The 57,671-nt window shown below is 38.9% G+C and carries 38 protein-coding genes (1 of these 38 running past the window's edge); 18 read left to right on the forward strand and 20 right to left on the reverse strand.

Going from position 1 to position 57,671, the window contains the following annotated elements; all coding sequences use genetic code 11:
- Positions 1–1,286: 1,286 nt before the first annotated feature.
- Positions 1,287–1,751 (reverse strand): SMI1/KNR4 family protein, encoded by a 465-nt coding sequence (locus ACTJKC_RS12185; RefSeq protein ID WP_440792245.1) that lies wholly within the window; start codon positions 1,749–1,751, stop codon positions 1,287–1,289.
- Positions 1,752–1,830: 79 nt separating this feature from the next.
- Positions 1,831–3,585 (reverse strand): GmrSD restriction endonuclease domain-containing protein, encoded by a 1,755-nt coding sequence (locus ACTJKC_RS12190; RefSeq protein WP_440792247.1) that lies wholly within the window; start codon positions 3,583–3,585, stop codon positions 1,831–1,833.
- A gap of 267 nt (positions 3,586–3,852) precedes the next feature.
- Here ACTJKC_RS12190 and ACTJKC_RS12195 point away from each other — a divergent pair, with 267 nt between their 5' ends.
- Entirely contained in the window at positions 3,853–5,928 is a 2,076-nt protein-coding gene (locus ACTJKC_RS12195) for an FUSC family membrane protein (RefSeq protein WP_440792249.1), read from the forward strand.
- Positions 5,929–5,989: 61 nt separating this feature from the next.
- On the opposite strand, the gene ACTJKC_RS12200 is transcribed toward ACTJKC_RS12195, so the two are convergent.
- Positions 5,990–6,667: a tetratricopeptide repeat protein gene (locus tag ACTJKC_RS12200; protein WP_440792251.1), complete on the reverse strand. Its 678-nt coding sequence runs from the start codon at positions 6,665–6,667 to the stop codon at positions 5,990–5,992.
- 219 nt (positions 6,668–6,886) lie between these two features.
- Here ACTJKC_RS12200 and ACTJKC_RS12205 point away from each other — a divergent pair, with 219 nt between their 5' ends.
- The 10 genes from ACTJKC_RS12205 (at position 6,887) to ACTJKC_RS12250 (ending at position 25,910) form a co-directional block, all read left to right on the forward strand.
- A complete protein-coding gene (locus ACTJKC_RS12205; RefSeq protein WP_440792253.1) occupies positions 6,887–7,546 on the forward strand; it encodes a GDSL-type esterase/lipase family protein in 660 nt (219 codons plus the stop codon).
- 1,738 nt (positions 7,547–9,284) lie between these two features.
- Positions 9,285–12,203, forward strand: a complete 2,919-nt coding sequence (locus ACTJKC_RS12210; RefSeq protein WP_440792255.1) for a triple tyrosine motif-containing protein — start codon at positions 9,285–9,287, stop codon at positions 12,201–12,203.
- Between the two features lie 257 nt (positions 12,204–12,460).
- Positions 12,461–15,625 carry a SusC/RagA family TonB-linked outer membrane protein gene (locus ACTJKC_RS12215; protein ID WP_344852667.1) on the forward strand — a complete coding sequence of 1,055 codons (3,165 nt, stop codon included), beginning with the start codon at positions 12,461–12,463 and terminating at the stop codon, positions 15,623–15,625.
- Positions 15,626–15,638: 13 nt separating this feature from the next.
- Positions 15,639–17,168: a RagB/SusD family nutrient uptake outer membrane protein gene (locus tag ACTJKC_RS12220; protein WP_344852668.1), complete on the forward strand. Its 1,530-nt coding sequence runs from the start codon at positions 15,639–15,641 to the stop codon at positions 17,166–17,168.
- A gap of 93 nt (positions 17,169–17,261) precedes the next feature.
- Positions 17,262–18,668, forward strand: a complete 1,407-nt coding sequence (locus tag ACTJKC_RS12225; protein WP_440792258.1) for a glycoside hydrolase family 30 protein — start codon at positions 17,262–17,264, stop codon at positions 18,666–18,668.
- 24 nt (positions 18,669–18,692) lie between these two features.
- Complete coding sequence (locus ACTJKC_RS12230; protein ID WP_440792260.1) at positions 18,693–20,444, forward strand: cellulase family glycosylhydrolase; 1,752 nt, start codon at positions 18,693–18,695, stop codon at positions 20,442–20,444.
- Between the two features lie 18 nt (positions 20,445–20,462).
- A complete protein-coding gene (locus ACTJKC_RS12235) occupies positions 20,463–21,659 on the forward strand; it encodes a hypothetical protein (protein WP_440792262.1) in 1,197 nt (398 codons plus the stop codon).
- A gap of 97 nt (positions 21,660–21,756) precedes the next feature.
- Positions 21,757–24,081: a TonB-dependent receptor gene (locus tag ACTJKC_RS12240; RefSeq protein ID WP_344852672.1), complete on the forward strand. Its 2,325-nt coding sequence runs from the start codon at positions 21,757–21,759 to the stop codon at positions 24,079–24,081.
- A gap of 5 nt (positions 24,082–24,086) precedes the next feature.
- The gene (locus ACTJKC_RS12245) at positions 24,087–24,896 is read left to right on the forward strand and encodes a DUF4249 domain-containing protein (RefSeq protein ID WP_440792264.1); all 810 of its coding nucleotides are present in this window, start codon (positions 24,087–24,089) and stop codon (positions 24,894–24,896) included.
- A gap of 57 nt (positions 24,897–24,953) precedes the next feature.
- On the forward strand, positions 24,954–25,910 hold the full coding sequence (locus ACTJKC_RS12250; protein ID WP_440792266.1) for a 2-hydroxyacid dehydrogenase: 957 nt from the start codon (positions 24,954–24,956) through the stop codon (positions 25,908–25,910).
- Positions 25,911–26,161: 251 nt separating this feature from the next.
- Here the strand turns inward: ACTJKC_RS12250 and ACTJKC_RS12255 are convergent, their stop codons facing one another.
- The 6 genes from ACTJKC_RS12255 to mutL form a co-directional block, all read right to left on the reverse strand.
- On the reverse strand, positions 26,162–28,888 hold the full coding sequence (locus tag ACTJKC_RS12255; RefSeq protein ID WP_440792268.1) for a carboxypeptidase regulatory-like domain-containing protein: 2,727 nt from the start codon (positions 28,886–28,888) through the stop codon (positions 26,162–26,164).
- 356 nt (positions 28,889–29,244) lie between these two features.
- Positions 29,245–29,877: a nitroreductase family protein gene (locus tag ACTJKC_RS12260; RefSeq protein WP_025145276.1), complete on the reverse strand. Its 633-nt coding sequence runs from the start codon at positions 29,875–29,877 to the stop codon at positions 29,245–29,247.
- Between the two features lie 331 nt (positions 29,878–30,208).
- Positions 30,209–31,321, reverse strand: a complete 1,113-nt coding sequence (locus ACTJKC_RS12265) for an endonuclease/exonuclease/phosphatase family protein (protein ID WP_440792270.1) — start codon at positions 31,319–31,321, stop codon at positions 30,209–30,211.
- Positions 31,321–32,175, reverse strand: coding sequence for a rhomboid family intramembrane serine protease (locus ACTJKC_RS12270; protein WP_440792272.1), 855 nt, complete (start codon positions 32,173–32,175; stop codon positions 31,321–31,323). The genes ACTJKC_RS12265 and ACTJKC_RS12270 overlap by 1 nt, the downstream gene beginning before the upstream one ends.
- On the reverse strand, positions 32,168–32,887 hold the full coding sequence (locus tag ACTJKC_RS12275; RefSeq protein ID WP_440792274.1) for a rhomboid family intramembrane serine protease: 720 nt from the start codon (positions 32,885–32,887) through the stop codon (positions 32,168–32,170). The genes ACTJKC_RS12270 and ACTJKC_RS12275 overlap by 8 nt, the downstream gene beginning before the upstream one ends.
- A gap of 192 nt (positions 32,888–33,079) precedes the next feature.
- Complete coding sequence (gene mutL, locus ACTJKC_RS12280) at positions 33,080–34,918, reverse strand: DNA mismatch repair endonuclease MutL (protein ID WP_440792276.1); 1,839 nt, start codon at positions 34,916–34,918, stop codon at positions 33,080–33,082.
- 1,219 nt (positions 34,919–36,137) lie between these two features.
- Here mutL and ACTJKC_RS12285 point away from each other — a divergent pair.
- The 3 genes from ACTJKC_RS12285 (at position 36,138) to ACTJKC_RS12295 (ending at position 40,160) form a co-directional block, all read left to right on the forward strand.
- A complete protein-coding gene (locus ACTJKC_RS12285) occupies positions 36,138–37,772 on the forward strand; it encodes an amidohydrolase (protein WP_440792278.1) in 1,635 nt (544 codons plus the stop codon).
- On the forward strand, positions 37,759–39,576 hold the full coding sequence (locus ACTJKC_RS12290) for a serine hydrolase domain-containing protein (protein ID WP_440792280.1): 1,818 nt from the start codon (positions 37,759–37,761) through the stop codon (positions 39,574–39,576). The genes ACTJKC_RS12285 and ACTJKC_RS12290 overlap by 14 nt, the downstream gene beginning before the upstream one ends.
- Positions 39,577–39,638: 62 nt before the next feature.
- Positions 39,639–40,160, forward strand: coding sequence for a hypothetical protein (locus ACTJKC_RS12295; RefSeq protein ID WP_440792282.1), 522 nt, complete (start codon positions 39,639–39,641; stop codon positions 40,158–40,160).
- Between the two features lie 73 nt (positions 40,161–40,233).
- Here the strand turns inward: ACTJKC_RS12295 and ACTJKC_RS12300 are convergent, their stop codons facing one another.
- The 8 genes from ACTJKC_RS12300 to ACTJKC_RS12335 form a co-directional block, all read right to left on the reverse strand.
- Complete coding sequence (locus ACTJKC_RS12300; protein ID WP_440792284.1) at positions 40,234–40,839, reverse strand: tetratricopeptide repeat protein; 606 nt, start codon at positions 40,837–40,839, stop codon at positions 40,234–40,236.
- Between the two features lie 163 nt (positions 40,840–41,002).
- The gene (locus ACTJKC_RS12305) at positions 41,003–42,169 is read right to left on the reverse strand and encodes a hypothetical protein (RefSeq protein ID WP_440792286.1); all 1,167 of its coding nucleotides are present in this window, start codon (positions 42,167–42,169) and stop codon (positions 41,003–41,005) included.
- A gap of 81 nt (positions 42,170–42,250) precedes the next feature.
- Positions 42,251–42,652, reverse strand: coding sequence for a hypothetical protein (locus tag ACTJKC_RS12310; protein ID WP_440792288.1), 402 nt, complete (start codon positions 42,650–42,652; stop codon positions 42,251–42,253).
- A gap of 120 nt (positions 42,653–42,772) precedes the next feature.
- A complete protein-coding gene (locus ACTJKC_RS12315) occupies positions 42,773–43,000 on the reverse strand; it encodes a hypothetical protein (RefSeq protein WP_440792290.1) in 228 nt (75 codons plus the stop codon).
- A gap of 681 nt (positions 43,001–43,681) precedes the next feature.
- Complete coding sequence (locus tag ACTJKC_RS12320) at positions 43,682–44,047, reverse strand: hypothetical protein (RefSeq protein ID WP_440792292.1); 366 nt, start codon at positions 44,045–44,047, stop codon at positions 43,682–43,684.
- Between the two features lie 11 nt (positions 44,048–44,058).
- Positions 44,059–45,576: a hypothetical protein gene (locus tag ACTJKC_RS12325; protein WP_440792294.1), complete on the reverse strand. Its 1,518-nt coding sequence runs from the start codon at positions 45,574–45,576 to the stop codon at positions 44,059–44,061.
- A 76-nt stretch (positions 45,577–45,652) separates the two neighbouring features.
- Positions 45,653–46,240 carry a Crp/Fnr family transcriptional regulator gene (locus tag ACTJKC_RS12330; protein ID WP_440792296.1) on the reverse strand — a complete coding sequence of 196 codons (588 nt, stop codon included), beginning with the start codon at positions 46,238–46,240 and terminating at the stop codon, positions 45,653–45,655.
- A 222-nt stretch (positions 46,241–46,462) separates the two neighbouring features.
- Positions 46,463–47,425, reverse strand: coding sequence for an isopenicillin N synthase family dioxygenase (locus tag ACTJKC_RS12335; RefSeq protein ID WP_344852691.1), 963 nt, complete (start codon positions 47,423–47,425; stop codon positions 46,463–46,465).
- A gap of 270 nt (positions 47,426–47,695) precedes the next feature.
- On the opposite strand from ACTJKC_RS12335, the gene msrA reads away from it, so the two are divergent.
- The 3 genes from msrA (at position 47,696) to ACTJKC_RS12350 (ending at position 50,761) form a co-directional block, all read left to right on the forward strand.
- Positions 47,696–48,295 carry a peptide-methionine (S)-S-oxide reductase MsrA gene (gene msrA, locus ACTJKC_RS12340; RefSeq protein ID WP_440792298.1) on the forward strand — a complete coding sequence of 200 codons (600 nt, stop codon included), beginning with the start codon at positions 47,696–47,698 and terminating at the stop codon, positions 48,293–48,295.
- Positions 48,296–48,368: 73 nt separating this feature from the next.
- A complete protein-coding gene (locus tag ACTJKC_RS12345) occupies positions 48,369–48,725 on the forward strand; it encodes a VOC family protein (protein ID WP_440792300.1) in 357 nt (118 codons plus the stop codon).
- Between the two features lie 518 nt (positions 48,726–49,243).
- Positions 49,244–50,761 carry a malate:quinone oxidoreductase gene (locus ACTJKC_RS12350; RefSeq protein WP_344852694.1) on the forward strand — a complete coding sequence of 506 codons (1,518 nt, stop codon included), beginning with the start codon at positions 49,244–49,246 and terminating at the stop codon, positions 50,759–50,761.
- A 984-nt stretch (positions 50,762–51,745) separates the two neighbouring features.
- On the opposite strand, the gene ytxJ is transcribed toward ACTJKC_RS12350, so the two are convergent.
- The 3 genes from ytxJ to ribH form a co-directional block, all read right to left on the reverse strand.
- A complete protein-coding gene (ytxJ, locus tag ACTJKC_RS12355) occupies positions 51,746–52,078 on the reverse strand; it encodes a bacillithiol system redox-active protein YtxJ (RefSeq protein WP_344852696.1) in 333 nt (110 codons plus the stop codon).
- Positions 52,079–52,165: 87 nt separating this feature from the next.
- Complete coding sequence (locus ACTJKC_RS12360; protein WP_255352041.1) at positions 52,166–52,288, reverse strand: hypothetical protein; 123 nt, start codon at positions 52,286–52,288, stop codon at positions 52,166–52,168.
- A gap of 53 nt (positions 52,289–52,341) precedes the next feature.
- Positions 52,342–52,833 (reverse strand): 6,7-dimethyl-8-ribityllumazine synthase, encoded by a 492-nt coding sequence (gene ribH, locus ACTJKC_RS12365; RefSeq protein ID WP_025145257.1) that lies wholly within the window; start codon positions 52,831–52,833, stop codon positions 52,342–52,344.
- Between the two features lie 164 nt (positions 52,834–52,997).
- Here ribH and ACTJKC_RS12370 point away from each other — a divergent pair, with 164 nt between their 5' ends.
- Positions 52,998–57,671, forward strand: partial view of an MG2 domain-containing protein gene (locus tag ACTJKC_RS12370; RefSeq protein WP_440792304.1) — the 5' portion only. 1,689 nt of this gene lie beyond the right edge of the window; 4,674 of the gene's 6,363 nt are visible here — the first part of the coding sequence; it begins with the start codon at positions 52,998–53,000; its stop codon lies off the right edge, out of view.

A 57,671-nucleotide genomic window follows, 5' to 3' on the forward strand; every position in this document is an offset into this window, starting at 1 on the left:
AGCGAATCGCTCCTCGTCTCGTCCTTTCGACCGGAGTGCAACGAAGCGGAGAAATCTATCTTATGAAACTTACCCCCGCTGGGTAGTCCGAAGTCGGAAAGACCGGGGTCCGGGGTTTGGCGTACTATAGTGAATCGCCCCTCATCGCGTCATTGCGAACCGAAGGGCAGGGCTGGTGAGGTGGAGTGAAGCAATCTTTTAAATTTAGTAGCCCCATCTGTATTTTCCATGCATGCGTAGCTTTTATCCACTCGTCTCGTCATTTCGACCGGAGTGCAACGAAGCGGAGAAATCTATCTTACAAGACTTACCCCCGCTGGGTAGTCTGAAGTCGGAAAGACCGGGGTCCGGGGTTTGGTGTACTATAGCGAATCGCTCCTCGTCTCGTCCTTTCGACCGGAGTGCAACGAAGCGGAGAAATCTATCTTATGAAACTTACCCCCGCTGGGTAGTCCGAAGTCGGAAAGACCGGGGTCCGGGGTTTGGGGTATTATAGCGAATCGCCCCTCGTTGCGTCATTGCGAACCGAAGGGCAGGGCTGGTGAGGTGGAGTGAAGCAATCTTTTAAATTTAGTAGCCCCATCTGTATTTTCCATGCATGCGTAGCTTTTATCTCCTCGGCTCGTCATTTCGACCGGAGTGCAACGAAGCGGAGAAATCTATTTTGAGAAACTTACCCCCGCTGGGTAGTCCGAAGTCGGAAAGACCGGGGTCCGGGGTTTGGGATATTATAGCGAATCGCCCCTCGTCTCGTCATTGCGAACCGAAGGGCAGGGCTGGTGAGGTGGAGTGAAGCAATCTTTTAAATTTAGTAACCCCATCTGTATTTTCCATGCGTGCGTAGCTTTTATCCACTCGTCTCGTCATTTCGACCGGAGTGCAACGAAGCGGAGAAATCTATTTTGAGAAACTTACCCCCGCTGGGTAGTCCGAAGTGGGAAAGACCGGGGTCCGGGGTATTATAGCGAATCGCCCCTCATCTCGTCATTTCGACCGGAGTGCAACGAAGTGGAGAAATCTATTTTACGATATCTTACCCCCACGATTGTATTCCTGACAGATAATTTATTATATAAAAATCAATATGAATGAAAGAAGAATCTTCGCGCAATAATAAGCCGCCAAATTCGTCATTGCGAGAAGGCTTTTTCAGCCGACGAAGCAATCTTTCTAACAAGTATTGCTAGCAGGAAAGATTGCTTCCCCAAAAAGTCGGGACAGGCTGTCGTTCCTCCTCGCAATGACGACCTTTCAGTTGGATTCTACTAGCTGAACATTAAAATGTTTTATTTACGGCTTTTACTTAACCTATCCCAAAAGCTATTATTATCTGATTTACTAAAAAGCCCTTCTGTAAGATAAATCTCCAGAAATTCAAATATCGAATTACTCTGAACGGTCGTTTCTTTGGAACCGTGATCGTTGTTGAGGATGTTATAACCTCCCCCTTCATTTAGCTGGATTAACCACTGATCGCTGTAGATCATGTATTCAGCGAAATGGAGCGTATTGCTTTTCAACTCGCTTCGGTAATCAATAACCTCTGATATCGGAATCACCCTAAACATAAAATCTTCAGTTTCGATTCCATTGCAAAAGGTATAAAAATCGATCAGATCTGATGGAAGCGGTTGGCTAAGCTTTGATTGTAGATCTGCTATGTCTTCTTCGCGGCATGGATCGTTAAAAGTAATACCCAGTTTCTTTATTACAGTTTTTTTGTTTTCGAAGAGTTGTTTAAGGGGTTGCATGGAAAAGCCAATTAGTTAATTAAAGACTATGTCAGCCCGTTAATTATAAGTTTAAGTCAGGAATAATACCTAATCACCCCTACTTAAACATTTTACTGATCGACAATAATTTTGGCGCGTCCATTTGAATTGTCCTTGAATTTTCTCTTGTAAAAGATTGTTTTCCAACAAATGAAATTTCTGATTGTTTTGGTACCCTAATTCTTATTGTTGATAAACCTTTATAGTCAATAATATCGATTTGGCTTTTTACTTGACTTTTCAGAGGTTCAGATAACTCGGACTTATCAATTTCACCTAAAATTTTATTAATATAGTCGTCTAAAGACCATCCCATTACCGCTAACTCTCTGTCAATACCTACAACGTATCTATCATTAATTGATTTGAATTCGATTTTATCTAGCTTTTTAATTGTTTCAGCATCACTTAATTTATCTGCCACCCCTATAAAAACGTATCCATCCTCTTCAGGACCAATATTTGCAATACCGCAAATGGTTTGAATTATTTCAGAATATAGTTTATTATTTAATTTTCTTTTTGACGATAAATCAAAAAAACCTTGTTTACACTCATATCTGTTAGATTCTATTTTTGATCTTCTAATAGAGTTTTCAAAATCTAATGCTAATCCGGAGCCATGTTTCAATACAGGGGGATCTTTTTTTACAAAGTATTTCCTAATAAGTCCATATGTAAGATTAATGTTTTTTTCCCTATCAGCAGTAACTGAGTAGTTAGCAGTTGATGTCATTTTTTTTTGTAAGTCTTTTAATGCTTTTACTATTTTATCATTCTCAGCTGGTGATTGTTCTTCTTTCACAATAAGTGTAAAAAGGGCCATAAATATTGAATAAAAAGATTCTTTGATGGGATTTCTTGACTTTGGATTTGTTATATTTATGATGGTTGTATTTTGTGATTCAAAAATTTGTTCAAGAATAGAGAATACAACTTTAATTTCATGGGTTAATCTATCAGAACCATAAACAATTAATTCTTTATTTAAATCACTATGTATATCGGATGATTCATCGTATATTTTATTAAAAAGATCTCTGCTTTTTGCTAGTGGTTCATCTTTTAAAATTGAAGCGACAAGATCAACAATCATCTCCTCGTCTTCACTATCCCTCAATTGTTTTTTCCAAATCACACCATTTTTACACCAAAAAATATCTTCAGCAACCAATCCATACCCTATCTTTTCTCTATTAGAATCAATGCTAATTTCAGGCATGTCGGATAATTCAAGCAAATCTTTTGAAGAATCGCCTCGAATCTCGGAAGCAATTTTTCTAATTAGGTCAGAAAAATTATCAATCATTCCAGCTTGCCTCTTTTCTTGCGGACTTAATTGCTTACCGCCAGAATTAATTCTGCCGAAGATATCTGTTATTGTGGCTTCGTTAGAATTTGGATATATTGTAATGGCTAGTTGATAATCTAAAAAATTCGCGCATTTTTGAGGATCAAGTAACGAATCGCTTTTTTCATTTGCAACAAATAACCCTTTATCCGCGTTTTGTTTTGCTCTAGAGGATTGTTTTACATCAAAATATTTGCCACCAACATCGAATCTATTTTCAATAAATGAAATTATTGAATTTAATCTTTGAAGGCCATCTATGATCTCAAATTTATCATCAGCTGTTTTGGCTAGTAATATTAAGGGGATTGGAAAATCTGAGATTATACTATCAATCAAAAATTGTTTTTCATCTACAGTCCACACGAGTTTTCTTTGATATTTTCGATTTACTAAAAATTTTTTTTCTGAGTATTGTCTATAAATTTCTTGAATACTCATCCCTCTTGGTGTCAAACTCATATTATGATTTTTTTTTCTTTATAAGAAAGTTATAATTAATTTATGCAAGCAAATTATAATTTGTGATAAAGGCCTAATGGCTATTATCATTATTACAAGCCTATGTGAAACAAATTCAAAAATTAATTAAATTGCTGCTAGTTTGCTAATGTAGTAACAAAAATATTTAGTTAAATACGGAAAACCATAAATACTCATTTTTAGTGATCCCTCCCCACATCTCAAATAATCCCTTACCTTTGCGGCTTTCTAACTAGCAGTTTATTCATGGGCAAAAACAGCATCGGCTCTGCCATTACATATTTCTTTTTAGGCGAGTACTTTTCTGATGCCCTGCGCACCACCATTACCGTGGTATTGCCCATCATTTTATTCTTTTACCTGGGTAATCCCGAAGCGGCAAAAGGAATAGGCGTGGGTGCTTTGCTGATCAGTTTAACCGATCTGCCCGATAACCGCCTTAACAAACTCAAAACAGCCTTATCCAGTATCATAGTATTTTTCTGCGCTACCCTGGTGGTATCTTCTGTTTTGTATAATCAATATCTTACTGCTGTGGTTGTGGTTGTTGCCGCTTTCGGTTGCTCTATGTTTGCGGTGTATGGACAGAAACTGTCGTTAATCGGTACCATGGCGCTCATTGTATGTACCTTTGTGATGGGGCTTCACCCCGCGAGGCCGCTGTATTTTAGCAGTTATATTTTGGTGGGTGGTGTTTGGTATTATGTAATCAGCCTGATCCAGATTCTGATCCGGCCTTACCGTTCCCTGCACCATGCCATTTTTGAGTGTTTAATGAGCAGTGCCGTATTTTTAAATGCCAAAGCGAAGAATTACGATGTGGATGTTCCGCTCGATCTGCAACAGAAAGAGGCCATTAAACTGCACATCAAGGTTAACCAGAAACACGAACTGATCCGCAACCTGTTGCTTACCGATAAGTACGCCATGAATCCCGATAACCCCAAAGGCCGGTTGTTGCTGGAACGGGCGAGGTTACTGATTGATTTATACGAACAGCTGAATGCGGTGCATTATGATTATGCCCTGGTGCGGGATACCCTGGCTACCGGACCGAGTTTAAAACTGATTGCCAGCCTGATCGAACTGCTGGCAAAAGAGCTCGAAGAACTCGGCAGGCACGTGCGTTCGGCAAAGGCTTATAAAGGCGAAGTAGCCACCAATATCAAATATTACCAGAAACGCTTAATGCTGCTGCAGGAAATGGAATGCCTGAACGAAAGCCAGCGTAAAATTGTGTTGAAAGTGGTTTCGAACATGAACGATATTGTGCGCATTATCGAAATGATCAGGGGGAATGAGCATACGCCCGAAAAACACCTGCAGGAACTGAGCGGCCCGATTTCCTATCCATTATTTATTACCGGCGACCGCTTTTCGATTAAAGAACACCTGAGTTTAAAATCGCCGATATTCAGGTTTTCGCTGCGGCTGGCCATCTGTTTCCTTTTCGGTTTTTTATTAATCTGGCAGTTGGAGCCCAGCAAATACAGCTACTGGTTGTTCTTAACGCTGGTAATTGTAGCAAGGCCGAAATTTTCGATTACCTGGAAACGGAACCTGCAACGCCTGAAAGGAAGCCTCGGAGGGGTTGTTGTGGGGCTGGTGATCATTTATTTTGTGAAGAGTCCGGCGGTGTTACTTTCCTTTTCGGTGATTTTCCTGCTGGGTTTTTATGCCTTCAACCGGTTAAACTATACCGTTAGTGTGCTCTTTATTACCCCCGCGGTAATTTTAACGCTGGGCAGTTACCAGGGCCATTTCGACCACCTGGTGCACGATCGGATTCTGTTTACCCTGCTGGGTTGTGTGATCGCTATTTTTGCTACTTACCTTTTCCCGATATGGGATAGCCACCAGCTGAAAGAGAAAATTAATAAAGCCACAAAAGATTGTTTACAATACTTAAAGGTAGCCATTGGGCGGAAGGAAAACCTGGGCGAAAACGTTTCGCGGATGGCGAGAAAAAATGCCAACCTGAGTTTATCGGCCCTGAGCGAAGCCATCGAATCGGCCAGTCAGGAGCCCGTGCGTAAACACCTCGATTTTAATGCGCTTTATGGTGTACAATCGACCATTTACCAGATCAATGCCATTATTACTTCCATTTACCTTTCGCTTAACCATAAACCCGAACAGGCTGATCCTGCTGTGGTGAGCCAGATTGTAAATCACCTCAGTGAAGGGACTACCTTACCAGACAGCACTTTAAAGCCGGATGAAACGGAACAGGAGAGTGATCATTCTACCAGGCAGAAGCTGGCCCATATTGCGGTTTTATCTGTAGCGTTTAGCAGGTTTAATGCTGCTTTCAGGGATTGACCCATTAGTGAAAATGCTCTTGCAGATTTAAGGCGATCAATGCCGGAGGTACTTATCTCATTTATTTCGTATAACCCAACAAATCCTTAACCCGATCGAGCCTGTTGCTGTTTAAAGTTGTACGATACACACTTTCAACAGTACTATTATCAGGAAAGGTTGCTTTTAAATCGCTCAATAAGGCTAAAGCTTTAACCTTATCATTTTCTGCGATATAGATTACCCCAGCAGTATTTATGATTTCATCTATCTGTATTGGCGTTAGTGTAGTGTCTATTTTAGGTAGCTGCTTCTTGTTTACCTCATCAGCAACTGCCTTATAACCTGCCTCGGCCAATTCATTTTTACCCTGTGCATCATAAATCAGCGCCCTTTTATATTGGATGTCTAAATCGTTGGGGTTTTTCTTCAGCCACTCTGTACACAGTTCAACCGATTCATCAAATTTTTTCATGTACTGATAACAACTTAACAGGTTGTAAAATGCGATCTTGTATCCTCCATCTTCGGCAAGTGCTTTTTTATATAACTGTACGGCACTTTCTAACGAATCTTTAGGATATTTTAGATTCATCACATTCAAAAAGATTTTAAGCGCACTATCATTAGCCACCATTGCACTCTTTTTGGGCTGATCATTAATCTGATGTGCCTTTTGTTTGCATGAAATTATAATACTGGCAATAACTAAAAGCATTAAACTGCTTTTTCTGATCAGGAATGGGCGGTAATTTTGCATGGGATGTTAACTTAAATATCTGGTTGATTAAATATAGAAACTAATGGCTTAGTTAAAATAGTTTTTGATGTAATTTATTTGTGATTGAACAGGGGAATGCTTTATGGTTGCCAGCCCATCTTTAAAGTTGGCAACTCACAACACCCGTAATAAATTTGATTGATTAAGCTGTGAAACTATAGATATTGGTATATTGTGCGGTTTAATACCATTATGTACATGAAAAAATTATTCCTGAGTCTTTTCCTGCTCTCTTGTTTTACTGTTGCTGCTTTTGCACAAAAGAAACCCAATTTCTGGGATGATGTGCAAACGATTAAAAAATACGATCAGATGTATAAGCCGCCTGTTCATCCGGTGTTATTTGTAGGCAGTTCATCTATCCGGAAGTGGGACGATTGCATGCAGATTTTTGCAAAATACAATGCCTTAAACCGTGGTATCGGTGGCGCGGTAATTAATGATATTACCTATTATTTAAACGATGTGGTTTTTCCGTATCAGCCAAAACAGCTGGTGATTTATGTAGGTGAAAACGACCTGCCAAACGATGCGGTAACACCCGATACCGTTTTAAACCGTACCATTCAGTTATACCGGGCCATCAGGGCAAAACTGCCAACGGTACCAATTGTTTACATTTCGATTAAACCAAGTCCGAGCCGGGATAAGTTTAAGGAGAAAGCAGTGGCTTCTAACGCGCTCATTAAAAAGTTCCTAGCCGGAGAGGCCAATACCACTTTTGTTAATGTATATTCTTTAATGCTTACTAAAGAGGGTAAACTCAGGCCAGAATTGTTTGTGGAAGATATGCTGCATATGAATGCTACGGGGTATGCCATCTGGCGAAAAGCGGTTGAACCACATTTAATAAAATAGGCATGTTTAACCAAATACGGAAGGTAAGAACACGTAAACTTATCAGGCGTTAAATATTTATTATTGCACAGTCTCCTGTTATTTAGCCCCGATTGAACGGAAAGCCCGGAACCCGATTTTCCATCGGGTGAGGACTTGAAGGAAAAGCGGGACCGGAGCAACGCTAAGAACCACATGCTTACTGCTTCCAAAAAAAACACCTTTTTTCTAGCCAACCCAGCTACATATTGAAGGTATTTTTCTAATGATATTTTACCATATAAGTAATATAAGAACATATAAACTTAAGTCTTACATTCCTTATATGGTTAGAAACCTGCGAAACCGGAGCAAGCCTAAGAACCACATGCTTACTGCTTCAAAAAAAACACCATTTTCTAGCCAACCCAGCTACATGATAAAGGTATTTTTCTAATGATATTTTACCATATAAGTGATATAAGAACATATAAACTTAAGTCTTACATTCCTTATATGGTTAGAATCCTGCGGGACCGGAGCAATGCTAAGAACCACATGCTTACTGCTTTAAAAACACCTTTTTTCTAGCCTAGTCAGGTACATGTGGAAGGTGTTTTTCTAATGATAATTTACCATATAAGTGATATAGAAGATATAAACTTACATGATCTTACATTCCTTATATGGTTAGAAACCTGCGAGACCGGAGCAAGCCTAAGAACCACATGCTTACTGCTTTAAAAAACACCTTTTTTATAGCCAACCCAGGTACATATTGAAGGTGTTTTTCTAGTTATATTTACCATATAAGTGATATAAGAACATATAAACTTACATGATCTTACATTCCTTATATGGTTAGAATCCTGCGGGACCGGAGCAAGCCTAAGAACCACATGCTTACTGCTTCAAAAAAAGACACCATTTTCCTAACCAAATCAGGTACATGTTGAAGGTGTTTTTCTAATGATATTTTACCATAAGTGATATAAGAACATATAAACTTACATGATCTTACATTCCTTATATGGTTAGAAACCTGCGGGACCGGAGCAAGCCTAAGAACCACATGCTTACTGCTTCAAAAAAAGACACCATTTTCCTAACCAAATCAGGTACATGTTGAAGGTGTTTTTCTAATGATATTTTACCATATAAGTGATATAAGAACATATAAACTTACATGATCTTACATTCCTTATATGGTTAGAATCCTGCGGGACCGGAGCAAGCCTAAGAACCACATGCTTGCTGCTTCAAAAAAACACCTTTTTTATAGCCAACCCAGCTACATATTGAAGGTATTTTTCTAATGATAATTTACCATATAAGTAATATAAGAACATATAAACTTAAGTCTTACATTCCTTATATGGTTAGAAACCTGCGGGACCGGAGCAACGCTAAGAAACACATGCTTGCTGCTTCAAAAAAACACCTTTTTGAAGCCAACCCAGCTACATGATAAAGGTATTTTTCTAATGATATTTTACCATATAAGTGATATAAGAACATATAGACTTACATGATCTTACATTCCTTATATGGTTAAACCGTTTGAGGTATTGCACCTGAAAAATATATTTTTTACAACCTAAGTCACCTTAGTATTTCATGAGATTAATAATTATGTACTTCAAACTTACCTGTTCCCAGGTGACTAAGGTGGTGAATGAATACCCCGGGTGTTTCTAAACTCCTACCTTACGGTTGTGAACAAGGTTAACCGGAATTAAAATTATATATTTATTATTGCGATTAAATCATCCCTAACCTCATGTACAGATTTCTACTTGTTATTTTATGCTTTCTAACTGTTTACCATGCCTCCGCTCAGGATCTTTTGGGTATTCCGCAGATTGTAAATTACAATAACGAACAATATAACGGGGGGATACAGAACTGGGAGGTTAAACAGGATAAAAACGGCATCCTGTATTTCGGGAACAACGAGGGTTTACTCACCTTTAACGGCAGGTATTGGAACCTTTACCGCCTGCCTAATTATACTTCGGTCCGCTCTATAGGCATCGACTCTAAAAACAGGATTTACGTTGGCGGACAGGATGAATTCGGTTATTATTACCCCAATGAGCATGGAATTTTAAAGTACACCTCTTTATTAAACCTGGTGCCTGAAAATTTGCGTAAGCTGGCCGATATCTGGGATATTTCGATTGTTAATGATGAAGTGTTTTTCAGGTCGGTTAACGCCATTCTCCATTATAAAGATGGCGTAGTTAAAAGTTATAAAATCAGCACTACCTGGCAGTTTATGGGGATGGCCAATAATAAGGTTTTCTCGCAGAACCAGCTGGTTGGACTCATGGTTTTCGACCATGATTTGTGGAAGCCCTTTTGCACCGATACCATTTTAAAACGTTTTGTTGTTACGGCTGTTTTACCCTATGCCAAAGATACCTTGTTGGTTTCTACCCTGAAAAGGGGTTTCTTTCTGATTGCCAACAGCAAACTTATTCCACTGAAAACGAAGCTTGATCCGGTTTTTTTTAACGACAGGATTTATTTTGCCAACCGGATTAATCAAAACTTATATGGAGTGGGCACAACATCAGGCGGGGTGTACATCATGAACAAACGCGGCGAACTGGTACAGAAGTACAACTATAGGGAAGGTTTACAGAACAATAATGTGAGGGGCATCCTGCTCGACAGGGATAAAAATATGTGGCTGGCTTTGGATGATGGCATTGCCTATGTGGCTATTAACAGTGCCATTAAAAACATCTTCCCCGACCGCAACAAGCAGATTACCAGTTATGCTTTCAGGAAGTTTAACCAATCGGTTTATATAGGCACTTCGAACGGTTTATATACGGCCAAACTAAATGCTGCGAGCCCCGATTTAAGCTATGCTACTGCAAATTTTGAGGAAGTAAAAAATACGAAAGGGCAGGTTTGGGGATTGGACGAAATCAACAATCAGTTGTTAATGGCGCATGAGGATGGTACTTCTGTGATTCAGAACAACACGGCCAGATCGCTCTATAATTTGCCGGGCACCTGGATGTACCAAACCGTAGATAATGTATATCCCAGCAGTGAGGTAATTGCAGGTACCTACTGGGGCCTGCAACGGTTGGTATATAATGGCAGTACTTTTACCAATGGCGGTAAAATTGAAGGCTTGAGAGAAACCCTGCGTTTTATTGTTGCCGATAATAACAATCCCGATCATATCTGGGCCTCGCATCCCTACCATGGGGTGTATAAAATAGAATTAAAGCCCGATCATAAAAGCATATTGCGTACCACCATGTTTACCGACAAGGATGGATTACCATCTAAACTCTACAATTATGTGTACCACGTAAAAAACAGGGTGTTAATTGCCACGGTTGATGGCGTATATGAGTACGATGCGGTAAAAAGGAAGTTTATCAGGCTAAAACTGCTGGGTAATGCACTTAACGGGGTATCTATTCAGTATATGAAAGAAGATAATGATGGCAATATCTGGTTTGTGAGCAATAAAAAAGTTGGCGTAATCGATTTCAGAAAGCCCGCCGGTGGCAATGCCTTTACTATATTTTACCTGCCCGAGCTTGATGGGAAAGTAGTGGGTGGTTTCGAATCCATTTACGCATTAGATAGCCGCAATATATTTATTGGTGCCAACAAGGGTGCTTACCACATCAATTATGATAAATACATCGAGAACATTACCAAACCAAACGTGGTGTTGGGGATGATAAAATTATTCGGTAAAAAGGATAGTGTGGTTTTTGGGGGTTATTTTGTTAAAAACGGCGCAGTTGCAGGTAAACAGGACGAACGGAATTTGCCGGAGTATGTGAACAGCTTAAATTCCATCCATTTCGAATATGCATCTACACTGTTTGAGCACGACAGGAATATCAAATTCAGCTACCAGTTGGTTGGTTTCGACCGCGACTGGTCGGAATGGGGTGTTAAAAGTGAAAAAGATTATACCAATTTACCTGCCGGGAAATATACCTTTAATGTAAAGGCCAGAACCGATGTAGGCAACGAATCTGCCATGGTGAGTTATAGCTTTATGGTTTTACCGGCCTGGTACAATACCATCTGGATGAAGATGGTTTACCTGATCCTGGTTGTTTTACTGATCAGGTTAATCATCAGGTGGCAAAAGCAAAAACACATTAAAGAGCAGGAGCGGATGAGTTACCTCCACCAGCTGGAATTAGACCGCAATGAAAAAGAAATTGTGCGCCTGCAGAACGAAAAACTGGAAGCGGATGTAAACTATAAAAATAAAGAACTCTCTACCATGACCATGCATCTGGTACAGCGTGGTAAGGTATTGGCAAAGATTAAAGAGGTGATTTCTACCGTAATCAAAAACCACGATATCAGCGAAAGTTCGCCCAGTTTCAGGCACCTCATCAGGCTGATCAGGGATGTGGAGAAGAAAGACCAGGAACTGGATCACCTGAGCGTGCACTTTAACCACGTAAATACCGAATTCTTTAATAAACTTAAAGATCTTTATCCCGATTTAAGTCAGAATGATTTGAAGTTCTGTGCCTATTTATCGATGAATCTTTCTTCAAAAGAAATGGCACAGCTGATGAATGTAACCATTAAAGCCATCGAAGTGGGGCGCTATCGCCTGAGAAAGAAACTCCAGCTTAAACCGGAAACCAATTTATATGAGTTTCTGATCGAAATAGCACGACAAAAGAACCCATAAATCAATGTTTTTGTTACAATTATAACATTTCATGAGGTTAATACTTAAATAACTGTTTATCAGTTATATTATGTTTGCTGTGTAGGGCTGATGTAGGCCTGTATTTCTTCTTTTTTTCTTAAATGAGGGCTTGTGTATGGTTTGTGTAGTAGCACTAAATTGTGCTATTGTATTGCGCCTCTATAGATTTGATTTTAATAACGGGCACCAAAGCCCACGGTGTTAACTAACCAAATATTAACTTAAAATTAAATTCTATGAGAGGAAGATTTACATTCGTATTCTTCATGTTCTGTATTCTGGCATTTCCGCTGGCCTTACTGGCACAAGACATTCCGGTTACAGGAAAAGTAACAGAACAAAATGGCGGGCCGTTACCGGGTGTAACGGTTAAACTTGACGGAACAAGCAAAGCGGCATCAACCGATGCCAATGGTGTTTTCGCTATCCAGGCACCGGTAGGTGGAAAATTAACCATCAGCCTGATCGGCATGGCCACGCAAACCGTCACTGTTCCGGCAGGCGGCCGTATCAATGTTTCGCTTAAAGCCGATTCGAAAGATTTAACCGAGGTGGTTGTAGTAGGTTATGGAACACAAAAGAAAAGTGTGGTAACCGGCGCAATTTCGAGCGTTAAAGCATCAGATCTGGAAAATCAACCGGTAGTACGTATAGAGCAATCGTTACAGGGTAGAACTTCGGGCTTAACCATTGCGGCTACATCTGGTCAGCCGGGTTCGAGTTCAACAGTGCGTTTAAGGGGTTTTACTTCTTTCGGTAACAGTAAGAACGATCCGCTTTGGGTAATCGATGGTGTGGTAATTGATGCCGGTGGTATTGGTTACCTAAATCAGGATGATATCGAATCAATCGAGGTATTAAAAGACGGTGCATCTGCAGCTATTTATGGTACACGTGCTGCAGCCGGAGTAATTTTGGTAACCACCAAAAAAGGTAAAGCAGGTACGCTGAACATTAATTACAGTGGTTATTACGGCATACAATCGCCGGCCAAAAAACTCGATCTGTTAAATGCTACACAATATGCTACATTGCGTAATCAGGCATTGGTAAGTGCAGGTAAGGCTCCGGCTTTTGCCAACCCGGCTGCTCTTGGCGAAGGAACAGACTGGCAGGATTTAATTTTTAATAACAGTGCGCCAAAACAAAGCCATGAGTTTAGCGTATCAGGAGGAAGTGAAAAAGCAACTTATTTTACCTCTTTTGGCTATACTGATATTACGGGTATAGTAGGTTCTCCTGTTTCTAAATTTAACAGGGCAAACGTTCGTATCAATACCTCATTTAAACCGATTAAACAAATTACTTTTGGCGAGAACTTAGGTTATAGCCATGGGGTAAACAGCGGAATTGGCGAAACCAACCGCGAATTTGGAGGGATATTAAGTTCTGCAATCAATTTAGATCCGATTACACCATCGGTAATTACCGACCCTACGGGCCAGTCTGTTTTTTATCCTGCGTTAGGTTCGCCGCAATACAATGCTGCAACTAGAAATGGCGACGGTCAGTTATTTGGTATTTCTCCTTACGTAGGTCAGGAAATGAAAAACCCGCTTGCCCAGATCCAGAACAGATTAGGTAATTACGGTTATGATCATAATATTGTAGGTAATGTTTTTGCAGATGTTGAGCCGATTCCTGGTTTACATGTACGCTCATCATTAGGTACAAAATTAGCTTTTTACGGAAGTAATTCGTTCAGTCCGGTAGCATACTACAATACTTCTACACCAATTAATCAATCTGGATTAACCAGAGAAAACACTTATGTAATTAATTGGAATATAGAAAATACCATTTCTTATAATAAGATTTTTGGCAAGCATAATGTTACCTTCTTACTCGGGCAGGGAAAATATAGCGATGGTAATGCACGCAGGGCAACAATTGTTTATAATAATATTCCTGCTAAAACTTTTGATGAAGCATCTTTCAGGTACAATTCGTTACCAGCTGACAGGCAGAATAGTACTGGTGGTGATGGTACCGACCACAGGATCAACTCACTATTTTCGAGGATCCAGTATAACTATGGAGAAAAATACTTGTTATCTGCTTTAATCAGACGTGATGGATCATCAAGATTTGGTGGTAATAATAAATTTGGTTATTTCCCTTCTGCATCTGTAGGTTGGGTGCCAACTTTAGAAGATTTTTTCCCTAAAAACAATGTATTAACCTTCCTTAAAGTAAGGGCAAGTTATGGGGTAACCGGAAATGATGGTATTGGTGATTTTTCTTTTATCCCGATTGTAGGCGCAGGCGCCGATCGTAATTATGTGTTTGGTTCAACTAACGAAACCGTTTATGTGGGTTATAGTCCTGGTGCTCCGGCTAATCCTAACCTGAGATGGGAGGAAACCCGTCAAACAGATATTGGTATTGATGCAACCTTATTTCAAAACCTAACCCTAACAGTTGATATTTACGATAAAAAAACTACAGGTATCCTTCAAAATCCACCAATTCCGGGTTATGCAGGTTATGGAAGTTTCGCACAGAATGTTGCTGATTTACAAAACAGAGGTTTAGAGATCGAACTTGGCTATAAAAAGAAATTTGGCGAGGTAGACTTCGGAGTGAATGGTAACGTTTCTTTTTATAAAAATAAAGCAACCAAATTGTTGCCGGGCAACCAGTTTCAGGAAGATAACAGTGCTACGTTCCAGAATTTGGGAAATATTACCAGAACAGGATTAAACCTGCCATATCAGCAATATTTTGGATATAAGAGTTTAGGTATTTTCCAAACCCAGGCAGAGATAGATAGTTATGTAGGTGCTGATGGTGTAACCAAATTACAGCCAAATGCAAAACCAGGCGATATAAAATTTGCAAATTTAACTAACGATAACCTGATCAATCCTGACGACCGTACTTACTTAGGCAATCCGAATCCAACAGTAAGTTATGGTATCACCATTAACCTGGCTTATAAAAACTTCGATTTTACTGCTTTCGGAAGCGGATCGGGTGGCAACAAAATTTTTCAGGGCTTAAGAAGACTGGATATTTCAACAGCAAATTACCAAACTAAATACTTAGATGCGTGGACACCAACCAACACCGGTGCCTCATTACCAAGAATTGTTGATGGTGATCCAAACAGAAACTATTCGAACTTTACCGATTTATATTTAGAGAACGGAAACTTTTTCAGATTAAGAACAATGCAGCTGGGTTACTCTTTGCCTAAAGATATCATCAATAAATGGGGTATGAAAAGACTTAGGGTATATGTACTTGCCGAAAACTTATTTACCATAACCAAATATACGGGTTACGATCCTGAACTGGGTGTAACAGGCGACTCGGGTGGCGGTGCTCAATATGGTATCGATCGTGGTGCATATCCACAGGCAAGGGCATTTTTGTTTGGATTAAATGTTGGATTTTAATATAAATTAAATCATGATGAAAAAGAATTTTTTATACTTTACAGTGATGGCAATTGCTGTATCGTTGGGTTCCTGCAAGAAGGAATTAGATACAAACCCCCAGGAAAGGATAACTTTAGATAATTACTATAAAACACAGGCTGATGCTTTTACGGGTTTAGTTGCCATTTACGATAGATTTGCATTCCAGTCAGGCGGTTTGTATGATAAATCGGCTATAATGGATGTTGCCAGTGACGATCAACTGGCAGGAGGTGGTAGTTCGGGCGATATTAATGACCTGCAGGTAATGCAAAACTATACCCTTAATGCGAGCACCGGGCCTCATGGCTACCTTTGGAACAGGGGTTACAGTGGGATATTCAGGGCAAACGTGCTGTTGTCTAAAATTGACGCCATCCCGATGGATGCAGCTTTGAAAGCAAGATACATTGCAGAAACAAAAGCCATGCGTGCGGCATTTTACTTCGATCTGGTTACTTTTTTCAAAAACGTTCCGTTAATTGAAGGAGTTGTTGAAATTGGCGATATCTATAACATTACCCAGGCACCACCAGCTTCTATTTATGCTTATGTAGAAAAAGACCTTAACGATGCTATACCTAATTTGCCCAACACTGTTCCTGCTGCAACAGAAGGTGGCCGCTTAACCAAAGGTGCTGCACAGGCACTATTGGGTAAAGTATTATTGTATGAGAAAAAATGGCAGGCCGCTGCAGATCAGTTTGCTGTGGTAAATGGTACAGCACCTGGTGTTTCACCCTCAGTGTATGGTTATAAACTATATCCTGTATTTGGCGATTTATGGAAACCAGCAAATAAATTCAATTCAGAATCAATTATCGAATTTGTTCATAGCAGTAAATCGAATGGAAACTGGTCGGCTGCTGGTAATAGTGAAGGTAACTTATTATCCATTACTACTGGTCCGCGGGGATATAGCAAAGTCTTAAGTACAGCACCTGATTATTTCAGTGGCTATAGCTTTCTGGTATTTACCAAAGATTTCTTTGATTTTATTCATAAAGACCCAAGAAATGCAGCAACTGTAGCAAATTTAGATAGCTTACAAACCAATGGCATTGCGAAATACACGCCGGGCTATAATAACACAGGGTATTTCTTTGCTAAATATATGGGCTTAACCACTCAGGCTGCGGCAACTATCCCTGAATTAAATTTCGGTATAGACGAATACGAAATCCGTTTGGCCGATACATATTTAATGGAAGCAGAAGCTTTAATGAATGCTGGCGCTGCTGTTGGTGCAGGCTCCAGGGCTTATATTTTACTGAATGCGGTGCGTGCAAGGGTTGGCTTAAATCCAGTTGCAGTAACGCAGGATAATATTGAAAAAGAGAGACGTTTGGAACTTGCGGGCGAAGGTCAGCGTTTCCCGGATTTGGTACGTTGGGGTAAAGCTGCAGCAACATTGAAATTCAAAGGCTTTATTGCTGGCCGTCACGAAGTTTTCCCGATTCCACAAAACGAATTGAATAACACCAAACTCGAACAGAACAAAGAGTGGGGTGGAACAAAATAATTGCTCATCATCTATAACGCTTAAAGTTTAATTGTCAACAGGGAGAAAGCTAAACCTTTCTTCCTGTTTTTTAATCTGAACCATATTTTACCTATGCTATCTACAAAACCATTTCAGCTTTTGGCTGCCTGCATCATTACCTGTTCATCATTTTCGGCTATTGCACAAAACCAGGCCGATGTTTGGTTAACCAGTGCCGATCGCGCTGTCTTATTCACAAAACAGGCCACAGGTTTAAGTTTTTCTGCTGCAAAAAACGATTATCCAACCATTGTGGTTAATGAAAAAGAAACTTTTCAAAGCATTGATGGATTTGGTTATGCCTTAACCGGTGGCAGTGCTCAGCATATCATCAAAATGTCGGCACCCGCCAGGGCGGCTTTATTAAAAGAACTGTTTGCTACCAATGGCAATAACATTGGTGTAAGCTATATCCGTTTGAGTATCGGCGCTTCCGATTTAAACGAAAAAATATTTTCTTATAACGACCTTCCCGAAGGGCAGACCGATTTAGCACAGTCAAAATTCGATTTGGGCCCCGATAAAATGGACGTGATTCCGGTAATGCAGGAGATCCTTGCAATTAATCCCAAACTAAAAATTATGGGTTCGCCATGGTCTCCTCCCTTATGGATGAAAACCACTTATGATGCCCGTGGAGGTATGCTCAAGCCCGAATATTACGATGTTTATGCTAAATATTTGGTCCGTTACGTGCAGGAAATGCAAAAACAGGGAATCCCGATCGACGCCATTACCATTCAGAACGAGCCTTTGCATCCGGGTAATAACCCGAGTTTGTTGATGGTGGCACCAGATCAGGCGTTTTTTGTAAAGAAATTCCTAGGCCCTGCTTTTGCAAAGGCCAGTATTAAAACTAAAATTCTTATATACGATCATAATGCCGACCGGCCTGATTACCCGATTACCATTTTAGATGATCCCGAAGCCAAAAAATACATCGATGGCTCTGCCTTTCATCTTTACGGCGGTAAAATTGATGCCTTAACTGATGTGCACAATGCCCATCCTGATAAAAATATTTACTTCTCTGAACAAATGGTGGTTGAGCAGCCAAACGCTGCAGGAATTAATATTGTAAACCCGGTCAGGCGCTTAATTATTGGTGCTACCCGCAACTGGAGCAAAAACGTACTCGAGTGGAACCTGGCTGCCGATCCTGAAAATAAACCTTATACCGATAGGGGAGGCTGTTCCATGTGTCAGGGTGCAGTAACCATCGATAAAGATCATTACAGCAGAAACCTGGCGTATTATTCCATCGCACATGCTTCTAAATTTGTGCGCCCCGGTTCAGTGCGGATTGCCACAAACGATTTACCCGATCTGCCAAATGTTGCTTTTAAAACACCTGATGGAAAACATGTTTTAATTGTAGCCAGCAGCGGCAAAAATAATACTGAATTTAACATCAGCATTAACGGTAAAACGCTTGTAGCCACGCTCGATAAAGGATCTGTAGCTACTTATACCTGGTAACCTCTAAAACCTAACCTTATTTTTATGAATTTTACAAAATCAATTTTATATACTTTTTTGCTCTCTCTCCTTTCATTTACAGGTTTTAGTCAGGGTTTTTTAAAGGCCGGTGGTAAAAAAATAGTGAACGAAAAAGGCGAAAATGTGCTGCTCCGTGGCATTGGTTTAGGTGGCTGGATGTTACAGGAAGGTTACATGTTGAAAATCAATAAAGAATCGCAACAGTACCGGATCCGAGAGCGGATAGAAGAATTAATGGGCCCCAAACAGACACAGGAATTTTACGATGCCTGGCTGGCCAATCATACCCGCAAAATTGATGTCGATTCGATGAAGCGCTGGGGTTTTAACTCCATCCGTTTGCCAATGCATTACAATTTGTACACACTGCCGGTAGATAAAGAACCAGTTGCCGGCCAGAATACCTGGCTGGAGAAAGGTTTCGCTTTAACTGATAGCCTTTTAGCGTGGTGTAAAGCCAATAAAATGTACCTGATTTTAGATTTACATGCCGCACCCGGCGGACAGGGAAACGATGTAAATATTGCCGACCGCGATCCATCAAAACCCTATTTGTGGGACAGCGAAGCCAATCAGCAAAAAACAATTGCCCTTTGGAAAAAACTGGCCGAACGTTATAAAAATGAGCCTTATATAGGGGCTTACGATATTTTGAACGAGCCGAATTATGGTTTCGAAAACCCAACAGAAGATAAAAACGGGACAAAAGAAAAAACGAATGCACCGTTACGGAAATTAATGGTCGAAATTACCAAAGCCATCCGTGAAGTTGACCAAAAACACATCATTATCATCGAAGGAAACGGCTGGGGCAATAATTATAATGGTATTTTTCCTCTTTGGGATAAAAATATGGTATTGAGTTACCATAAATACTGGAATTATAACGATCAGAACTCAATTGCGCATATTTTGAAAGCCCGTGATGAGCAAAATGCACCGGTTTGGCTGGGCGAAACAGGAGAAAACTCCAATGTGTGGTTTACTGATGCCATCCGCCTTTTAGAAAAGAATAATATTGGCTGGTCGTGGTGGCCTTTAAAGAAAATCGGTTCAAATAATCCGATGGAAATTAAATCGAATCCAAATTATGATGCATTGGTGCGTTATATGAACAACGGTGGCAATAAACCAAAGGATAGTAATGTGTACAGCGGCTTAATGGAACTGGCCATTTATTCAAAACTGGAAAATACCATTATCCATCGTGATGTAATTGATGCAATGATCCGCCAGCCTTTTAGCAACGAAACCAAAGCTTTTAAAGCCAGTGTAATAAAAGATAAAAGCATTGTTTATGCTGTAGATTACGACCTCGGTAAAAATGGTTTTGCTTATTTCGACACTGATACAGCCGATTATCATGTTTCAACCGGGAAAAGATCGGCCGGAAACAGGGGCAGGATTTACCGTAACGATGGGGTAGATATTGCAAAAGACTCCATCCGGTACGAAAAATATTATGTAAACCAAATCGAAAATGGCGAATGGTTGCAATACACAGTAAATGTTGCACAAAAAGGTACCTATACTTTAAAACTAAATACCGCTGCTGATAACGCTGATGGCAAAATTACCATTCTGATTGATGGTAAAGAGGTAGCAAAGGCTGTTGCCGTTCCAAATACCGGCGATGCGAAGAAGTTTATGCCTTTCGAAATCAAAAACATTGCTTTAAAGGCAGGTAAACAAAAAATTAAGGTCCTGGCCGCTACAGGAGGTTATAATTTTAGTTATATTCAGTTCGTAAAATAACCTAACCAAAACATCATCTTGAAAGGCACAAAACGAATCCTGCTTATTTTAGCGGCAATGGCAATTGTCATTATTGTCCTTTCAAGATGTATGAATGTTGCCGGTCAGTTGCCAAAAGATATCAGGGGCGAGGCTTATACCGGGGCCGCTACCTGTATCAAATGCCATAAAGATTTATCTCAGTCTTATGCGCACAGTCCACATGGTTCAACTTCTAAACCTGTGGCAGATGCACAGCTGTTAAAGGTTTTTGCCGCTGATTCGAATAGTTTTTTATTTGATGTACACCAAAAAGTAGTTATCGAAAAACGGGATAGCGGAATCTTTCAGGTGGCTTATCAGGATGGTAAAGCCCTTCGTGCCCAAAAGTTCGATATTCAGTTCGGTTCAGGTGAAAAAGCTTATACTTATGCTTATTGGCAGGGCAAAAAACTGTATGAATTACCTTTATCGTATTTTGCTGCCATTCAAAACTGGGCCATCAGTCCTGGTTTTCCCCGCGACAGATTTTATTATGATAGAGGCATCACCAGCCGCTGTCTCGAATGCCATGGTTCTTATGTAGAAAAAAAACTGACCCAAAAATCAGCTTTTGTAATAGATGAGGAAATGGAAAAAGGTTCGTTAATCTACGGCATCGATTGCGAACGCTGCCATGGTCCCGGCAAACAACATGTGGTATTCCACACGGAAAACCCTGAAGAAAAAACCGCAAAATTTATTGCCATTTATAAAAAATTATCACGCAAGCAGAAAATGGATGCCTGCAGTGTTTGCCACTCAGGCAATACTTTGGTTACCCAGAAATCGGTTTTCGGGTTTAAACCCGGCGATAATTTAGATGAGTACTATCAGCAGGATTTTGTAGGTTTTGGGGGTGGTAACCCCGATGTACATGGCAACCAGGCCAGTATGCTAAGGGGCAGCAACTGCTACCGGAAAAGCGAAACAATGACCTGCCAATCGTGCCATAATACTCACGAAAGTATAAAAGGCAACTTAACTATTTATTCGCAGCGCTGTATCAGCTGTCATCAAACTACCAAACACAGCAAGGCTACTTTGGCAAAAGGATCGCTCAGCACCAATTGTATCGATTGCCATATGCCCAAAGAACCTTCAAAACTGATCACTTTTCAGCAGGCCGGTAAAAATGATTTAAGTGCTTATCTGTTGCGCTCACACCATATTGCCATTTATCCCGTTAATAAGTAATAAAACCAAACTTGTATTAAGAAAATCCCGATTTCCCTTAAAAGGGCATGGATTTCGTACATTTGGTTTCCATCTTAAAAATTAGATAGTAGCCGATATGCTCATAAAACACTACTTAGCTTTATTCCTCCTTCTTTTTTCCGGTACAGCCCTTTTTGCTCAGAATAAATTTACCCTTAGTGGTACCATCCGCGATGCGGGCACAGGCGAAACGCTTATTGGTGCCACTGTAAAAATTTCTGGTACCCCTGCTGCTGCAACCCTGACCAATAATTATGGTTACTTCGCCCTCACACAGCCCGAAGGAACCTACACGGTAACAGTGAGTTATACGGGTTATGCCTCCATAATCAAAACGATTAATTTAACAAAAGACACCAAGTTAAACGAGGAGCTAAAAAGTGCAAACGATTTGGCAGAAGTAACCGTAAGTGCAAATAACCGTAAAAATGAAAACGTTAAAAGTGCACAAATGGGGCTCGAAAAGATTGATATGAAGCTGCTCAACTCCATTCCGGTATTACTGGGTGAAAAGGACATTTTAAAAACCATCCAGTTGCTGCCGGGTGTTAAATCGGGTGGGGAAGGGAATACCGGTTTTTATGTGCGTGGCGGAGCGGCCGATCAAAACCTGATTATCCTGGATGAAGCCGTAGTGTACAATTCATCACATCTTTTGGGGTTTTTCTCCACCTTTAATGCCGATGCCATTAAAGATGTGAGCTTATATAAGGGTGGCATGCCCGCACAATATGGCGGCCGTTTGTCGTCTGTTTTAGATGTTAAAATGGACGACGGGAACAGCAAGGAATTTAAATTTCAGGGCGGAATCGGCTTAATTGCATCGCGTTTAAAGGCCGAAGGACCGATTGTAAAAGATAGGGGTTCGTTTATGGTGAGTTTCCGCCGGACATATATCGATCTGTTTTTACGTTCCTCTCCGGATTCGACTGTGAATGGCAGTACGCTAAATTTTTACGATATCAATGCCAAAGCGAACTACAAAATAAACGATAGGAATACGATTTACATCTCAGGCTATTTTGGTAAAGATAATATCGGGGTAAAAGACCTTTTTGAAAACAACTGGGGCAATGTAACCACCACCATTCGATTAAACCATATTTTTAGCGACCGTTTGTTTTCCAATACTTCCTTAATTTACAACAACTATAATTATACGGTGAGGTTATTAAACGATGCCACAAATTTTAAGGCTACTTCGTTGGTCCGCGATTTTAACTTTAAGGAAGATTTTCAGTATTTCAGCAATAAACATACTTTAAGGTTTGGTTTAAACGCTACACAACACCGTATTTCGCCGATTGATATTGATAGCGACGAAGCTTCGCAGGTAAACTCGCTTACACAGGAAAGACGCTATGGTATAGAATCTGCAGCTTATATTTCTGATGAATGGGCCGTTAACGAACATTTAAACTTTTTGTATGGCATGCGTTTAGCTGCTTTCTCTTTAATGGGACCGGGCAATTTTAGTACTTATGATGCGGATGGAAATATCCTTTCTACACAAAATGTAGCCAGGGGCAAATTTTATAAAAACTATTTTAACCTCGAGCCGCGTTTTTCGGTAAGCTACCTGTTTAATGAGCAAAACTCAATAAAGGCATCCTACAACCGCAATACGCAAAACGTACATATTTTAACCAATGCTACCTCCAGCTCACCTACCGATCAGTATGTGCTGAGCAGCAATAACATTAAGCCAGAAATTGCCGATCAGGTAGCTTTAGGTTATTTTAAAAATATTGAAGATAACAATTACGAATTTTCGGGAGAGGTTTATTATAAATGGCTGCAAAACCAGATCGATTATAAAAATGCGGCAGAGTTGTTGGCCAATTCGAATGTAGAATCAGAATTGTTATATGGCGTAGGCCGTGCTTACGGACTGGAGCTGTTTTTTAAAAAGAAATTCGGTAAACTGAATGGTTGGGTGGGTTATACCTTATCGCGCACCGAGCGCAAATTTACAGAATTGAACAATGGCAAGTATTTCCCGGCAAGGCAAGACCGTACGCATGATGTTTCGGTGGTAGGTATTTACAACATGAGCAAGCGGTGGACGTTCTCTTCAAGCTTTATTTACAGCACAGGAAATGCGGTAACTTATCCGGCAGGAAAATATAGCATTGGCGGCCAAATGGCTTATTATTATACACAGAGAAATGCCGGCCGGATGCCTTATAATATGCGTTTAGATGTAAGCGCTACTTTAGAAGGAAAACCCGGAAGGAAATACCAGTCGAGCTGGAATTTTGGCGTGTACAACTTATTAGGAAGGAAAAATCCTTATTCTATCGAGTTTATTACCGATCCGAACGACCCGAATAAAACGGCTGCGCAGCAAACTTCTCTGTTTGGCCTTATTCCTTCAGTTACCTGGAACTTTAAATTTTAAAACAAATGAAAAAACTGATTATATATCTTTCGCTGTTCACTTTTTCTTTTGCCGGTTGTAAGAAAATTATCTCTATTGATACTGAGAATGCCGATCCCCAGATTGTAATTGAAGGGAAAATTAATGATCAACTGATCGATCAGCAGATTAAGATCAGCAAAACCATCGGTTATACCGAGGCCAATGTTTTTCCTAAAGTTTCGGGAGCAAGCGTAACCGTAACCGATAATAAGGGAAATACCTATGTTTTTAAAGAAGGTGCCACACCAGGCACTTATATCAATAAAATGAAAGGGTTACCGGGTGTAACTTACAGCTTAAACGTTACTGCCGAAGGACAAACCTATACGGCCAGTTCGAAAATGCCCAATGTGGTTAAAATGGATTCGATCGGCGTAATTAAAAACTTTTTCTTTGGCAGAGAGCGCAAAACCGCAGCTGTATTTTTAAAAGATCCGGCTAACGAAACCAATTTTTATCACTTTAATTTGTACGTAAACGATATATTATCTGAACGTTTTTATGTCAATAACGATCGTTTAACGAATGGTAACGACCTCAGGCTTCAGTTATTTTTTAAACCGCCTACCAACGATCATGACAGCGACGAGCTGAACTCCAACGATAAAATCAGAATAGAAATGGAGTGTATAGATTCGAATATTTTCGATTACTGGTATGCGCTAAGTCAGCAATCTAACCGCGGGCCAAACCAGGGAACTACGCCTGCTAATCCAACCTCTAATATTTCGAACCAGGCTTTGGGCTATTTTAGCGCGAATACTTATGAGGTACTGTCAGCAACAGTGAAATAATATTTTATTGATTCGCATTATCCAAAACACCTTAAAAGTTTTAATGTTAAATAAAACATGAAAGTATTTATAAGCGGCAACATTGCTCCGGTTGGATTAAAAGAACTGGAAGAAAACAACATTTCGGTTACCCAATGGAAAGAAAACAGGCAGATTACACCAGAAGAACTGATTGAGGCCTGTAAGGATCAGGATGCATTGATCAGCGTAGGTCCGAATAAGATTACCGCTGAATTTCTGAAAGCCTGTAGTCATTTAAAAGTGATTGCGCTCCATTCGGTAGGTTACGATAATGTTGACGTACCTGCAGCAAAAGCATTAAATATTCCAATCGGTAATACGCCGGGCGTGTTAAGCGCTGCCACTGCCGATACAGCTTTTTTATTGATGCTTGCTGTTTCGAGAAAGGCCTTCTACTCACATAAAAAAATTATAAAAGGCGAATGGAAAAACTATGAACCCAGCCCTGAATTGGGGATTGAGGTAAATGGCAAAACCCTTGGTATTTTCGGCCTTGGGAAAATTGGTTTGGAGATGGCAAAAAAATGTATTGGCGCATATAATATGTCGGTAATTTACCATAACCGCTCACGCAACGAAGAAGCTGAAAAGGAAATCGGTGCCAGGTATGTATCTTTCGAAGAACTTTTGGCACAAAGTGATGTGCTTTCCATTCATACCGCGCTTACACCAGAAACAAAGGATAAATTTACGCTTGATGTGTTTAAACAAATGAAACCCAATTCGATTTTCATTAACACGGCCAGAGGCGGCATTCACAATGAAAAGGATCTGATTAAAGCTTTAGAAGAAAAAATAATCTGGGGGGCAGGTTTGGATGTTACCAACCCCGAACCGATGGATAAAGATAATCCTTTGTTATTGATGGAAAACGTTGCGGTTTTACCGCATATCGGTTCTGCCACCGAAGAAACCCGCGCAGCCATGGCACAGATTATTGTAAAGAATATTTTAGCCGGACTGAAAGGGGAGAAACTACCTTTTGAGGTATAATGGTTGATGGAAGATGTTTGATGTAAGATGGATAAGGGGCGAAAAGTCATTTCCATCATTCATCTTACATTTTCCATTTTAACGGATGCTTTGAGATGTAAGATGGATAAGGGGCGAAATGCCAATTCCATCATCCATCTTACATTTTCCATTTTAACGGATGCTTTGAGATGTAAGATGGATTAGGGTCGAAAAGTCAATTCCATCATCCATTTTACCTCTTACATTTTCCATTTAGGCCTTTTGCCGTCTTACTTAACCGTATATCTCAGCACCGATCGTCCTAAATTTCCGTTAGCATCAATACCTTCAATAATCACTTTGTACTGGCCTTTGCCATCTGCGTTATAATATTCGAAAGAGGCATTTCCTGTTGCATCCGTTACTACTTTAGGATTCCAGTAGATTGTTGTTCTTAAATCGCTGCGGTTCATGCTTGCAGGCACGTCATATTTTGGCGAATAGAACTGTTTTTCTTTATTGTATCCTTGTGGTGAAAAAGTAAGCTCATAATATTTAGGCAGCATATCCATTAACTGCGCTTTCGAAATTTTAGTCCCTTTAGGTGCTTTCTTCTGGTTAAATACAATTACACCATTTACATTGTTGGCACGGTTTACCAAACCTAACTCATCTCTTAAAAATACCTCAACCGATTCGATCTGGTTGGCATCAAGCGTATTAATCTGGTTTACATCAACGTTCATTCCATTGATAAAAATACCCATCGGGATTTTTTTGCCCTGGTTATAATCTCTGCTCACATAGAAGTTGTTATCAACAAAGGTTACCCCGGCAAGCATGCCCTGTAAACAATTAATTAAAAGGCCACAGCCCTTTAAACGATCGCCACTGATCTCGTGGTCGGCCATCTGACTAAGTCCCGTTAATGCCGGGTAATCTTTATGACTTACTTTCGGAACCACGGCTGCCTTAATGGTTACATCTTTTAAAGTGTGTAAATAAGCATATTGTCTTTTGCTGTTATCCAGATAACTCGTTAGAGCACTGTCTATATTTAAAACCTCTTCTGCTGCACTAAAGTTTCTGGTTAACGAAGGAACCGGTGCACCATTTAAACTTAAGGTCATGTTTTTATAGTTTACATTGTATTTAGCTGAAATGGTTACTTTCGATGAATCGTTAAAAACCAGGTTCGAAAATTTAAAATTTCCAACCGGGTCGGTAGTGCCTTCCAAATTGAAACGTTTATCCGGAATACTCAACAATAACGCACCTTTCCTCACCGGAATACCATTATTCTGACGTAAAATACCAGAAATTTCGATGCCTTGTTCTGGAAGGAAATCTATTTTAGGCAGTTTATTGGCAATAATATCGGTGTATTTAAAGCTGCGGTAGCCCTGGGTAAGCAATAACACATCCAAATCGGCATTTTTCTTCGCATCTGGTGCATTAAAGTAATAGTTTGCCTTTTCAATATAACCTTTAACATCACTGCTTAATAGCAAGCCTGTTAAAATGGTACTGGTTGCATCTTCGCTGGATGGTACTTTTGTTTCGTCAACAACCGTAACAGAAAAACTTCCTTCAACAGGGGCACCGTCTTTTTTAGCTGCCACATTTATTTTTACTTTTTTCTTAACCCCATAAGCCGGGGCAGCAGTGGTAAGATTAACCGCCATCGTATTTTTTTGCTGTACAAAAACCAGTCTCTCACTTAAGGGTTTACCAAACTCGTTAAACAAAGTAAACTGGGCAATTCCATTAGGGAATTTAGATTTAAGTACCGTGGTATTGTATTCTTTGTTTGATAAGGCAGTTTGCGCACCATAACAGATTACGCCTTTGCTCTGTGCAATTAAATAAAGCTTTTTGCCCTGATTCTGCTCAAAAAAAGCATCATTCGCCGAGATTTTTATCGCTACCTGTTCTGCACTGCTGTTATCAATGCTGATGGTTACGCCATTTGCAGCAACAGCAGGTAAATTATACATCTGACTGGTGCCATCGGCATAAGTAACCGCGGCTTTGTAGGTTTTTCCAGCCTCGGCAGCTAAATTGAAACTGCCCATACCCAAATGCTGAGCGGTAAAAGTAGCTACCGTTTTGCCATCGTTATCGGTTACTGTACCTTTAGAGCTGATGCCCAAACCATCACTTTTAATGGCTTTAAACGCAACTTTATTGGTTAAACCGGCAATTAAACTCCCTCCTTCAGGGAAAAACTGGAAATCTTTGCTTAAAATGGCATTTTTTAACGAAAAAGTACTGTTAGCTACATCTTTATCAGTGGTGTTAATGGCGGTAATCAGCTGGCCTTTTTGTAATTGGTATTCGGCCTTTTGTGTATTGCTCATTGCGATGGTTAAATAACCATTGGCATCGGTTGTGCCCCTGCCTTTGGCAATTACAGTATAACTCGTAACTACCTGCCAGCTTATATTTTTGTTGGCATAGGGCTTGTTATTAGCATCTTTAAACTGTACCCTGGCATCAATTTTTTCTAATTTATCAGTTGAGGTATTTTTATAGGTAATGTGCGTTTTTACTTCTTTATCAATTGCTTCGCCCACATAAAAAGTTTTGTTAAAATAAGCGGGATCATCGTTGTTCAACATCCACAAAGTATAGGCCCTGATGTGATAATTGCCCTGTTTATAATTCACCTGATCTAAGGGGAAGTTACCATAGGCAAAACCTCCTGTAACCGGTAATTTAAGGGTCTGAATAAGTGAATCATTCTGGTTGATCACATCTACGTAGATGATTTTACTGATTCCTGATAAGAAATTCTGATTTTCGGTTACATAAGCCTTAAACCAAACGGTATCAGCAACAGCATAATAAGGTTTATCGAAATGAAGGTAAATTTTTTCGGCTGGATAATCGCTTAAAGCCTTATTGGTTTTGGTAATGATGGTATTTATACTTACGGTATCGGTTTGGGCCGACGAAGAGAAACTAAGCGCTGATAAAAGAGAAAGTATAATAAAAGATAGTCTAAAAATCTTCATGGATTGGTTATTAAATGCTAAGCGCGTAAATATATCCAATTATAAAGAGAGCGCCTAAATTGTAGGGAGGTTTAACATTTTTTTACAAAAGATTTAAGTTCATTGGTTCATTAGTCATTGGTTTATTGGTCATTGGTTCACTGGTCATTTGTTTATTGGATTAACTGTTTGCCCTTCGAATACGCTCAGGGGGTAATCGGTTAATTGTTTAAATCGGTTAACTGTAAACTGTAAATTATAAACTGCAAACTGATAACCGGTTAATTGCCATTAAACTCCAACGGCTTTACGTTATTCGCACAAACAAAACAAGCCGCTTAAAAGCGGCCCGTTTTAAATATAATAGTGTTTGCCTGTTATTTAAACTCGATTAAGAATTCCTCTTTTGGAGAACGTACTTTTTTAAGGTTTACCAACCAGTCGCCGGCTTCATCTCTGTTTCCTAGTGGTAATAAGGTAACACTTTTTAAGCCTTTTTTATCTAAACCTAAAAGTTCATCTAAGGCTGGTCCGTTAAAACCTTCCATTGGGGTAGCATCTACCTTTAACAAAGCTGCTTCTGCAATGGCAATACCGAAACCAATATAAGCCTGACGGGCAGCATGGTTAAAGTTTTCTTCGGCAGTTCTCGATAAGATCATGCCTTTTAATTGTGTTTTGTAAGCATCTGTTGCATCCAATGGCAAACCGCGCTCAGTATTCATTCTGTTAAAAACAGCGTCAATTCCTTCTTCAGTATAGTTTTCGTTTGCTGCGAAAATCAACAGGTGAGAAGAATCGATTACCTGCGATTGATTAAAAGCAATCGGCGCAATTTTCTCTTTTAATTCCTGATTGGTTACCACGATTACTTTAAAAGGCTGTAAACCTGATGAAGTTGGCGCTAAGTGGGCAGCTGCAATAATTTTATCAACCTTTTCTTGTTCAACAGGCTGACCGTTCATTTTTTTAACGGCATAACGCCAGTTTAGGGCATCTATTAAGCTCATATTTTTGGAGATTTTTTTTAAATTTTATGCAGCAAATATGCAGATAAGCTTTAAACCTAATGTTGATGTATGGTAAGAAAATTTTTTGTTTAGGCTCCGTTAGCCAATAGCCGTTGACTTTAGTCAACGGGAATAAATGCGAAATAGAATTAGAAAATGATTGGCTTGTGGTTCTTGGCAGTTTGCAGTCCCGCTTTCGCTTATAGTCCTCGCTACGCTGCGGGCTATTCCGCTCAATCGGGTTTATGAAAAAGGGTTTTGCAGCCTGCAATCGCAAAAATGAAAATAAATAACCGTTGACTGAAGTCAACGGGAATAATCGTAAAATAAACTAAGGCACAAACCTCAAATCACTCCGTACCGGGAAGTGGTCGGATAATTTGGCCTGGGTAATTTTGTAGTTCAGCACCTCTAATTCTTTAGAAGTAGCAATATAATCGATCTGAAAATTGGGGAACTTGCCATTATAGGTTTTGCCAAAACCATTTCCTTTTTTAATAAAGCTGTTGTTCAATCCGGCCGTAATCTGCGTAACCACGTAAGAAGCTGGCGTATCATTAAAATCGCCTGCAATAAGGTAAGGCGTTTTACAGGCAGCCATTTCCTTTTTCATAATATCCACCTGACCGCTGCGTTTCAAAAAAGCACTTTTCAGCATGCTCAAAATCCGCCTGGATGGTTTTAATTCTGTATTCATTTCTTTTACCTTATCCAGGTATTCGTAATCCTGTTTTTCAAAAGAAATAGACTGGAAATGTACATTATAAATCCTTAATGTTTTTCCTTTAATGTTTAAATCGGTATAAATACTCATGTTACCCGGATAGCCGGTAACAAAAGGGATTTTACCTGAGTTTTTAATGGGGAATTTAGAAAATATGGCCAAACCAGTGGCTTCGTAATCGTTTTTATTGGTTGGAACGAAGTAATAATATTTAGTGTTCAGCAATACTTTTAAGCTATCAACAATATCAAAAGCCCCTTTATAACGGGTAAAAAACTCCTGAAAACAGATGATATCCGGATTTTGGTCTTTAACCACCTGAAGCATTTTTTCCTTTACCGATTCGGTATTGTCTTCGCCGTAAAGTTTAAAGCTATGTACATTATAGGTCATCATCCTGATGCTGTTTTCTGTTTTTTCTGCACCGCCTTCATCGCCACCAATGGCAAAGGTTGCCTTTAACGTTTTGGCGCCAATGGCAATAACCAGAACGGTAACAATAGCGAAAATCCATTTTTTACTTAAAAACCACCAGATCAGAAAAATAATATTACCAAATAAAACGAAGGGGTAGGCAAGGCCAAAAAAAGCTATCAGTGCATGTTTACGCGGATCCATATTCCCGGCAAGCACCCCCAAAAGCAAGGCTATGGCCAGTGCAACAGCAATGGGCAGGAGGAGTTTATCCAGAAAACTGTACTTCTTCTTTTTTGTAGCCATTAATCTTTACTTGCCTTAAACAGTTTTTCTTTTTCTACAGCGCTTAGTTTATCATATCCCGAAGTAGATATTTTATCTAAAATGGCATCAATTTCCTGTTGCGAAACACCACCTTTAAACTCTGGCTTTTTAACCGGTTTTTCGTTACGTACTACCTTTAGTTTAGGTTTGCGCCCGAACATTTTACTCCAGTCGCTTCCGCTTTGCAGGCGTTTAATAAAAACAAAACCAAGCAGTGCACCACCAATATGGGCCAAGCTTCCTCCGGCATTTACCGATCCGATGGCAAGAAAATCAAGAACGAAATACACAATGGCAATCCATTTAATTTTAACTTCCCCAAAAATGAACAGCATAATGGTGTAGTTAGGTACCAGCGTTGCCGCCGCAAAAATAATGGCCATCACCGCTGCAGAAGCACCAACAATGGTTACGCCCGCTAATCCACCTGCATATACCGGGAATATATTTAATACTGCAACTGCAAATAATCCTCCGAATAAACCACCCGCCAGGTACACAAAATGGAACTGCCTGCTTTTTAAAAAATTCATAAATATGCTGCCGAACCAGAACAATCCGAGCATATTAAACAGGATGTGCAGAATCCCGTCGTGTATAAACATGTAGGTAAATACTGTGTAAAAACGTTCGGGTAATTTGGAGATGCTTGCAGGTAAGCCCACATACTCGCTAACCAGCGGACTAATCAAATCTCCTTTGCCGCTGAGCCAGCTAAATACCCCAATAACAGCGATGATCAGAAATAACAGCACATTAATGCCAATGTAAAAGAATATCGGGTTGCCAGATTGAAAAACCTTGTATTTTAAATCTTTGAAAGTATTATTCATAGAGTGTATAAAATGTATCGTTTTTATCTTTCCATAATTTAACAAGTATAAAGCCGATTAATGCACCACCCAAATGGGCATAATGTGCAACAGAATCGCCTTCAAACTGTGCTACACCCAGAGATAATTCTACCAGGATGTAAATGGGTATAATGTATTTTGCTTTTACCGGAATTGGGATAAACATGATTAATAATTCTGCATTTGGATACAGCATGCCAAAAGCAACCAGTAAACCGAAAATAGCCCCCGATGCACCTAGCATTCCGCCAAAATATATGCCGAATAACGTTTTAATTTTAGCTGGCGAAGCTTCGGTTGCATTGTATAAATCACTTAGGTTTAACTTATTCTGTGCTGTAAAAGTTCCTAATATCTGATGAACCTCGAAAGCTTGCACTGCCCATTGTAAAAACAGGGCACCCAAGCCCGTTACAAAATAAAATATTAAAAATTTCTTTGCCCCCCAGCGTGATTCAAGTAAACTTCCAAACGAATACAGCGCAAACATGTTAAAAAAGATGTGTGCTAAATTACCGTGCATAAACATGTAACTTATGGGCTGCCATATTTCGAACTTTGGCGAATCGAAATAGTAAACGGCCAGTATATCTTCCAGATGAAGGCTCGGTAACAGGTAAGTTGCCGCGAAAAATAAAATATTAATAATCAGCAGGTTTTTTACTACCGGTGGAATATGTATGTTGTTCATTTATTTTTAAAATCGGTTAATTGTTTAAGTGTTTGAGCAGGTTAATTGTTTAAACTGGTTAATAGGTTAATTGTCTCCGAACTCCGAACTCCAAGCTCCGAACTCCAAACCTTGGTCTTCTGGACCTCCGTCTTCGGACTTTCGGACCTCCGACTTTAGACTAAAGACTCCTGACTTAGAACTCCAAACTTCTCAGTTCTTCTCAAACTTCTTATCCAGCTCTGCTAAAGTAATGGTTTGGATTACCGGTTTCCCACTCACGCTAAAGTTAGGGGTTTTGCAGGCAAAAAGCTCATCAATCAGCGTATTCATTTCTTCCTGACCAAGGCTTGTGCCGGCTTTAATGGCGCTGTTCTTTGCCAAACTCCGGGCCAGGCTATCGCGTTTGCTCAGTTTTAGCTCTTGCTGCGAGTTTTTAAACCCTTCAATCAATTGTTCAAATAACTGTGTTTCGTTAATGTTGCTGCTGCCCAGATCAACCGGAACGCCCTCTACTACCAACGTATTTTTCCCAAACTCACGTACATCAAAGCCCAAACTTTTTATATCATCCAGTAAACTTTTGGCCAGTTCGAAATCGTTGGCGTTAAGTGTAATGGTTTGTGGAAATAAACTTTGCTGCGATGCGCCTTTGCGGTCATCCAGATGTACGAGAAAACGCTCGTAAAGGATCCGCTCGTGTGCCATTTGCTGGTCGATTACCATTAATCCCGATTTAATCTGCGAAACGATATACCTGTTGTGCAATTGCATGTACTGCTTTTGCTTGGTTTCTAAAACGGTTTCATCCTCGTAAATCGAAGTTTGCTCAACAACAGGCTGTTCCGTGATATCGTAAAGTGAGCCCCAGTTTTTTGCACTCGGTTTTGCATCATAATTTCTGGGCGATGAAGCGTAGCCCGATACAGAACTCTTATCACTGGCAAAAGGATTAAAATCAGGGTTGAAATTAATACTCGGTGGCACAATGTCTTCAACCGCTTTATGCGTAATCATATTACTAAAGCCCGTTTCCTGATCGAAATCTAAGGTTGGAGCAATGTTGTAACGACCAATAGAGCGCTTTACTGCCGATTTCATGATCGCGTAAATGGATTTCTCGTCCAGATATTTAATCTCGGTTTTGGTAGGATGAACGTTTACATCGATTTTCGAAGGATCAATCTCGATAAATAGCACATAAAGCGGGTAACTGTCATCTGGTAATAACTCTTCAAAAGCAGAACTTACCGCATGGTTTAAATACGGATCTTTAATGAAACGGTTGTTTACAAAAAAGAACTGTTCGCCCCGGGTTTTCTTAGCAAAAGCAGGTTTGCCGATATAACCTTTAAGGTTGATGATAGTCGTTTCCTCCTCAACCGGAACCAGACGTTCATTGTAATTATTGCCAAAAAGATGGACAATACGCTGTTTTAAATTGCCTTTGGGCAGGTTGAAAATTTCTACGCCATCGTGGTGCAGACTAAAAAACACACCCGGATGCGCCAATGCTACCCTTTGAAACTCGTCTAAAATGTGGCGCATTTCTACCGGATTGCTTTTCAGGAAATTCCTTCTGGCAGGCGTATTAAAAAACAGATTTTTAATCGAAATCTGTGTTCCCGCTGGCGTAGCAACAGGTTCCTGGTTGGTTATCTGTGCACCTTCGATAGAAATACAAGTGCCTATTTCATCCTCATGCCTGCGGGTTTTCATCTCTACCTGGGCAATTGCTGCGATAGAAGCCATAGCTTCTCCACGGAAACCCATCGTGCGGATGGCAAACAGATCTTCAGCCTTTTTTACTTTCGAGGTAGCATGGCGTTCGAAACACATCCTGGCATCCGTAACGCTCATTCCACAGCCATTATCAACAATCTGAATCAGTGCCTTACCGGCATCTTTTACCACCAGTTGAATTTTATCTGCGCCGGCATCTATCGAATTTTCGAGCAATTCTTTCACTGCAGAAGCAGGTCGTTGTACAACTTCTCCGGCAGCAATCTGATTGGCAACAGCATCAGGCAATAAGTGAATAATATCAGTCATGTATTAAGGCAAAGTGAATTCGCTAAATTATGCAAAATAAGCTTAAAGAACCCGATTTGTTTAAAACTCAACATGTAAATGACTGTAGGTAAATAGATTTAATTGCTTCTCTGTCATTCTGAACGAAGTGAAGAATCTTTTAGTAATAAAGGATTTCTTTTCACTTGATCCCTGATGGTAAATGGTGAAAAATGAATATATGCATGGGAGATAAAGATTGTCATTAAAAGCAATGCCTTATTTTTTTTGGAAAGCAGGGTTCTGCGTTAATCGCTTCCGGTAGTCCTGCTGTACACTGTATCCCGATAGAAAAAATCGGGATGCCGTTCCCATCAGGTTTATTTTACAAAAGCTTGTGATGCAGTACGCAGGAAAGAATCAGGCCCATAATGGAAACCAAAAATTCGTAGTCCAGTGGTCTGTGGAGACACAGACCACGGCTTATTCGCGTATTTTATTCTACTTAAGCTATATTCTGTGAGTTTCCATGTCTCCGTGGCAAAAAAATACTAATCAATAGTTTTAACGAATGCTTAAAAAAAAGAAAGTGGTCTGTGGGGATACATACCACAGCTTATTCGCGTATTTTATTCTACTAAAGCTATATTCTCTAAGTTTCCGTGTCTCCGTGGCAAAAAAATACTGATCAATAGTTTTAACGAAACGCTAAGAAAAAAGAAAGTTGCCTGTGGGGATACAGACCACAACTTATTCGCGTATTTTATTCTACTAAAGCTATATTCTCTGAGTTTCCGTGTCTCCGTGGCAAAAAAATACTGATCAATAGTTTTAACGAATGCTTAAAAAAAAGAAAATGGTCTGTGGGGATACAGAACACAGCTTATTCGCGTATTTTATTCTACTACAGCTGTATTCTCTGTATTTTCCGTGTCTCCGTGGCAAAAAATACTGATCAATAGTTTTAACGAATGCTTAAAAAAAAGAAAATGGTCTGTGGGGATACAGAACACAGCTTATTCGCGTATTTTATTCTACTAAAGCTATATTCTCTAAGTTTCCATGTCTCCGTGGCAAAAAAATACTGATCAATAGTTTTAACGAAACGCTAAGAAAAAAGAAAGTGGTCTGTGGGGACACAGACCACGTGGTAAGATGTGCTGATCGGTTACAGATGCTTCTTGCCTCAGCATGACAACAGTCCTTTCTGTAAAGCTGAATTTACAAAACCAAATGCTTTCAATTTTCTATCTTTATCGGTATGAAATCCATCTTACCCTGCCTTTTTATGGCTTTGCTTTTCGCTTCATGCTCCAAAAAAGAGGAAGTTGATGTAATTGTTTACAACGCCAAAGTTTATACTGTTAATAGCAATTTCGATACCGTTGAAGCTTTCGCCGTAAAGAATGGTAAAATCCTTTCGCTAGGTAAAAACGATGAGATTAAAGGAAAATATGCTTCTAAAGAAGAGGTCGACGCTGAAGGTAAAGCCGTTTATCCGGGTTTTATTGATGCTCATGCCCATTTTTATGGCTACGGACAAAGCCTGCAAACGGCGGATTTAAGAGAAACAAAATCGTGGGATGAAGTGCTGGCCCGTTTAACTGCTTTTGCCAAAACCCATCCCGATGGCTGGCTGATTGGTAATGGCTGGGACCAAAACGATTGGGCAGATAAAGCTTTCCCTACCAATGAAAAACTTACCGCGCTTTTCCCCGGTCGTCCGGTATTTCTAAACCGCATCGACGGTCATGCTGCAATTGCCAACCAAAAAGCATTGGATGCTGCAGGCATTAAAGGTGAGCAAAAACTGGTAGGGGGCGATATGTTAACGCAAAACGGGAAACTAACCGGGGTTTTAATCGATAATGCAGTAGCTTTAGTAGAGCGTAAAATCCCTTCGCCAGATGCCAAATTAGCCGAAAAAATATTTACAGATGCACAGCAAAACTGCTTTGCTGCAGGTTTAACTACCATTGATGATTGCGGTTTAAGTTATTTAGCCGTAGAGTTTATCGAAAAACTGCAGAAAGAAAAAAAACTTAAAATGAGGCTTTATGTCATGCTTTCTGACGAACCTGATAATTACAAATATTTATTTAGTCGTGGCCCGATAAAAACCGACCGCTTAAATGTGAGGGCATTTAAGGTTTATGCCGATGGTGCTTTGGGCTCGCGTGGGGCCTGTTTAATCCATCCTTACAGCGATATGCCCAATAAAACCGGTTTTTTGTTGAGCAATCAGAAACATTTTGAAGAAGTGGCTCAAAAAATCGCAGCCAATCATTTCCAGATGTGTACCCATGCCATTGGCGATTCAGCCAACCGCGTCATCCTCAATATTTACAATAAAGTTTTAAAAGGTAAAAACGATCAGCGCTGGCGCATCGAACATGCACAGGTGGTTAACACAAAAGATTTCGACCTGTTCGGCAAAGCCAGCATTATTCCTTCCGTTCAGCCTACACATGCCACTTCTGATATGTATTGGGCCGGGCAGCGTTTAGGTGCCGAAAGGTTAAAAAGTGCTTATGCCTACAAACAATTGTTAAAGCAAAATGGTTGGATTCCTTTAGGTACCGATTTCCCGGTCGAAAACATTAATCCATTATTAACGTTTTATGCAGCAACAGTGAGAGAAGATGCAAAAGGCTTTCCGAAAGGAGGCTTTCAGATGGAAAATGCCCTAACACCCGAAGAAGCCCTGCGCGGCATGACCATTTGGGCCGCCAAAGCCAATTTCGAAGAAGAAGAAAAAGGAAGTTTAGAAAAAGGCAAACTGGCCGATTTTGTTATCCTCGACCAAGATATTTTAAAATCAACACCACAGAATATATTAAAAACCAAAGTCTTAAAAACCTACCTGAACGGAGAAAAAGTATATGAAGCGAAATAAATTGTATATCCTGGCTGCGGCGAGTTTTTTTAATGTTTTATGCTTAATGGCCTGCGCGCAGGAGCATACCACAAACGAAAAAAAACTTTCCATTGCCAATGCCATATCAAATACAACAGTATTATTAAATAATCAGGATACCATTATCCCGCTAAAATCGCTTGAAAAGAAAAATATTGCTTCGGTGAGTTTAAGCTTTGCTTACAGTGCCGTGTTCGATAGTTTGGCCAATAAATATGATAAAATCACTTCATTTTCTGCCGATTCGTATAAAGACAGCCTGAATCTGAACAATCTGGAAGATGATCTTAAATATTTCAACACCATTTTAATCAGCATCGACGATCAGAATGTAAACAAGGAGAAATACATCAATTTTATCAATAACATCAGCAAGAATAAAAAAGTAATTATCTCTTTCTTTGGTAACGGACCGGGTTTAAAATCATTCGATTTATTGCAGTCGCCGATTATATGGACCGCCCAGAACAATGCCGATGCCGCTGCAATTGTGCCGCAATATATTTTTGGAGGTATTGCTGCCGTAAATAAATTAACCACAGCATTTTCTGCCCGTTATACCATGGGTTCTGGCTTTACAACAACAGCTACCCGCTTAAAATATACCGTGCCCGAAGATGCCGGAATCAACTCCAACAACTTAAAAGAAATTGATGCCATTGCTGCAGAAGCCATCAGCCAGAAAGCAACCCCTGGTCTTGTGGTGCTGGTAGCTAAAGATGGTAAAGTAATCTTTAATAAGGCTTATGGTACGCATACTTACGATACTAATGTGCCCGATAAAGTAACCGATATTTTCGATCTGGCCTCGGTAACCAAAGTAACCGCAACCACTCCGGCCGTAATGCGTTTAGTGGAAGAAGGAAAACTAAAGCTCGATACAAACATAGGGGCTTATATCGCTAAAGCACGTACTACACCGATGAATAATATTCAGGTGCGCGAAGTTATGTTGCACCAGGCCGGTTTTATTCCTTACATCCCCTTTCATGATTATGTAAAAACCGGCGATTACAGCAGAGATTCGTCGGCAGCTTATCCTACCAAAGTAGCCGATAATTATTACATCAAAAAAGGCTTTTTTAAAGATTTTATGTGGCCTAAAATGCTCAATGCACCTATTAAAACACGAGGTAAATATGTGTACAGCGATATCAGCATGTATGTGATGAAAGATATTGTGGAGCACATTAGCGAAGAGCCGCTCAATCAATACACCTACGAAAATTTTTATAAACCCCTGGGCATGCAAACTGCAGGTTTCCTACCTCGTAACCGTTTTAAACCAGAGCAGATTATCCCGACAGAAGATGATAAATATTTCAGAAAAACCTTGCTGGTAGGCTATGTGCACGATCAGGGAGCAGCGCTGGCAGGTGGAGTTTCAGGGCATGCCGGCTTATTTGCCAGTGCCAACGACCTGGCCATTATTTATCAGATGTTGTTAAACCGCGGTACTTATGGTGGGGTAGCGTATTTCAAAAACTCAACGGTTGATATGTTTACGTCAAAACAATCGAATGTAAGCCGCAGGGGTTTAGGTTTCGATCGCTGGGATCCGGATAGCACCAAACATTATCCTTCTGATTTGGCTTCGCCACAAACTTACGGCCATACCGGTTATACCGGAACCTGTGTTTGGGTAGATCCATCACGTGGTTTGGTTTATGTGTTTCTGTCGAATCGCGTTAATCCTACCGTTACCGATAAACTTTCTAACCTGAAAATCAGGGGAAGAATTCAGGATGTGGTAAATAAGGCCATTGATGAGTCTAAGAAATAATAATGCAGCACTGTCAATTTAAATATTTTGCTTAATTTCAAGATAAACCTAATATCAATGCTATGAAATGGACTAGAACGTTAACAATTTTACTGCCTTTTTTGGCTATAGCTTTCACCTCAAATGCACAGCAGATTAAAGATGGTGAAACTGTAAATATAGACGGAATTGCCGTAACTTATTCTGTTACAAATAAAGAAAAGCTGACCATAAAAGATCAGAATTTCGACCGCTATAAAGTTTTAGCCTCTGTTAAAAACAATACCGGTAAATCTTTTAACATTCGTTTGGCCAGCTCACTGGACCTTACTGGGATCAGTAATTCGAAAATTATAGAATTGGATTGTGTAAATGCCACAGGAGCAAGGTTAACCTCAAAAAAGGTTCAGGTGAGCATGAAAAGCCATTTGATTAATGTAACCTATCCTACAAAAGATAAGGATGGGAAAGCCATTACCGCCGTATTGCCGGTAACTGCCGGCTATTATTTCGATCAGGGTCAGGTGATCGAAAACGATGCGATTTTCATCGTGCCTGCTGGAGAAGTGCCTCAGGTTACCGTACGAAGTTTATTGAAGAATTAAAAATTTAGAGCGGTCAACCTTAATGACTAATTGCTTATTAAGGTTGACAACTCTTATCTATTCGCTTCTGGTATTAATACTCGTCTTCCAATAAACTCACACAATTTGCTGCATTTTTCTTAAGTCTGTCATCAAGTGAAGCAATAGCAGCGTTGTCTTTAAGGCTTCGGTACAAATTTGTGATAATGGTTTTAGTTTCATCGTCCGGATCGCAGGCTTGCGATTTTTCCAGATATGGCAATGCTTTAAGTGCAACTACTTTATACTGGGCGTAAAGTTCGCCTTGTAATTTTGAATCTTTTGCCTTTCCTGCTTCATTTATTTTGGCGCTTAGAGCATTACATTTTTTAACAAAAATAAAACCTAAGGCACGGTACGGAACATAATAAGCCGGCGTAATTTTTATGGCTTCTTCATATTGTGGAATGGCCTTTTCTGTTTGCTCGGTTTCTTCATAAAGCCTTCCTAAATGATAACTCACATTGCCCAGCTGGGTTTTTGTAAGTTCCGGAGATCTTTTAATCAGTTCTTCTGCCAACTGAATAACTTTTGGTTTCTCGGTATCGGTCATTCTGATCTGAGAATAATCCCAATAGAGGTCTTTAATGCTCTTGCTTTGAGCGAAGCAGGTTTGCATCATTGTTAAGGTAAATAAGAGGTTTAATAAGCGTTTATACATAGATTTTAATTTTTTTTCTAAGATAAATGAAATTAACTTTTTAGTTCAACTTTGTAAAAATATATAGCAGTGCGATTAAACCAAGGCGTTAAATTATAATGTTGATTTAATATTTACCATTAGTAAACTTGATTAGCCCATATTTCCGGATCGCTTTAAATAATCAATTTTTATTTAAAAAATATTTGGCTTTTTCTTTCACGGAAGCAACCGGATGATTTAAGCATTTATTAAGAAAGTTGATGGATCGCTCATCTTTTTTATTTTTAAAATAATCCATCAGTTGATAAAGCTGTTTTTCATTGGGTGTTTTCATGATAATTTCACATATCTGATCAAAATATCTGTCATCATAAAATAAGCTGTTTCCAAAAAGGTCGATATAGTAATTATCCGGAAGTTTTTCATTTTTAACAAGAACAAACCACTTCCTTAAAGAAATATCATTTTCGGAACTTAAAAGTGCATGTAACAATGCATCATCTGATTTCGGATTTCTAATTAAACTATCCAGGTATTGAATATCAATAAACGAAGTACTGCTCGCAATTGCCTTTAAACAAATTTGATGAAGATCTTTATTTGCTAAATATGGCTTTACAACAGGTAGCATTTCTTTAGCGTGTAAATGCGCTAAAACAGCAATCGCCCAGCCTTTCATAGCTGTGTCAGTTGTAATTACAGTTTCTTTAAGTACTTTTTCTTTTTGGGCACTATTTTCTGTTTTAGCTAAAGTCCTAATGGCAAGGCATTGAATAACACGGTCTTTACTGCTAATACTATCCAGGCCAAACTTGTTTAAGCGCTGTTTATCCATTCTTAAAAAATCATCTATTAAGTAACTTGTACCATCATTATCTTTGTAGCGGATAATACATTTTATTATAGGTTCAAAATCCTTTGAATGCAAATAAGTTAAGATAGTAGCAAGCCAGAAATCTTTATAATCACTCCTTTTTAATAAAGCTGTTATTTTGTCCGTTTTAGAAGTATCATTGGCCGCACAGGCAAGAAAACATCCAAATGAATATTTTCGATTCAACGTATCAGCTAATAATGCATCAATATTTTCTTTATAAACATTTGATTGCTTAAAGTTGCTTAATGGATAGTTGGCAGTTTCCATATTTTTCATACTGGCAGCCAATTGACTATTGGGATTAAACCAGAATAATATATGGTTGTACTTTTTATATAGGGAATCAACTTTTTTATCAGGAAAATGCTGCTGGGCTATTTCTTTAAATTCTATTTCAAAATCAGAAACACTTTGTGCGCTGGATTTAGTGTAGGGCAAAACGATAAACAATAACAAAAATAAGTATTTCATAGCGGGTTAAATGTTTACTCAAAACTATATTGAATTACTTTTTTAGCTTTTGACTTTTATCAAAAAAGGAGATTAGTTTATCTAACTATAATCCAACGTACGCCTCGAATACATGAGTAAAGCAATCCAGATTACCAGATAAGGAACAAGCAGAATAACCATTAACGGAAAATAAATAAGGCTGAATATTAAAAATGTGGATGGAATATAAATAGCACCGATTTTATTAAGCCTGGTAAACACCAGAACAGGAGCCAGGTATAAAAATATATTACTGATGAATACAAAAAAGTCAAATACTGAAAAATGAACAGACGACATTAAGAAATAGGTCCTGTTCGCTAAATAATCTCGAAATATGCCATTTACATAAATCCAGCCTTTATCTCCGCCATTTAAAGGAATACCGATGTAGGTGGTTAGAATAAGCAATAAAACCAGAAGAAATTGAACAGTGTGCTTGTAATTGAAAGTGAAAATCATTGCCCTAAATTTAGTTGAGTAAAGCTATTAATACTTAACGGATTAGGTTTTGATAAAAGTCAAAAAAATAGCCGATGAACAGTCATCAGCTATTAAGATAAATTATGAATTTCACTGAATTTAATATTTTTCAGGTAATCCCTCTTTTTTTCTATTCTCTAAAATTTGTTCTTCAGAAATATAGGGAAGCGTAAATCTTTTATAGTGTATAACCCATTCATGCCATTCCCAAAATCGCCAGGGTTTTAATGTAAAAGTTCTATACAGTTGTTTGTCCTTAATATTTGGATCGCTTTTAATTCTTTCATCAAAGCTTTCAGCGTAGGTGTTAAAATTTGTTCCTTTCATTAAGTTTTCTTGATACTGAATCACTCCATTATAGGATGAATAGGTATAATCTTCGGTAATGATCTTACAAAACCATGATATTGGCGGAATATTAATCAGTATCAAAATACAAAGGCAGATTATTAGTATCTTTTTCAAATTCTTGGATAATTATCTAATGTTTTTTCTCGTATGTTATTTGTTTATGCTATAATTTGAATCAGCTGTCGAGGAATTAAGATCATCCAATGGCTTAAAAATCTTTATTGTTAATATCGCAGAACTTATTACAAACACTAACAACGGAAATATAAACCAAGGTTCAATTCTATTGTAGTGACGAAGAATGCCCGACATGTAGGCTCCAGTACTGCATAAAATTATAAAAGAAACTAGGATTGGATAGCGATCTTTATATGTCCTTGATAATAATATGATCAAGATAGAAACAATTGTTGAGAGGCCAACTAGGCCTAATGACCAAGAAATATCTACATTTTTATTGTGGGTGTATGTGAGTAAATCACCTACAAACTGAAACGTACAAAGCCCAATCCCAGCAAAAATTGGAATCCCGTGTTCTCCTAATCCGTTGATGAGCAGAAAGGAAATGATCGATAAAGGTTTTAAGTATTTCATAAGTCACAAAGGCAAATATTTTAGCTTTTAATGATTACTCATGCATCTCTAAGAATCACTATTTTAATATTTTTCAGGTAATCCCTCTTTTTTTCTATTCTCTAAAATTTGTTCTTCAGAAATATAGGGAAGCATAAATCTTTTATAGTGTATAACCCATTCATGCCATTCCCAAAATCGCCAGGGTTTTAATGTAAAAGTTCTATACAGTTGTTTGTCTTTAATATTTGGATCGCTTTTAATTCTTTCATCAAAGCTTTCAGCGTAGGTGTTAAAATTTGTTCCTTTCATTAAGTTTTCTTGATACTGAATCACTCCATTATAGGATGAATAAGTGTAGTCTTCAGTAATGATCTTGCAAAACCAGGATATTGGAGGTATATTAATCAGTATCAAAATACAAAGGCAAATTATTAGTGTCTTTTTCATTATTTCAAGTTTTATTTACAAGATCCTTTTCCTAAAGGAGCTTTTCCAGGATTTGTCTTAATCCTGTTATCTCCATTATTTTTTAAAGAACGCATAGATTGACCTAAGCCAGCTGGAGTCATAGCACGAGCTACATTTAATGGGTCCATAAATCCTGCAATGTTTGACCATGGGCTAGGAAGAATTATCCCCCCACTATTGCATGCGTCGAATACAAATGCAGTGCAATTCATCCCTAATAATTTATATTCTTTTGGTGGATTTGAAATATAATCCAATATTGAATCAAATTTATCTCCATTTGAACCTAGTTCAAAATTCATTTGAATAGTAAAACTTATAGGATCATTACTTGCATTATCAACTATTTTTGAAGGTCCCTCAAATTTATTGCCCGCGGGATAAAATCCAATTGTTTGTGTAATGCTTTCTCCATTACTACCTATCTTTGTCAAGGTAATTGCTGTGTGGCCAACACCATTCTTCCCATAGTTCCAGTCAGAATTTTCTAATGGTTCCTGTACTTGTACAGAAATTTTATAGCTAGCACCAGCATCTGGTATATTTTCGAAGCACTTAGCATAATCTTTTGGGTTTATTGCTTCATGATCCTGACCTGGCATATATGGATCTTCGGGGATAGTGTTTGATTCCGAAGCGTTTTCCCCACCCCCACTGCCACCGCTCTCCCCAGGATCAGCCGGTGGATCTGGAAACCAAACATCTTCACATATAGTTTCTTCACTCGAATCTATAAGAGAATAAGTAACGCCGCACATACTCGGCGGCCATTGGCAGGTTTCGCTGGAAACAATCTGTATTCCACTGCAATACCCAGGGCTGTCAGAAGCAAATAGGCAACTCCTCAATTCAGTGTGGCACTGAGTTTCTATATAAGAGGTGGCATCTGGACGTTTAATTGTCTGCCTATTTACTGCCAGTAACCTTCTTTTACTATAAGACTGGCTAACAGTTCCATTTACATAATCTAACAGAAAACTTTTTCCATTCGCCAGGTTTTTCAATAGGAGGCTCCCTGTAAAGTTTTCAACCGAGAATGTCTTTGAGTTTTGAGCCTTGTCTGCTACATTTACAGGATGGTAATAAAAAGCTTTAAAGAATTCTTTTTCATTTTTTACCATCAGATAAGTGGCCATGCCAACTTCTTTTGCCTCCAGTAATTTGCCATCTTGTTTAAGATAGGCCTTTAAGCGGTAAAAAATATAGGACACACTGTCGTTTACCACCTGTGTGCTGGGGTGTTCCCAGTCTGGTTTCCATACAATGGATTGTTTGACATTGGGGATTAATTTTTGATCTAGTTTATTAGCATAGAATTTTTCCTTTATTGCCGCAAGTCTGGAAGAAAAATCAGGTGATTCTTTCGAAAGTACCTTTTTCGTAATGACTTCATGATCTTGTTGAAGAAAATTATTCTTCTTACAAGACCAGAATGCTATTAAAGCAAAAACAAATAAAAATGGGATAGTAAATTTGGGATGAAAGCTGAATATAGTTTTTAATATCATAGACTTTCGTTTTTTAGTTTAACCAAATCTACATCTACCTGATCTCCAAACTTTTGATAAATATCAAAAAAGACAACTACTTTCTGATTCTGCTCAACGTTTCCTGCGAGATACCTAAATATGATGCGATATGCCCCAAAGAAACCCTTTGAAAAAGCTGCGGACTCCTTTTAAGCAATTGCCCGTAGCGCTCTTTTGCGCTTAACATCCGCAAGTCGTTGGCCTGTATTTCGTTCCGGATGTAATAATATTCCGTGAGTTTTCTGCCGATAAAATTAAACTCCATAAACTGCAGGTACATTTCGTCAAGTTTTTCGCGTTTTACAGCAATCAATACCGAATCTTCGAGCGTTTCTATATATTCAAAACTGGGCTGAGCGGTGAAAAAGCCATACACCGAAATGAGCAGTTCATTTTCGAATAAAAACCAGGTGTTGGTCTGTTTGCCGTCTTTATTGAGGTAATATACCCTGGCTGCCCCCGATACAATAAAATAGATGGTATTGCTGCTTTCGCCGGCATTTAACAGTATGGTTTTTCTTTTAACATTAACCAGATGGCTATTGTTAACAATAGCAGCTTTAAGTTCATCGCTAAGCAGATGAATGGCATTGAAAACTGCAAATAAATTTTGGTAAGCTTCCGGATAATCCTCTTTTAGCATAATTCTTTTTTTAACAGGATGCTATCATTAAACGGGGATTAATTCAAATATAATATTTATTCGTTAGTTGTGCAGATTAGCTTTTAATTAATATAGTTTTTGGTTAGTAATTATAAAGGGCAGTAAAACGCTAACAAAAAAAAGCACCGGTTTCTAGCCGATGCTTAATTTCTTATTTAAGGTTGGATGGAGGCTCCAAACTGACAAGTCCAGGCTCCCAAACTACTTTTTCAATCCAATTTCTCTTAATCTTTCATCCAGGTATTCTCCAGCCGTCATATCACTATAAGCTTTTGGATGTTCCGCATCTATGGTTGATGGTAAGCTGGTTAAATCCATGTCGCTGCGTGGGTGCAGGAAAAATGGTACTGAGAAACGCGAAGTTTTCATCAGTTCGCGCGGAGGGTTTACCACACGGTGGGTGGTCGATTTTAATTTGTTATTGGTTAAACGTTGCAGCATATCGCCAACATTTACCACGATATCCGTATGGTGCGCTTTAATCGGTAACCACTCATTGCTGCGGGTTAATACTTCCAGTCCATCTGCACTGGCGCCGATTAATAAGGTAATCAGGTTAATATCTTCATGGGCTCCCGCACGTACAGCATCATCAGGAATAATTTCAGGATTTTCGATCGGGAAGTAGTGAATGCCCCTTAAAATCGAATTTCCATTATGCACATGTTTGTCGAAATAGTTGATCGGCAACTCTAAATAGGTAGCAATGGCACGTAATAAATGCGTTCCGTTTTCTTCCAGTTTTTTATAGATATCGCCTGTTACTTTGTTAAATTCAGGAAGTTCTTCTAAAATCTCATTGTCAGGATATTCATTTTTAACCGGATCTCCATCAGTCACTTCCTGACCAATTTGCCAGAATTCTTTTAAATCTGGCGTTTTAGCACCCTTGGCTGTTTCCTTACCTGCGCTGGTGTAACCACGTTGCCCAGCCAATTCTGGTTTTTCGTATTTTCTTTTCGTTTCAACAGGCAAAGAAAAAGCAGCTTTAATATTTTCATAAAGCTTATCGATTAATTCCTGGCTTAAACCATGGTTGGTAATGGTAACAAAACCCGAATCGTTAAAAGCCCTGCCCAATTCATCAGAAAACTTTTTACGTTCTTCTTCAGAACCATTGATGTAGGAACCTAAATCTAAACAAGGAATATACGGTGTAGACATAATTTTAAATTTTAATGTTATACGAATTTAAAAAAGAATTGTTAATAAGTGCATTTAGCTGGTAAAATAGCTATTTAAAATTTTGTTAATCAGTAATTTAAGTTATTAACATTAACATCGAAATCAACAAATTGTTACGATTGTCATACAAAATCCATTATTAATTTAATGCAAACTACAGCCTGTTTTTTTGCGTATAATTAGATGTAAATAATTCGATCCGCAATGAGGTTTATGGATTATTTTCGACTAACAAATAAAAACACACACATGAAAAAAATAATTTTAATCCTGTTTGCGGTATTGGCCTTAAACCAGGCGAATGCACAAGGAAAAAAGACAGAGAAAGCAACTTTCGGAATGGGTTGCTTTTGGTGCACCGAAGCAATATTTCAACGTTTGAAAGGTGTAACTTCGGTTAGATCGGGTTATGAAGGAGGTACTTTAACTAATCCTACTTACGAAGAAGTTTGTACAGGTGCAACCGGGCATGCAGAGGTTTTGGAAATTACCTATAACCCGATGGTGATTTCTTATGATGACTTACTGGAAGTTTTTTGGAAAAGCCACGATCCTACAACTCTTAACCGTCAGGGAGCTGATAGTGGCACTCAGTACCGTTCTGTTGTTTTTTACCACACACCTGAGCAGAAACAGCTGGCAGAAAAATATAAAGCAGAGTTAAATAAAACCAATGCTTACGGCAAAAAAGTAGTTACCGCCATTGAGGCCGCCAAACCATTCTATGTAGCCGAAAACTATCACCAGAATTATTTTAACAAAAATGGCAGCGAGCCTTATTGCAGGTTGGTGATCCAGCCAAAAATAGATAAACTGGAAAAAGTATTTAAAGCGAAACTTAAAAATTAAATACTTATTTTGTTAAGCCCTGCAATAAACGTTGCAGGGCTTTTTCTTTTTTAAAAATTTTAATTATCTGGTTATGGTAAAAAGGATTGTACTCAACATCGATACCCAAAAAATTACCGATGCAGCAGGTTTTTATAAAGATATTTTAGGTCTTGATCTAATGATGGATCATGGCTGGATTGCCACCTATGGAGCTGCTAATCAAAAAATGGGTGTACAAATCAGTTTCGCTTCCGAAGGCGGATCGGGTACGCCAACGCCAGATTTATCCATCGAGGTTGAAAATGTTGATGTGGTATTTGAAAAAGTGAAATCAGCCGGATTTCCTGTCGAGTATGGTCCGGTTAATGAACCTTGGGGCGTCCGTCGGTTTTACACCCGCGATCCTTTTGGTAAATTGATTAATATTTTAAGCCATATTGAGGACTAATTTATCATAATTAATATGCTTTTCCAGTTTCTTTTTGTCGAGTTAGAGCAGCAACTGGTCGGTTTTCTCTCCACCGCATGAAGTAAAAAACAGTACAGTGCAGAAGAAGAATAACTTTTATATGAGGTAAATTGCTTTATAAATAGATGTATAAAGCTAATTTTTTGGTAGGGAAAAAAATATAAAATCATTTTTTATCATTGTTTGTATGAATTTATAACGGTGATTTTATTTTTTATTGAAGAAATAATAAAAATTACTGTGCTTTTAACGGTTGATGATAAAATTTCCTATCTAATTGGAGGGCTTTTTAAGAGATTGGCAATGCCTTGCTAATGTTGTTTTAATGTCTTTTTAAAATTTAAGAATTAAGCTTTTAAACTTTGGACTAAACTTTGATAAATGCCTATTAGAAAAGGGAATATTTCTAATTTTTAGGCAATTTTTTTCAGAATTAATGCCTTAAAATTCGTGGGATGTTTAAAATCATTCTAAATTTGTAAATCCTTTAAAGTAAGATGACAAAAAAGAAAAAGACAGTTGGTAAAACTGACGCTGATGTAATTTTAATAGGGGCCGGCATCATGAGTGCAACCCTGGGTGTTTTATTAAAACAACTAGAGCCCAATTTAAGTATCGAAATTTACGAACGTTTGGATATTGCGGCAGCAGAAAGTTCTGATGCATGGAATAATGCCGGAACAGGACATTCGGCTTTTTGCGAATTAAATTATACCCCCGAGAAGAAGGATGGTACGGTTGAAATTAAAAAAGCGGTGCAGATTGCAGAGCATTTTGAGGTATCTAAACAATTTTGGTCTTACCTGGTAAATAAAGGATTGGTTTCTGACCCCTGCAATTTTATCCGCAATATTCCCCACATGAGTTTTGTTTGGGGCAAAAAGAATGTAGATTACCTTAAAAAACGCTACGATGCATTAACCCAATGCGATTTGTTTAGCGATATGCAATATACCGAAGATGCGGAGCAGGTAAAAAACTGGGCACCATTAATTATGGATGGCCGTAAAAAAGGTGAAAAAGTTGCTGCAACCAAAATGGATCTTGGTACTGACGTCAACTTCGGAACCTTAACCCGCGACATGTTTAACAACTTAAAGGAGCAAAGTAATGTTAGCATGCATTTTAACCACGAAATCCGCGACCTGAAAAAGAATAAAGACGGTAACTGGATTATTAAGGTTAAAGATCTTGAAACTGGAGATAAACGTAAGCGTGTAGCAAAATTTGTATTTATAGGTGCTGGCGGTGGTTCGTTACCATTGTTAGAGAAATCGGATATCCCTGAAGGAAAAGGTTTTGGCGGTTTTCCGGTAAGCGGACAATGGTTAAAATGTACCAACGAGGAAATTATTAAAAAACACCACGCCAAGGTTTACGGAAAAGCAGCGGTTGGGGCACCGCCAATGTCGGTACCGCATTTGGATACCCGGATGATTAATGGCAAACAGGCTTTATTGTTTGGGCCTTATGCTGGTTTTTCGACCAAATTTTTGAAAAATGGTTCTTTTTTAGATTTACCGAAATCAATTAAATTCAATAATATCCGTCCGATGATTTCTGCCGGATTGCATAACCTCGATTTAACGAAATATTTAATCGAGCAGGTAAGGCAATCGCCAGAAGACAGGTTGGAAGCTTTAAAAGAATATTTACCAACAGCCGAACTTAAAGACTGGGAACTGGAATATGCCGGACAACGTGTTCAGGTAATTAAAAAGGACGAAAAGCAAGGTGGCATTTTAGAATTTGGTACTGAAGTGGTAAGTGCAGCCGATGGTTCTATCGCAGCTTTGTTAGGTGCTTCGCCGGGTGCTTCGACAGCAGTATCGATTATGCTCGATTTGTTAAACCGTTGTTTTGCTGAAGATCTGGCAACTGACGAATGGCAGGCTAAAATTAAAGAGATGATCCCAACCTACGGAAAATCACTTGCGCAGGATGCCGAGCTTTGCAAAGCAACCAGAAATAAAACTTCGAAGGTATTAAAAATAGAAAATACTGTTGTAGCTTAGGCTATGACAATCATAAATTCTAAAATGTCCTGATGTAAATTGGGACCTTTTTTTTTGATCCGATCCTCGGTTTGTGTCCTCACGGACCAAAACCATAAACCCAAATACACGAAACGTTCCTACGGAACGAACACAAATAATAAATTATCTGTGTCTACCCATGATTCGTCCCGCTGGGACGGCACCCTTGTATTTAATTAATTGTTGGCAATATTCTACGTTCCGGAAGAGCGATTCAAAGATAATATTCAAGAAAAGCGGCTTCTTTCGTTCCGTAGGAAGGTTTGGTGGTTTCAAAACATAAAAGCCTCCGATCCTCGGTTTGTGACCTCACAGACCGGAACTATAAATCCCAATACACGAAACGTTCCTACTGAACGAACACAAATAAAAATTATCTGTGTCTACCCATTATTCGTCCCGTTGGGACGGCACCCTTGTATTTAATTAATTATTGGCAATATTCTACGTTCCGGAAGAGCGATTTATAAGATAACATTCAAGAAAAGCGGCTTCTTTCGTTCCGTAGGAACGTTTGGTGGTTTCAAAACATAAAAGCCTCCGATCCTCGGTTTGTGTCCTCACAGACCGGAACTATAAATCCCAATACACGAAACGTCCCTACGGAACGAACACAAATAATAAATTATCTGTGTCTACCCATTATTCGTCCCGCTGGGACGGCACCCTTCTATTTAATTAACTATCGGCAATATTCTTCGTTCCGTAGGAACGTTTGGTGGTTTTCTGTTCACTGGCCTTAAGGGTATAAACCTGATGGGAACGGCAGCTTCCGATTTTTTCAATCGGAACTACAGTGTACAGCAGGGCTATCGTAACCGATGAAAAACCGGACCTTGCTTTTCTAATAAAAAAGAAAATTATTTTTTAACCCTAAGCCTTAGAAATAAAAAAATGCCCAAATTTTATTTCAGGCATTTAAGATCCTGAAATAAATTCAGGATGACGTTTTTTTATTTATCGTTAAGCTGCAATTACCTCTGCAACTTCTTCGGCAGAAATATCGCTGTGCGAGGCTTCCAATACGCAATCGCCGTCTTTGATCAATAAAATCTGTGGCGATTGATGCGCTACCTGAAATACTTCGGCAATTTTGTTAGAAATATCGCGGTAACTGATCAGGTCTAAAAAATAAAGTTTGGTATCTGCCGGAATCACATCCCAATCAAATTCGAAATTCTTTTTAGCCATTAAACTGATGGAGCAACGCGTGCTGTGCTTAAAAATAAGGCTAAAACCGCTTGCATTTTTGATTTCATCAAGTTGTTCTATTGAAGTTAAGTTAACCCAAGTCATGATATATATTATTGTTTACAGGGATAACACTTGCAGTTGAATAAAGTTCTGCAAATGACCTGAAAATGAAGATTGTAGATAAGAAGCTTAATTTCTTCTGCGTTTGCCTTCAGGGTAAGATCCGTAAGCAGGGCAAAGTTTAGAAGAACAAGATTCTAAAATGGTAATGGTGCTGAACACCGCCAATAACAGGATGGCTACTTTTTTCATCGATCTGATAAATTTTAAACTTCTAAGTTACAAATAATTATTAAAACACAAGTTTAAATCTGTGCAGAAAAATCGGCCATTTTAATTGCAGTAATTGCAGCCTCATCGCCTTTATTGCCATGTTTACCACCTGCACGGTCTTGCGCCTGCTCTAAATTATTGGTGGTTAATACCCCAAAAATAACGGGTTTACTGTATTTAATGCCAACATTGGTTACACCCTGCGCCACTGCATCGCAAATAAAATCGAAATGTTTGGTATCGCCCTGTATTACACAGCCTAAGCAGATTACGGCATCAATATCGCTTCTTTTACTTAGCAAAATTTCTGCTCCACCGGTTAATTCGAAGCTTCCGGGTACAGGTAAAGAAATAATGTTTTCTTCGGCAACGCCATTTGCTAACAGGGTTTTTAATGCACCATTGTACAGAGCACCGGTAATTTCGGCGTTCCACTCGGCTACAATAATCCCGAATTTATAGTTTGCACCACTTGGAACAGTGGTGTGAGAGAAATCGGATAGATTTTTTAATTGTGTTGACATAGGGACAAAGATAATGTTATGGCCCGAATGTTAAAAACCTTAATGTTTGCTGGTTGTAACATTTAATTCTTTAATACTTAGATTCGTAAAAGAATCAGATAAATTTTAACGGCTTATGGAATTTCTACGCGCCAGCCATCTATATTAAAACGCAACGTTATCTTATGAACATATTATTACGCCTCCCTGCATTATTTATTTTAATCTTTTTACTAACGTTTAATGCCTCCGCGCAACGAAAATATACAACCAACGATTTTTACAGGGTCGATTCCATTGCTAATCTGGCTAAACCCAAAGATGCACTGGCCCTGGTAGAAAAAATAAATAAACAGGCTCATGAAACACACAATACGCCATTAATAATTAAATCGGTTATTTACCGGATGATGTTTCAAAGCTATTTGGAAGAGAATGCGTTTGATAAGATTTTAGTTGATTTACGTAAAGATATCAGTAATGCCAAACAGCCCGAAAAAAGCATTTTGCAATCGCTTTTAGCCGAAACCTATTGGAATTACCTGCAGCAAAACCAATGGCAGATTAACCAGCGTACACAGGTGCAGGGCGATATTGGAGATGACATTAAAACCTGGAGCATAAAAAAACTGAATGATGAAACGGTTAAATATTACCTGTTATCGTTACAAGAAAGTCAGGTTTTACAGCAGACTAGAGTAGATACCCTTGATGCAGTTTTAGCTGGCGATAAAAAATACAGAAGCTTTCGGCCAACTTTGTACGACCTGCTGGCGCACCGTGCCATCGATGTTTTTAGCAATACACAGATCGGCCTTACCCAATATGATGATGAATTAATTGATATGAGTAATGTAAACTGGTTTAACAACAGGCAAACTTTCCTGGCCACTACAATACCAGCCGACAGCACTTCATTTAAACCGCAGGCAATACAGGTGTTTAAAAACCTGATCAGGTTTCATCAACACAGCAATAATTTTTCGGCACTGGCAGATGTGGATTTAAAACGGTTAAAATTTGTGCAACAGCATTTTACGGGTGAAGACCTTGAAGCATATTACAAGGCCTTAGGTGAGTTGGCTGAGCAAAGCAAACAAACCGAAGTTTACGCTGATATTCTGTATGAACAGGCCCTGATGCATAAAAATGCACAATTACCGGTTGATACCAATAAACAAAACCTGATTGCGGCAGTTGCTTTAGCCGAAAAAGCGATTAATGCTTTTCCAAAAAGTATTGGTGCAGAAAATGCCCAAAATTTAATCGAAGAAATTAAAAGCAGTAACTTATCGGTTAAAGTAAAAGAATTTGTGCAGCCTGATCAACCCAGCCAGTTATATTTATCATATAAAAATACAGATACCATACAGTTAAGGTTGTACAACTCGCCTCAATTTAAAAATGATTATGAACAGTTTAGGGATAAAACAGAATTTTTAGCCTTTTTAAAAAAGAATAAGGTTATCAGGCAATGGGCAATAACTACGCCTAAAACAAAGGATTATCAAACCCACACTCTGGTTGATAAAATAGATGCTTTACCTTTTGGTAGTTACACTTTAATTGTTGAAACCATTAACCGTGCACAAAACGATACTGTTTATAGTAACATCAATTTTAAGGTTACAGCAATGGCGGTAATTAATAGACGTAATGTGGATAAACACGAATATTTTGTTAGTGAGCTAAAGAACGGCGCACCTTTAAAAAATGTGAAGATCAGGCAGCGCAGGTATGATTACAATACCCGTAAATATATTGATGGAGATTTGTTAACTACCAACGATAACGGTTATGCCAGTACCAATGAAATTCAAGGAAGTATGAGCGCCGCATCCATAACGCTTGGTAAAGATGAATTACAGATCAAAATTAATAATTACAATAGCTACCGGGATGATGATGAAGATAAAGAACGTATAATTCTATTTACCGACAGGCCGATTTACCGCCCGGGACAAACGGTTTATTATAAAGGATTATGTTTGAAAGTCCAAAATGGGAAAAATAAAATTGAAGTAAATAAAGCTGTTGATGTTTCTTTTAAAGATGCCAATAGAAAAGAGATCGCAACTTCAAAAGCAATGAGTAATGATTATGGCACATTTCAGGGGTCTTTTAGCATTCCGATGGGTTTATTAAATGGCCAGATGCAAATTGAAACCGGATATGGAAGTATTTATATCCAGGTTGAAGAATATAAACGACCAACTTTCGAAGTGGTTTTTGATAAGCCTGATAAGCACTATAAACTGAACGATAGCATTAAGGTACAGGGAAAAGCCAGTTCTTTTTCAGGATACTCCGTAAGCAACGCGAAGGTAAATTATAAGGTTTTTAGAAGGGTGATGGATGATTATCGCTTCACTTACGAACAACGTAGTGCTGTTTATGGCTCAAGAATGTACTCAGAAAGAAAACAGGTAGCCATTGGCAAAACAACTACCCAGACAGGTGGTAAATTCGGGATCGCGTTTTTTGCAAAGGCAACTGATACCCGGGCAAATTATAGCTACGAAATTGTGGCTGATGTAACCGATTTAAATAGTGAAACCCGCTCGAAGACAATCACTATAAATGTAGGAAAAAAGGATATTGCACTTAATATCAGCGGTGAGCAAGTTGTGTATTTAAGCAATAAAACCGATAGCATTTCCTTTTCGGTAACCAATTTAAATAACGAACCTGTTAAGGCCGATGTTAAAGCAGAATGGAATTTGTTGCAGGCACCATCAAGGCTGATGAACAAAAGTCCGTTTTATGCCGAAAATTATGCTATGGGCAGGGAGGCCTTTATTAAAAACTTTCCGGATGATGATTATAACAACGAGCTCGAAGTAGCCAAATGGCCAATAAAATCGGTAGAATTTAAACAGAACCTGACGGCTAAAAACGGTCGTGGAAATTTAACCTTCAGCCAAAAAGACCTGAAACCAGGATATTATAAAATCACTATTGCGGCGGTAAGCGGGCAAAATGATACGGTTAAAACAGATAAATACCTGGTCGTCTATCAGGCACAATCCGCGGTAATACAATCAAACATCGAATGGATTACACCAGAAATTAGCGTAATCAAACCAACCGAAAGCGCTATATTCCGTTTGGCAGGGCTGGCAGAGAACAGTAAGGCTTATTACGAGGTTTATTATCGCGATAGCATTGCCGAAAAAGTCTGGATTAACTTATCGCCAAAACAGACCATTGTTAAAATTCAACCAAAAGCCTACTACGAAGATGGTTTTGCCGTACAGTTTACCATGGTGCATCAAGGTACCGTTTACAATTCCATGCAACAGGTTAAAATTGCAGATCCAAAGAAAGAGCTGAACATCCGCTTTTTAACCTTCAGGGATAAATTACAGCCTGGTGAAAAGGAAAGCTGGAAACTCCAGATCAGTAATAACAAGGGTGAGAAGCAAATGGCCGAAATGGTGGCCACACTTTACGATGCAAGTTTGGACGACCTTAAGCAAATGAATTGGAATACGAATTTGCAAACCAGTTTTAACTATGATTTTTATAACTGGAACTTCAATGCAAACAATGTTGCCAACCCGGGTTACTTATGGTTTTTAAGATCTGATAACAATTATAGTGTAATTACACGTGGTTACGAAAGCCTGAATTTATTTGGTTACAACTATTACGGAGGCTACAATTATGGCTACCGTAACTATATGAATAATTTACAAAGACCTAAAAGAAAGGGTTTATCTCCTGAAGCATTTAAAAAGCTGGCAGAGTTAGAAAATGGTAAGCTAATTTATGGCGTGGTATTCGATAGCCAGGGCGAAATATTGCCTGGGGTTCAGGTAAGAGCGGGTAAATTGGTAACCACAACTAATGTTTTTGGTATTTATACCATTGATGCCAAAGCAGGTGATAAATTGAATTTCGCTTATATTGGCTATAAGGGATATTCTGTAAAAATTGGCAATAAAAAACGTGTAGACGTAACGCTGAAAGAAGATGGTACGGCTTTAAATGAAGTAGTAGTTGTTGGTTATGGTGCGCAAAGAAAGGAAAGTATGACCGGGGCGGTAATGCAGATACGGGGAGCGGCTCCTTTACAGGGAAAAGTTGCCGGATTAGCAACATCAGCGATTTATGGTAGTAGATCTGCAGATACTTTGACTTTTGCCATGGCAGGTGATGAAAAATCAGCAGGAGTGAATCAAGAAATAGAGGCGCTTAAAGATAAAAAGACTAACATTACTCCCCGTACCAACTTTAACGAGCTTGCATTTTTTTATCCGCAGTTATTAACCGATGCCAAAGGCGAAATCAAAATAGAATTTACCATACCGCAGAGTTTAACCCGTTATAAAATGATGGGTTTTGCGCATACCAAAGATTTAAAAACCGCATCCATCACCAACGAGCTGGTTACGCAAAAACAATTGGCCATTGCCATTAATGCTCCGCGTTTTTTCCGTGAGAGTGATACCATTTTATTAAGTGCCAAACTTAATAACCTGGCTGGTAAAAAACTAATCGGTGATGCCAGTCTAACACTTACAGATGCTTTAACAGGAAAACCAATCCGGATTTTCGGCACAAATGATAAATCAGAAAAAACTTTTGAGGTGGATAATGAAGGCAATGCCGTTTTAAAATGGATACTCATTATTCCATCAGGCATTAATGCAATAACTTATAAAGTTTTGGCACAAAGTGGCAAATTTAGCGATGGCGAAGAAAATACCATTCCGGTTTTAGCAAATGCCATGTTGGTTACCGAAAGTATGCCGATAAATGTTCGCGGTAATACCACTAAAACATTCGATTTTGAAAAGCTCGAAAAATCGGGAAGTTCCAAAACCTTACGCAACCAAAGTTTAACTTTCGAATTT

This window comes from Pedobacter sp. 22226, assembly GCF_052045455.1.
GTDB lineage: Bacteria > Bacteroidota > Bacteroidia > Sphingobacteriales > Sphingobacteriaceae > Pedobacter > Pedobacter jeongneungensis.

Excerpts from the sequence above, each read along its gene's own strand:
- ACTJKC_RS12190 (WP_440792247.1), bottom strand. The coding sequence starts at position 3,585 with ATGAGTTTGACACCAAGAGGGATGAGTATTCAAGAAATTTATAGACAA.
- mutL (WP_440792276.1), bottom strand. The coding sequence starts at position 34,918 with ATGACTGATATTATTCACTTATTGCCTGATGCTGTTGCCAATCAGATT.
- ACTJKC_RS12240 (WP_344852672.1), top strand. The coding sequence starts at position 21,757 with ATGCTCATAAAACACTACTTAGCTTTATTCCTCCTTCTTTTTTCCGGT.
- ACTJKC_RS12270 (WP_440792272.1), bottom strand. The coding sequence starts at position 32,175 with ATGAATAATACTTTCAAAGATTTAAAATACAAGGTTTTTCAATCTGGC.
- msrA (WP_440792298.1), top strand. The coding sequence starts at position 47,696 with ATGAAAAAAATAATTTTAATCCTGTTTGCGGTATTGGCCTTAAACCAG.
- ACTJKC_RS12260 (WP_025145276.1), bottom strand. The coding sequence starts at position 29,877 with ATGAGCTTAATAGATGCCCTAAACTGGCGTTATGCCGTTAAAAAAATG.
- ACTJKC_RS12195 (WP_440792249.1), top strand. The coding sequence starts at position 3,853 with ATGGGCAAAAACAGCATCGGCTCTGCCATTACATATTTCTTTTTAGGC.
- ACTJKC_RS12325 (WP_440792294.1), bottom strand. The coding sequence starts at position 45,576 with ATGATATTAAAAACTATATTCAGCTTTCATCCCAAATTTACTATCCCA.
- ACTJKC_RS12350 (WP_344852694.1), top strand. The coding sequence starts at position 49,244 with ATGACAAAAAAGAAAAAGACAGTTGGTAAAACTGACGCTGATGTAATT.
- ACTJKC_RS12230 (WP_440792260.1), top strand. The coding sequence starts at position 18,693 with ATGAATTTTACAAAATCAATTTTATATACTTTTTTGCTCTCTCTCCTT.
- ACTJKC_RS12295 (WP_440792282.1), top strand. The coding sequence starts at position 39,639 with ATGAAATGGACTAGAACGTTAACAATTTTACTGCCTTTTTTGGCTATA.
- ACTJKC_RS12285 (WP_440792278.1), top strand. The coding sequence starts at position 36,138 with ATGAAATCCATCTTACCCTGCCTTTTTATGGCTTTGCTTTTCGCTTCA.
- ACTJKC_RS12275 (WP_440792274.1), bottom strand. The coding sequence starts at position 32,887 with ATGAACAACATACATATTCCACCGGTAGTAAAAAACCTGCTGATTATT.
- ACTJKC_RS12315 (WP_440792290.1), bottom strand. The coding sequence starts at position 43,000 with ATGAAAGGAACAAATTTTAACACCTACGCTGAAAGCTTTGATGAAAGA.
- ACTJKC_RS12220 (WP_344852668.1), top strand. The coding sequence starts at position 15,639 with ATGATGAAAAAGAATTTTTTATACTTTACAGTGATGGCAATTGCTGTA.
- ytxJ (WP_344852696.1), bottom strand. The coding sequence starts at position 52,078 with ATGACTTGGGTTAACTTAACTTCAATAGAACAACTTGATGAAATCAAA.
- ACTJKC_RS12200 (WP_440792251.1), bottom strand. The coding sequence starts at position 6,667 with ATGCAAAATTACCGCCCATTCCTGATCAGAAAAAGCAGTTTAATGCTT.
- ACTJKC_RS12205 (WP_440792253.1), top strand. The coding sequence starts at position 6,887 with ATGAAAAAATTATTCCTGAGTCTTTTCCTGCTCTCTTGTTTTACTGTT.
- ACTJKC_RS12335 (WP_344852691.1), bottom strand. The coding sequence starts at position 47,425 with ATGTCTACACCGTATATTCCTTGTTTAGATTTAGGTTCCTACATCAAT.
- ACTJKC_RS12300 (WP_440792284.1), bottom strand. The coding sequence starts at position 40,839 with ATGTATAAACGCTTATTAAACCTCTTATTTACCTTAACAATGATGCAA.
- ACTJKC_RS12305 (WP_440792286.1), bottom strand. The coding sequence starts at position 42,169 with ATGAAATACTTATTTTTGTTATTGTTTATCGTTTTGCCCTACACTAAA.
- ribH (WP_025145257.1), bottom strand. The coding sequence starts at position 52,833 with ATGTCAACACAATTAAAAAATCTATCCGATTTCTCTCACACCACTGTT.
- ACTJKC_RS12250 (WP_440792266.1), top strand. The coding sequence starts at position 24,954 with ATGAAAGTATTTATAAGCGGCAACATTGCTCCGGTTGGATTAAAAGAA.
- ACTJKC_RS12320 (WP_440792292.1), bottom strand. The coding sequence starts at position 44,047 with ATGAAAAAGACACTAATAATTTGCCTTTGTATTTTGATACTGATTAAT.
- ACTJKC_RS12215 (WP_344852667.1), top strand. The coding sequence starts at position 12,461 with ATGAGAGGAAGATTTACATTCGTATTCTTCATGTTCTGTATTCTGGCA.
- ACTJKC_RS12360 (WP_255352041.1), bottom strand. The coding sequence starts at position 52,288 with ATGAAAAAAGTAGCCATCCTGTTATTGGCGGTGTTCAGCACCATTACC.
- ACTJKC_RS12210 (WP_440792255.1), top strand. The coding sequence starts at position 9,285 with ATGTACAGATTTCTACTTGTTATTTTATGCTTTCTAACTGTTTACCAT.
- ACTJKC_RS12330 (WP_440792296.1), bottom strand. The coding sequence starts at position 46,240 with ATGCTAAAAGAGGATTATCCGGAAGCTTACCAAAATTTATTTGCAGTT.
- ACTJKC_RS12310 (WP_440792288.1), bottom strand. The coding sequence starts at position 42,652 with ATGATTTTCACTTTCAATTACAAGCACACTGTTCAATTTCTTCTGGTT.
- ACTJKC_RS12265 (WP_440792270.1), bottom strand. The coding sequence starts at position 31,321 with ATGGCTACAAAAAAGAAGAAGTACAGTTTTCTGGATAAACTCCTCCTG.
- ACTJKC_RS12245 (WP_440792264.1), top strand. The coding sequence starts at position 24,087 with ATGAAAAAACTGATTATATATCTTTCGCTGTTCACTTTTTCTTTTGCC.
- ACTJKC_RS12185 (WP_440792245.1), bottom strand. The coding sequence starts at position 1,751 with ATGCAACCCCTTAAACAACTCTTCGAAAACAAAAAAACTGTAATAAAG.
- ACTJKC_RS12225 (WP_440792258.1), top strand. The coding sequence starts at position 17,262 with ATGCTATCTACAAAACCATTTCAGCTTTTGGCTGCCTGCATCATTACC.
- ACTJKC_RS12255 (WP_440792268.1), bottom strand. The coding sequence starts at position 28,888 with ATGAAGATTTTTAGACTATCTTTTATTATACTTTCTCTTTTATCAGCG.
- ACTJKC_RS12345 (WP_440792300.1), top strand. The coding sequence starts at position 48,369 with ATGGTAAAAAGGATTGTACTCAACATCGATACCCAAAAAATTACCGAT.
- ACTJKC_RS12290 (WP_440792280.1), top strand. The coding sequence starts at position 37,759 with ATGAAGCGAAATAAATTGTATATCCTGGCTGCGGCGAGTTTTTTTAAT.